Source organism: Aliidiomarina maris (genome assembly GCF_003987335.1).
In the GTDB taxonomy this organism is placed as follows: Bacteria; Pseudomonadota; Gammaproteobacteria; order Enterobacterales; family Alteromonadaceae; genus Aliidiomarina; species Aliidiomarina maris.
In genome coordinates, this window is the sequence record NZ_PIPK01000018.1 from 1 (window position 1) to 51,347 (window position 51,347).

General features: G+C 49.3%; 46 protein-coding genes and 1 rRNA gene. 19 read left to right on the plus strand and 28 right to left on the minus strand.

The window, feature by feature from the left end; translation table 11 throughout:
* Positions 1–84: ribosomal RNA gene (locus tag CWE07_RS13290) — 16S ribosomal RNA — on the minus strand; the annotation flags it as partial.
* A 603-nt stretch (positions 85–687) separates the two neighbouring features.
* Here CWE07_RS13290 and CWE07_RS13295 point away from each other — a divergent pair.
* Positions 688–1,239, plus strand: coding sequence for a gamma carbonic anhydrase family protein (locus tag CWE07_RS13295; RefSeq protein ID WP_111570434.1), 552 nt, complete (start codon positions 688–690; stop codon positions 1,237–1,239).
* A 9-nt stretch (positions 1,240–1,248) separates the two neighbouring features.
* Here the strand turns inward: CWE07_RS13295 and CWE07_RS13300 are convergent, their stop codons facing one another.
* The 3 genes from CWE07_RS13300 to CWE07_RS13310 are packed head-to-tail and all read right to left on the minus strand — an operon-like array spanning position 1,249 to position 6,562.
* Positions 1,249–4,332 carry an error-prone DNA polymerase gene (locus CWE07_RS13300; RefSeq protein ID WP_198679927.1) on the minus strand — a complete coding sequence of 1,028 codons (3,084 nt, stop codon included), beginning with the start codon at positions 4,330–4,332 and terminating at the stop codon, positions 1,249–1,251.
* 10 nt (positions 4,333–4,342) lie between these two features.
* Complete coding sequence (locus CWE07_RS13305) at positions 4,343–5,863, minus strand: Y-family DNA polymerase (RefSeq protein WP_111570433.1); 1,521 nt, start codon at positions 5,861–5,863, stop codon at positions 4,343–4,345.
* Positions 5,864–5,869: 6 nt separating this feature from the next.
* Positions 5,870–6,562: a hypothetical protein gene (locus tag CWE07_RS13310; protein WP_126819019.1), complete on the minus strand. Its 693-nt coding sequence runs from the start codon at positions 6,560–6,562 to the stop codon at positions 5,870–5,872.
* 159 nt (positions 6,563–6,721) lie between these two features.
* Between CWE07_RS13310 and CWE07_RS13315 the strand changes: the two genes are divergently transcribed.
* Positions 6,722–7,636 carry an acyltransferase gene (locus CWE07_RS13315; RefSeq protein WP_111570431.1) on the plus strand — a complete coding sequence of 305 codons (915 nt, stop codon included), beginning with the start codon at positions 6,722–6,724 and terminating at the stop codon, positions 7,634–7,636.
* Positions 7,637–7,684: 48 nt separating this feature from the next.
* Here CWE07_RS13315 and CWE07_RS13320 read toward each other — a convergent pair whose 3' ends face one another.
* Complete coding sequence (locus tag CWE07_RS13320) at positions 7,685–9,028, minus strand: mechanosensitive ion channel family protein (protein WP_111570430.1); 1,344 nt, start codon at positions 9,026–9,028, stop codon at positions 7,685–7,687.
* Between the two features lie 153 nt (positions 9,029–9,181).
* On the opposite strand from CWE07_RS13320, the gene CWE07_RS13325 reads away from it, so the two are divergent.
* Complete coding sequence (locus tag CWE07_RS13325) at positions 9,182–10,870, plus strand: methyl-accepting chemotaxis protein (RefSeq protein WP_111570429.1); 1,689 nt, start codon at positions 9,182–9,184, stop codon at positions 10,868–10,870.
* Positions 10,871–10,979: 109 nt separating this feature from the next.
* On the opposite strand, the gene CWE07_RS13330 is transcribed toward CWE07_RS13325, so the two are convergent.
* The 7 genes from CWE07_RS13330 to CWE07_RS13360 form a co-directional block, all read right to left on the minus strand.
* Positions 10,980–11,603, minus strand: a complete 624-nt coding sequence (locus tag CWE07_RS13330) for a thiol:disulfide interchange protein DsbA/DsbL (protein ID WP_111570428.1) — start codon at positions 11,601–11,603, stop codon at positions 10,980–10,982.
* A 45-nt stretch (positions 11,604–11,648) separates the two neighbouring features.
* The gene (locus CWE07_RS13335) at positions 11,649–12,635 is read right to left on the minus strand and encodes a serine/threonine protein kinase (RefSeq protein ID WP_111570427.1); all 987 of its coding nucleotides are present in this window, start codon (positions 12,633–12,635) and stop codon (positions 11,649–11,651) included.
* On the minus strand, positions 12,632–14,050 hold the full coding sequence (gene ccoG / locus CWE07_RS13340; RefSeq protein WP_420836551.1) for a cytochrome c oxidase accessory protein CcoG: 1,419 nt from the start codon (positions 14,048–14,050) through the stop codon (positions 12,632–12,634). Before ccoG ends, CWE07_RS13335 begins: the two co-directional genes overlap by 4 nt.
* A 221-nt stretch (positions 14,051–14,271) precedes the next feature.
* Complete coding sequence (mgtE, locus tag CWE07_RS13345; RefSeq protein ID WP_111570425.1) at positions 14,272–15,624, minus strand: magnesium transporter; 1,353 nt, start codon at positions 15,622–15,624, stop codon at positions 14,272–14,274.
* A gap of 36 nt (positions 15,625–15,660) precedes the next feature.
* Positions 15,661–16,701: an FAD:protein FMN transferase gene (locus tag CWE07_RS13350; protein ID WP_111570424.1), complete on the minus strand. Its 1,041-nt coding sequence runs from the start codon at positions 16,699–16,701 to the stop codon at positions 15,661–15,663.
* Positions 16,702–16,924: 223 nt separating this feature from the next.
* The gene (locus CWE07_RS13355) at positions 16,925–17,452 is read right to left on the minus strand and encodes a carboxymuconolactone decarboxylase family protein (RefSeq protein ID WP_111570423.1); all 528 of its coding nucleotides are present in this window, start codon (positions 17,450–17,452) and stop codon (positions 16,925–16,927) included.
* 116 nt (positions 17,453–17,568) lie between these two features.
* Entirely contained in the window at positions 17,569–18,117 is a 549-nt protein-coding gene (locus tag CWE07_RS13360) for a peroxiredoxin (RefSeq protein ID WP_111570422.1), read from the minus strand.
* A gap of 164 nt (positions 18,118–18,281) precedes the next feature.
* On the opposite strand from CWE07_RS13360, the gene CWE07_RS13365 reads away from it, so the two are divergent.
* From CWE07_RS13365 to CWE07_RS13375, 3 genes are all read left to right on the plus strand, one after another.
* Complete coding sequence (locus CWE07_RS13365) at positions 18,282–19,196, plus strand: hydrogen peroxide-inducible genes activator (protein WP_111570421.1); 915 nt, start codon at positions 18,282–18,284, stop codon at positions 19,194–19,196.
* A gap of 78 nt (positions 19,197–19,274) precedes the next feature.
* A complete protein-coding gene (locus CWE07_RS13370; protein ID WP_111570420.1) occupies positions 19,275–20,414 on the plus strand; it encodes a PQQ-dependent sugar dehydrogenase in 1,140 nt (379 codons plus the stop codon).
* A gap of 15 nt (positions 20,415–20,429) precedes the next feature.
* The gene (locus CWE07_RS13375; protein WP_111570419.1) at positions 20,430–22,493 is read left to right on the plus strand and encodes a TonB-dependent receptor family protein; all 2,064 of its coding nucleotides are present in this window, start codon (positions 20,430–20,432) and stop codon (positions 22,491–22,493) included.
* An 86-nt stretch (positions 22,494–22,579) separates the two neighbouring features.
* Here the strand turns inward: CWE07_RS13375 and CWE07_RS13380 are convergent, their stop codons facing one another.
* Genes CWE07_RS13380 through CWE07_RS13390 form a run of 3 tightly spaced genes read right to left on the minus strand, consistent with a single transcriptional unit; the run spans position 22,580 to position 26,183 of the window.
* Complete coding sequence (locus tag CWE07_RS13380) at positions 22,580–23,263, minus strand: type 1 glutamine amidotransferase domain-containing protein (RefSeq protein WP_111570418.1); 684 nt, start codon at positions 23,261–23,263, stop codon at positions 22,580–22,582.
* 36 nt (positions 23,264–23,299) lie between these two features.
* Positions 23,300–24,670, minus strand: coding sequence for a sigma-54-dependent transcriptional regulator (locus tag CWE07_RS13385; RefSeq protein ID WP_111570417.1), 1,371 nt, complete (start codon positions 24,668–24,670; stop codon positions 23,300–23,302).
* A gap of 1 nt (position 24,671) precedes the next feature.
* Entirely contained in the window at positions 24,672–26,183 is a 1,512-nt protein-coding gene (locus tag CWE07_RS13390) for a sensor histidine kinase (protein ID WP_181452304.1), read from the minus strand.
* Between the two features lie 215 nt (positions 26,184–26,398).
* On the opposite strand from CWE07_RS13390, the gene CWE07_RS13395 reads away from it, so the two are divergent.
* Both CWE07_RS13395 and CWE07_RS13400 read left to right on the plus strand, forming a co-directional pair.
* A complete protein-coding gene (locus tag CWE07_RS13395) occupies positions 26,399–26,776 on the plus strand; it encodes a DUF4168 domain-containing protein (protein ID WP_111570415.1) in 378 nt (125 codons plus the stop codon).
* A gap of 128 nt (positions 26,777–26,904) precedes the next feature.
* Positions 26,905–28,596, plus strand: coding sequence for a M28 family metallopeptidase (locus tag CWE07_RS13400; protein WP_111570414.1), 1,692 nt, complete (start codon positions 26,905–26,907; stop codon positions 28,594–28,596).
* A gap of 4 nt (positions 28,597–28,600) precedes the next feature.
* Here CWE07_RS13400 and CWE07_RS13405 read toward each other — a convergent pair whose 3' ends face one another.
* Both CWE07_RS13405 and CWE07_RS14615 read right to left on the minus strand, forming a co-directional pair.
* Complete coding sequence (locus CWE07_RS13405; RefSeq protein WP_111570413.1) at positions 28,601–29,659, minus strand: glycosyltransferase family protein; 1,059 nt, start codon at positions 29,657–29,659, stop codon at positions 28,601–28,603.
* Positions 29,659–30,186 (minus strand): phosphatase PAP2 family protein, encoded by a 528-nt coding sequence (locus CWE07_RS14615; protein WP_111570412.1) that lies wholly within the window; start codon positions 30,184–30,186, stop codon positions 29,659–29,661. The genes CWE07_RS13405 and CWE07_RS14615 overlap by 1 nt, the downstream gene beginning before the upstream one ends.
* Positions 30,187–30,357: 171 nt before the next feature.
* On the opposite strand from CWE07_RS14615, the gene CWE07_RS13415 reads away from it, so the two are divergent.
* From CWE07_RS13415 to CWE07_RS13425, 3 genes are all read left to right on the plus strand, one after another.
* Positions 30,358–31,275, plus strand: coding sequence for a L,D-transpeptidase family protein (locus tag CWE07_RS13415; protein WP_111570411.1), 918 nt, complete (start codon positions 30,358–30,360; stop codon positions 31,273–31,275).
* A 32-nt stretch (positions 31,276–31,307) separates the two neighbouring features.
* The gene (locus tag CWE07_RS13420; protein ID WP_111570410.1) at positions 31,308–31,580 is read left to right on the plus strand and encodes a hypothetical protein; all 273 of its coding nucleotides are present in this window, start codon (positions 31,308–31,310) and stop codon (positions 31,578–31,580) included.
* Positions 31,581–31,726: 146 nt separating this feature from the next.
* Positions 31,727–32,404 carry a response regulator transcription factor gene (locus CWE07_RS13425; RefSeq protein WP_157983279.1) on the plus strand — a complete coding sequence of 226 codons (678 nt, stop codon included), beginning with the start codon at positions 31,727–31,729 and terminating at the stop codon, positions 32,402–32,404.
* Between the two features lie 110 nt (positions 32,405–32,514).
* On the opposite strand, the gene CWE07_RS13430 is transcribed toward CWE07_RS13425, so the two are convergent.
* The 7 genes from CWE07_RS13430 to CWE07_RS13460 all read right to left on the minus strand — a co-directional run bounded on the left by CWE07_RS13430 (position 32,515) and on the right by CWE07_RS13460 (position 38,823).
* Positions 32,515–34,224: a hypothetical protein gene (locus tag CWE07_RS13430; RefSeq protein WP_111570408.1), complete on the minus strand. Its 1,710-nt coding sequence runs from the start codon at positions 34,222–34,224 to the stop codon at positions 32,515–32,517.
* Between the two features lie 298 nt (positions 34,225–34,522).
* Entirely contained in the window at positions 34,523–35,278 is a 756-nt protein-coding gene (locus CWE07_RS13435; RefSeq protein ID WP_111570407.1) for a CsgG/HfaB family protein, read from the minus strand.
* Position 35,279: 1 nt separating this feature from the next.
* Positions 35,280–35,687 (minus strand): curli assembly protein CsgF, encoded by a 408-nt coding sequence (locus CWE07_RS13440; protein ID WP_111570406.1) that lies wholly within the window; start codon positions 35,685–35,687, stop codon positions 35,280–35,282.
* Positions 35,688–35,696: 9 nt separating this feature from the next.
* Positions 35,697–36,203 carry a curli production assembly/transport protein CsgE gene (locus tag CWE07_RS13445; RefSeq protein WP_241974150.1) on the minus strand — a complete coding sequence of 169 codons (507 nt, stop codon included), beginning with the start codon at positions 36,201–36,203 and terminating at the stop codon, positions 35,697–35,699.
* 8 nt (positions 36,204–36,211) lie between these two features.
* On the minus strand, positions 36,212–36,673 hold the full coding sequence (locus CWE07_RS13450; protein WP_111570405.1) for a hypothetical protein: 462 nt from the start codon (positions 36,671–36,673) through the stop codon (positions 36,212–36,214).
* A gap of 269 nt (positions 36,674–36,942) precedes the next feature.
* Positions 36,943–38,418, minus strand: coding sequence for a hypothetical protein (locus tag CWE07_RS13455; RefSeq protein ID WP_111570404.1), 1,476 nt, complete (start codon positions 38,416–38,418; stop codon positions 36,943–36,945).
* 21 nt (positions 38,419–38,439) lie between these two features.
* Positions 38,440–38,823, minus strand: coding sequence for a hypothetical protein (locus CWE07_RS13460; protein ID WP_126819021.1), 384 nt, complete (start codon positions 38,821–38,823; stop codon positions 38,440–38,442).
* Between the two features lie 306 nt (positions 38,824–39,129).
* Between CWE07_RS13460 and CWE07_RS13465 the strand changes: the two genes are divergently transcribed.
* Both CWE07_RS13465 and CWE07_RS13470 read left to right on the plus strand, forming a co-directional pair.
* Positions 39,130–41,655, plus strand: coding sequence for a S8 family serine peptidase (locus CWE07_RS13465; RefSeq protein ID WP_111570402.1), 2,526 nt, complete (start codon positions 39,130–39,132; stop codon positions 41,653–41,655).
* 195 nt (positions 41,656–41,850) lie between these two features.
* Positions 41,851–42,567 carry a YebC/PmpR family DNA-binding transcriptional regulator gene (locus CWE07_RS13470; protein WP_111570401.1) on the plus strand — a complete coding sequence of 239 codons (717 nt, stop codon included), beginning with the start codon at positions 41,851–41,853 and terminating at the stop codon, positions 42,565–42,567.
* Positions 42,568–42,574: 7 nt separating this feature from the next.
* Here the strand turns inward: CWE07_RS13470 and CWE07_RS13475 are convergent, their stop codons facing one another.
* Positions 42,575–43,906 carry a sigma-54 interaction domain-containing protein gene (locus tag CWE07_RS13475; RefSeq protein WP_111570400.1) on the minus strand — a complete coding sequence of 444 codons (1,332 nt, stop codon included), beginning with the start codon at positions 43,904–43,906 and terminating at the stop codon, positions 42,575–42,577.
* A 177-nt stretch (positions 43,907–44,083) separates the two neighbouring features.
* Between CWE07_RS13475 and CWE07_RS13480 the strand changes: the two genes are divergently transcribed.
* The 6 genes from CWE07_RS13480 to CWE07_RS13505 all read left to right on the plus strand — a co-directional run bounded on the left by CWE07_RS13480 (position 44,084) and on the right by CWE07_RS13505 (position 49,352).
* Positions 44,084–44,527 (plus strand): hypothetical protein, encoded by a 444-nt coding sequence (locus CWE07_RS13480; protein WP_111570399.1) that lies wholly within the window; start codon positions 44,084–44,086, stop codon positions 44,525–44,527.
* A gap of 149 nt (positions 44,528–44,676) precedes the next feature.
* Positions 44,677–45,231, plus strand: coding sequence for a BON domain-containing protein (locus tag CWE07_RS13485; RefSeq protein ID WP_111570398.1), 555 nt, complete (start codon positions 44,677–44,679; stop codon positions 45,229–45,231).
* 200 nt (positions 45,232–45,431) lie between these two features.
* A complete protein-coding gene (locus CWE07_RS13490) occupies positions 45,432–46,124 on the plus strand; it encodes an SDR family oxidoreductase (protein WP_111570397.1) in 693 nt (230 codons plus the stop codon).
* A gap of 466 nt (positions 46,125–46,590) precedes the next feature.
* Positions 46,591–47,292 carry a hypothetical protein gene (locus tag CWE07_RS13495; RefSeq protein WP_198679928.1) on the plus strand — a complete coding sequence of 234 codons (702 nt, stop codon included), beginning with the start codon at positions 46,591–46,593 and terminating at the stop codon, positions 47,290–47,292.
* 11 nt (positions 47,293–47,303) lie between these two features.
* A complete protein-coding gene (gene mgtE / locus CWE07_RS13500) occupies positions 47,304–48,653 on the plus strand; it encodes a magnesium transporter (RefSeq protein WP_111570395.1) in 1,350 nt (449 codons plus the stop codon).
* Positions 48,654–48,734: 81 nt separating this feature from the next.
* Positions 48,735–49,352, plus strand: a complete 618-nt coding sequence (locus CWE07_RS13505) for a TetR/AcrR family transcriptional regulator (RefSeq protein WP_241974151.1) — start codon at positions 48,735–48,737, stop codon at positions 49,350–49,352.
* An 8-nt stretch (positions 49,353–49,360) separates the two neighbouring features.
* Here CWE07_RS13505 and CWE07_RS13510 read toward each other — a convergent pair whose 3' ends face one another.
* From CWE07_RS13510 to CWE07_RS13520, 3 genes are all read right to left on the minus strand, one after another.
* Positions 49,361–49,696, minus strand: coding sequence for a hypothetical protein (locus CWE07_RS13510; RefSeq protein WP_111570394.1), 336 nt, complete (start codon positions 49,694–49,696; stop codon positions 49,361–49,363).
* Between the two features lie 162 nt (positions 49,697–49,858).
* A complete protein-coding gene (locus CWE07_RS13515) occupies positions 49,859–50,275 on the minus strand; it encodes a hypothetical protein (RefSeq protein WP_111570393.1) in 417 nt (138 codons plus the stop codon).
* 249 nt (positions 50,276–50,524) lie between these two features.
* Positions 50,525–51,347 (minus strand): ferredoxin reductase domain-containing protein (locus CWE07_RS13520; RefSeq protein ID WP_476723715.1); only part of this gene is annotated, 823 nt, incomplete at its 5' end.

The following is a 51,347-nucleotide window of genomic DNA, read 5'->3' on the forward strand; positions in this document are numbered from 1 at the left end:
AAGCTAGAAATGTTACCGCTCGACTTGCATGTGTTAGGCCTGCCGCCAGCGTTCAATCTGAGCCATGATCAAACTCTTCAATTAAAGATTTTGATATGCAAGTGCTCAATGAATCGTTGGTTCTTAATCAATTTGGTCATTAAAGACCGCTTTGTTTGGTCACCAGCATTTCATGAGCATTTTGATTCGTAGGGCAGGCTTAGCCTGCCGTTCAAATCTGCTACCGAGGTAGCTTTTTAAGTTGCTCAATCAATGTAAGTGCCCACACAGATTGCTTGGCTTTGATATATTGTTAAAGAACGTTTTGCTTGGCGCTGTCCGCTTCAAGCGAGGTGCGTATTCTACACAACTCATTTTCAGTGTCAACTCTTTTTTCAAGTTTCTGCGTTCAATTTGACTTGTTAGCAGACAGTTAACACTGAGTTTTAAACCTTTCCCGCTCATCTCGAGCTGGGAGCGCCATTTTAAGGATTTAATCAATCCCGTCAAGGCTTTTTTCAAACTTAATTTGCTAGCAACTCGTTGCTGGCTAACCGTTTGAAGTGAGGCGCATTATAGAGATGACAGCGGCGATGACAAGGACTTTTTGCAAAAAACTTTATAAAAACCTGCGTTTGAAGCAATTCTAAGCAATTTGAGTTATATTTATTCTATATTGTTAGTTAAATACACTTTAAAGGAGTGTTTATGTCCCCCAACCACCTTCGTGCATACCAAGGCAAGTACCCGAAGTATGCTTCTTCTACTTATATTGATAGATCCAGCGTTCTGGTTGGTGACATCGAAATCGGTAAAGATAGTAGCATCTGGCCTTTAGTGGCGGCGCGTGGTGATGTTAATCACATTAGGATTGGTGAGCGCACTAACATTCAGGACGGTAGTGTGCTGCATGTTACGCGTACCAACCCTGAAGCACCTGACGGTTATGCCTTGTTAATTGGGGATGATGTCACTGTAGGTCATAAAGTTATGCTGCATGGCTGCACCCTGCATAATCGTATATTAGTCGGTATGGGGGCGATTGTGATGGACGGCGCTGTAGTCGAAGATGATGTCATTATTGCTGCTGGTTCTTTAGTTCCACCAAATAAGCATTTAGTAAGTGGCTATCTATATGTGGGCAGCCCGGTTAAGCAAGCGCGTCCTTTGCATCAGGCTGAGCGTGACTTCTTGGCTAAATCAGCAGAAAACTATGTGCAACTCAAGAATGAATACTTGAATGAGAATGCAGATGACTAGTGATTAAAGCTAATGAAAGTCTCGTGACCGAACCGCGCGCGTTGGTAACAAATCGCTGCGGTCGGTCATCCGCCCTGCAATAACATGAATCACTTCACCTTCAATTTCTATTCTTCCTTTTACTTCTAACAGTTTCGCATTCAGCCATTGCTTGCGTTGCGTGCGCCCAAGATCACGCCATACCACTACATTCACATTACCGGTTTCGTCTTCAAGGGTGACAAAGGTGACCCCTGCACTGGTCGATGGTCGTTGACGACCCACGACCAAGCCAAGGACTGTCACTAGTTGGCCGCTACGTAAGTTTTTCAATTGCGCCGCGCGCTTGTAATTAGGTAACTGAGGTGCCGAAGCAGCAAGTAGAGCCAGAGGATGCGCTGCTAACGTTAAACCTAGGCTGGCATAATCTTGCACCATATCACTGAGTGCATCTGGTGCTGGTAACTGATAATCCGCTTGTCCTTCTTCTGCATGCTGGAGCATATCAAGCTGATCACCAAGCCGAGTCATCTGCCAACGGGTTTGATAGCGATGACCAGATAATCGTGCAAATGCGCCAGCGCTCGCTAATGCCTCCATATCCAGTGTGGGTAACTGCAATTGCTGAACCTGCTGAATACTTTCAAATCCGCTGATTGGACGTGCTGCCAGTAAATCATCCGCCACGGACTGCGATAGCCCTTTGACCAAAAGCAGGCCCAACTGGATACAGGCTTTACCGTTTGGATATACGACCTGATGCAACCAACTGCTTTGATTGATGCATATAGGTAACACCTCGACTTGGTGCTGCCTTGCGTCTTGCACTAATTGATCGGCTGAGTAAAAGCCCATCGGCAGGCTGTTTAATAGACCTACATAAAAGGCTGCAGGGTAATGACACTTCAACCATGCCGACGCATACGCAAGATTGGCAAAGCTGGCGGCATGAGATTCAGGAAAGCCGTACTCACCAAAACCGAGTATTTGCTCAAACAAGCGCAGCGCAAATTGCTCTTCGTAACCACGAAGCAACATGCCTTCGACAATTTTGCGCTTGAACTCAAGCATTTGGCCTTTACTTTTCCATGTTGCCATAGCGCGCCTGAGTTGGTCTGCCTCACCCCCACTAAAGCCAGCCGCAACCATCGCCAGCTTAATCACTTGCTCTTGGAAGATAGGTACCCCAAGCGTTCGCTGGAGCACATCTTGTACCGCAGCATTAGGGTAGGTAACGGGTTCAAGACCATCGCGACGGCGTAAATAAGGGTGCACCATATCGCCTTGAATAGGGCCAGGCCTTACTATCGCGATTTGCACGACTAAGTCGTAAAAAGTCTTTGGCTTTAACCTAGGTAACATATTCATTTGTGCTCGCGATTCGACTTGAAACACGCCCACGGCATCGGCCTTACATAGCATGGTATAGACACTCGGGTCTTCTTGAGGAATGTCAGCCAGGCCAAGTTGCTGGCCACTTCTTTGCGCCACAATATCCAAGCTGCGTCGCAACGCGGTTAACATGCCCAGCCCTAACACATCGACTTTAAGCAACTTCAGCGTTTCAATATCATTTTTATCCCACTGAATCACAGTGCGCTCGGGCATAGCGGCATTTTCTATCGGAACTAAATTGGATAGTGCGCCTTTTGCGATAACAAAACCGCCCACATGCTGAGACAGGTGGCGCGGGAAACCTTTTAACTGCGCAGTCAGTTGCAATAGGTGCATGCCAAGCGGGTGCTGTAGTACGCCCATCGCTTCGAGTTGCTGTTGCCAATCGTCCTCGCTGTCACGACGATCAAGGCGAGCCAGCAATTGATTTAACTGGATTAATGGAAAGCCTAACGCTTTGCCGACATCTTTAAGGGCACTACGCAGTCGATAAGTAATCACTGTCGCGGTAAGAGCCGCTCGCTGACGTCCATACTTTTGATAAATATATTGAATCACTTCTTCACGACGCTGATGTTCAAAATCGACATCGATATCGGGTGGCTCATCGCGTTCTTTTGAAATAAAGCGCTCAAATAATAGTTGCGACTGGGCAGGGTTCACTGCGGTAATACCTAAGCAGTAACATAAAACGGAATTAGCTGCTGAACCACGGCCTTGAAATAAGATTTGCTGCTGACGAGCAAACTCAATCACATCGTAAATAGTTAAAAAGAAGTGCTCATACTGCAGATCATGCACCAGAGATAACTCATTCACTAATTGGTGTGCTATTGCAGGAGGCACTTGCTGTTGAAAACGCCTTTTTGCCCCCAACCAAGCTTGCTCGGCTAAGTATTCATGGGGTTGATAACCTTGGGGCACCACTTCACTCGGGTACTGGTATTGCAAGCTGTCGAGGACAAACTGACACTGCTTGGCTATCGCTACACTACGCTTAAGCCAAGCAGGCTGAAACAGCTGCTGTAACTCAGCTAAGGTACGCAAGCGCTGCTCTGCATTACACGGTAAATGCGCTTGCTGCTGAGCCACGGTCTGGCCGGCGCGTATCGATAGCACCGTATGTAACAAAGGAAGCCTTTGCGCATGATGCATTCGTGCCATATTAGAAGCCACTATGGGTAAGCCGCATTGTTCTGAGAGCTTGCATAGCGCTTGAACAAAAGCTTTATCTGCAGGCAATAAATCGCGTTTTATCAGTAAAAAGGTACGCTGGTTAAATCGCTGAGCTAACTGCAACATAAGCTCTGTATTTGGGCTTCGCCAACTACCCAGCGGACAATACAGGAGCACACAGTCGCTCAGGTCGTGGTGCAATAAATCCGCACTTGAAAATTGATACTGACCTTTAGGCGCTCGTTGCCGGCAATGGGTGATCAGCGCACTTAATTGCTCATAGCCATGCTGATTAGTTGCAAGCAGGGTGAAAGTATCATCCTGATCATTAAAGTAGCTGCCCACAATAAGTTGTATCGGAGTGCTTTGGGTTTGCTTCCAAGCCTTTACCACCCCAGCCACAGAGCACTCGTCAGTGATAGCAATGGCTTGATAACCCAACGCGTGAGCTTGCTGCACCATTTCTTGGGGCGATGATGCGGCACTTAAAAATGAATAATGACTAAGGCAGTGTAGCTCTGCGAATTGATATGCGTCCAACACGAGCGACCTCTTAGCTTAACCAACCATGCAAGAACCACTGACCAGGATCTTGTTGGGGCGATGCTTGCGCCTTCGCATCATGTTGAAAATACACCCAGCCCCAACGCCCGACTTTATCTTGCGCAATTAAGTAATCGCGATCAGCAGCGCCGGACTGATCAGGCAACCACCAAGGTGGCTGGATACGCTGGGGTTGCCCTTGAATGCGCCAGCCGCGAATATCGATCGGCTTTGGGCTCAGCAACCAAGGTGGCCGCCAATCAAGGTAAGACTGGGTTGAGTCGTGCGCAGTGCTGAGCCCAATATCTTGGTCAGATACCGGCTGTAAACTTTGCTGGAGTTCAGGTAACCAACCAGTGTGCTGGTGAATGGTTTGGACTTTGTCAGCGCCCAAACGGCTTTGTAAGCGATTCAGTAAAGTAGCTAGTTGATGCTCCCCAGCTTTTGATTGGTCTAAGCGCATCGGTTGTGCGGTGAATGCTTCGGTTTGCTCCACATACAACCCAATATCAACAATAGGTGCCTTAAAACGACGGTTTTCGAGCTTGAGTTGCAACACAGAGTAAGTATCAGCCAGTCGGTAAACTGCTCGAGCGAAGCCAATTTCGACACACTCCACCCCTAATGGGAAGGTGGCAAATGCGTTACTCTTATAAGGCATTTGCGCTGGGTTGCCCTGAAAGTCACGGTTAAATAATACTAAATAAATGCGCGTGACTGCTTGTTGTGACTGACGTAGATGTTGCTCAAGATCTTGCAATAAGCTTTTAGCAACGAACCTTAAGCCCGACCACACATGCACTTCCGCATGCAACTGACGGTGAAGGTAGATCAGCTCACGGGGCTGGTAGATAAGCAGTCGCGGTTTCAACTGCCCCTTTAGTTGCAAGATAAAGTCCACGATTGGCTGGCCTAACTTTTTACCCAGAATAGGCACAGGGATTTGCAACAGCTTATCTATGGTGTCTAACCCCATACTACTGAGCTTATGGTGCAAATCGTCAGCCAGCCCACAAACCCTTAACGGGTAACCTTGGCATGCTTGCAACAGCGCCTCGGCACGATCATCAATACCGAGTTTTGCCAGCAGCGGATTGCTAGAAAAGCTTGCGCGATATTCAGTGTCGACTAGTAGTTTCGACACCTTGTCAGCCACAGTCTGTTGCTGAGCATGCAGTCGTTGTTGAGTCGTGAGCTGAACCCAAAGTCCATTTGCTTCAGTATCGAGGCTGAGATCAGCAAATGCGGTGTACAAACGCTCAGCTAGCTGTTGCAGTAACCGTTGTTCGACCTCAGGTTGCCAATACGCATAATCTAGCGCATCGGCAAGTAACCACGCATCCGATAAGGCTAAGCCAGGGTGGATACCTAAAGCTCGCGCACTGGGGTTTGCTTGTACGACCTTATTGCGATCACTGCACACGATGAGTAAAGGTTGCTCGCAGTTTGGCCGTTGCTGCATCCAGTGCTGCAACTGTAACTGATGAAATTCAAGGTACAACCAAGTACCGCGGAGCTCATGCGCGTTCATCTGAATCTACCTATGCACGGCTAGTTTTTCAGCATCAAGTGATACAGGCCAACCGCCAGGCCGCTTCAGAACATCAAAAGCGATACTTGAACTTGCCGACGTTGCAGCATGTAAGCGCACTCGTACGCGGGTATGGTACGCCCGAGCTTCTTGCGGCATCAGGCCACTAAACACCAACACCAAGGCCTCGGGGGCTTGTTGCATGGCGCGCTGCCAAGAACGCACAGTTTGCACGTCTGGCTGCGGATGCCACAACAACACAACACCATGGCCTAAATTGCTAATAATTTGACTGCTCGCCCATTTGATTTCCTCGTCACTGAGCTGATCAAGCACATAATGTTCGGCTGCATGTTGTAAACCCGGCACAAACGGCTGAGCGGGTGGATTCAACCAAAACACTGGCGCTGAGTTTGCGTACGCGACTGCCGCTTGCACCAATTGGCTATCACCATAAAAATCTGCGGGGCGTTGAAATTCGTGCAGTTTGCCCAGCGCTAGACCGCCCCCCAAGGCATGGTCCAGCCCGGCAAACCCCGTTGCAATGTGCTGCCTACTGGCGCTCGATAACTTGTTGGCTTGGCAGTGGGCTGAGCTATGCCCGTCAGTAGCCGATTGACTCGCACGAAACACTTGTCCGCGCTGAATTAAGTCGGTTAACAGCTGTGATGTTGGCGATACCAGATTTTGTTTAGCCATAATGATACACCGCAGAATAGTTGCTGCCTCAAATAACTGTATATGCATACAGTATAATAGCTAAATTTTGCCCAATGCAAGCATGGAAAGGTAAGCATTCTGCTGACTATCAGGTATGATATTGACGTCATTGGCTTTATCATTTGAGAAAATCGAAATATGTTAAGATTTTTACCTGCGCCAGTTAAGGTTGTCATAAATTTTCTCTGGGGCGCTTTTTGGACCACTTTAATTGCCATCGGGATAATTACCCTTGGTCTGTTTAAAATTATCCCCATCCGTCCATGGCAACGGTTTATTTCTGCACTCGCCAACAACCTTTTCCGGGTTTGGGGCTATGCAGTGGCCGCTATGTTCAGTTTGACCCAGAAGACTCGCTGGCAAGTGGAGGGTGGTCTTGCCCTCAATCGTGACAGTTGGTACCTGATTCTGGCCAACCATTTAAGCTGGGTAGATATTTTAGTGCTGATGAAATTAGCCAGTAAAGATATGCCTATGCCGCGCTTTTTTCTTAAACAACAGTTGTTCTGGATCCCGTTTATCGGTTTAGGCTGTTGGGTATTAGACATGCCGTTCATGAAGCGCTATTCGCGTCAGCAAATTGCGAAGAAGCCGCACCTGCAAGGTAAAGATATTGAAACCACGCGTAAGTCATGTGAGAAATTTAAAGATATTCCCACCACGGTGATTAACTTCTGTGAAGGTACTCGCTTCACTGAACAGAAGAAGGACCAAAAACAGAGCCCTTACCAGCACTTACTCCCGCCAAAAGCAGGCGGTACCGCATTTACGCTGCAAGCTATGAAGGGCAACTTTGATGCTATTTTGGACATAACTATCGTGTACCCAGATCGCAATCCCAACAAACCCTTGGTGCTAGACTTCTTAGCCGGCCGCCTGCGCCACATTCACTTGCATATCGACGCCTTAGAGGTCACCGATGATTTAGTCGGCGATTATAATGACCCAGCCTATCAAGCCCATTTTCAAAGCTGGCTAAACGCGCGCTGGGCTTTGAAAGATAAACGTATCACCGAGACATTAACGCAGTACCCTAGTACCCGCGATAACTAATAAAAAACCCGCTTACACAGCGGGTTTTTTATTTCCATGCTGACTATCTTATTCAGCTTCGTCGGGCTTTTTAATCGGTAACGCATCTTTATCTTGGTCACCGCTTGCAGGTTCAGACTTCTCCTCTCCACGCTGACTGAACATCTTCGGGTCAACTCGCAATGCTTGCATATCTAATCCACTTGGGTGCTGGTAAACGCGTAAGCCAAAGTGTGAAATCACCGCAAACAAATGGTCAAAAATATCTGACTGAGTGCCTTCATAGTCGGCCCAAGCGGTGCTATTGGTGAACCCGTAGACCTGCAATGGCAAGCCATCGGCAGTTGGCGCAAGCTGGCGCACCAACATAAACAGTTCTTGATGAATGCCAGGATGGTGCTTCAAGTACTGAGTGACATAAGCTCTAAACGTGCCTATGTTCGTCATCGCCCGTGAGTTCAGCGCATCATCGCCATGCTCTTCCAGCTCTTTATTCCACTTCTCAATGTCCTGCTGCTTAGTTTCAATATATTCACGTAACAACTTGAACCCTTTGAGACGCTCAATTTCATCCGCAGTTAAAAAGCGAATGCTTTGCTGGTCAATCATCATGTCCCGCATCATCCGGCGGCCACCTGATTCCTGCATACCGCGCCAATTCTTAAACGCGGTATCAATAAAGCGACGGGTGGGAATGGTGGTGATAGTTTTATCCCAGTTTTGCACCTTCACCACATGCAAAGAGATATCAATTACATCACCGTCCGCGCTTAAGCCGGGCATTTCTACCCAATCGCCCACACGGATAATGTCATTGGATGTAATTTGCATGCTTGCGACTAAGGACAGCAAAGTGTCTTGGAACACTAGCATCAATACCGCCGCCATCGCACCTAAACCAGACAATAGAATAAGTGGCGAACGGTCAATAAGTGTTGCGATAATGAGCAGAACAGCAATCACATAAATGACTATCTTTATGACCTGCACATACCCTTTAATGGGCTTCATCGCGGCATCAGGGCGACGCTCGTACAAGCGGTTTAAGATCGTGAGGAAGTTACCTATGGCGAGTGCAATCGTGAGGATAATAAATGCCGAGGCGACGTTACGAACCACACTGGTAACAAAATCAGGCAAGTTTGGAATCAGCGCAACACCCGCAGATAGCACAATCGCAGGAACCACATTGGATAAGCGGGTAATTACTCTGGATTCTTCGAAAAGCGCATCGCGGCCAATCGGTGTATGGCGCAGCGCACGAGTTAACCCCGTGAGCAAGACATGCTTGGTGACCCAATTACTAATGCCAGCTAAAACCAGCAGAAGCGAAATTGCGATCAGCGTGTATAAGTATGGCTGGTTTTCAATCCAACCCCACCAAGTCGTCATTTGTGCCTGAAATTCTTCCATTCCACCCTCAATGTATGATTATCAGCGCCTGTAAAATTAGCAAAAACCTAAGCAACACGCAAGCTGCACTCAAGCTAATGCGGCTAAGGTCGATATTAAACATTATGTAAAAATGACGTACAATGGTACAGAAACTCAATTCTGGAGATCCATATGGCTTTATCAATTCAACAGCGCGTGCTTAGTTTAGCGCTGATCCCCCCTGTACTTATTGCAGCCATGTTAACCATTTACAATTATGCTCAGTCTCGCAATATCGGTAGCCAGACAGTGAACGATTTCGCCACACAAATGGAGCGTGACCGCCGGGCAGAGGTCAGCAACTACCTAGAGCTCGCATTGAGCTCAATTGCACCGTTAGTGGCAGCTGATGACGGTTCAAATACCGCTGAATTGCAACGCCAGGCCAAACAAACTCTTCGCAGTTTACGTTTTGATGATGCCGGTGACGTGGGCTATATCTTTGTCTATGACCGCCAAGGGATTAGCGTTGCCCATGGGGTGAACCAAGGGTTAGAAGGGCGTAATTTATATAATTTCCAAGACCCAAATGGGGTGTATTTGATCCAAGAGCTGATCCGTGCGGCTGAGCGCGGCGGTGATTACGTAGAATACGGCTGGGAACATACCAATGGCAACATTGGACCGAAATTAGGCTACGCGGATCTGGTCAGTGAATGGAACTGGGTCGTTGGTACTGGGTTTTGGATTGAAGGTTTACAAGCTCAGGTTGACGCGACTGCGAATCAGGTTGAGTCCGCAGTCAATGAAGCTTTCGTCAACACCCTGATAGCTTCGGTGATTGCGGTGTTGCTGATTGCCGCCGTTGCAGTATTCGTCTCTCGAGGCATTACACGCCCGCTGCGCACTACGGTGTTGGCCATGAACGACGTTTCCCAGGGCGATGGTGACTTAACCCGCCGCATTCGTGTCGAGCACCAAGACGAACTGGGTCATTTGGCCACCTCGTTTAACCGCTTTGCCGATGACGTTGGCAATATGGTGGTAACCATTCGCCAATCGTCCGAGTCAATGAACCAGGCGGCGGTCAAACTCAATGGTGTGTTAGCAGAAACCCGAACTGGCGTGACCCGTCAACAAGAGGAAAGCGAGCAAGTTGCTACCGCTATCAATGAGTTAGCGGCTGCGTCTCAAGAGGTGGCTCGCAGTGCACAAGAAGCGTCAACGGCAGCAGAACAAGCGGAAGCACTGGTTAATAAAGCCAATAGCCAACTTCACTCAGCGGTCAGTGTCATTCACGGCTTGGCTGATCAAGTCGCTGAGGGTGCCAGCGCTGTGGAGCAATTGAACCAGCAGTCGGGCCAAATTGGTAGTGTGTTGGATGTGATTCGAAATATTGCTGAGCAAACCAACCTGTTGGCACTGAATGCCGCGATTGAATCAGCACGCGCGGGCGAAGCCGGCAGAGGTTTTGCTGTGGTGGCCGACGAAGTGCGTACCCTAGCGAGCAGAACTCAGGCCAGCACCCATGAAATTGAATCCATGATTGAGCAGGTTCAACAGGGCACATTGAAAGTCACCAGCATTATGCAAGCGATTGAACAAGGCAGTGCGACCAGTGTTGCCGAAGCGGGTGAGGTGGAACATGCACTGGATGAGGTATTAAAATCAGTCAACACCATTAATACCCAAAATGCTCAAATCGCGACTGCCGCTGAAGAGCAAACCTCGGTTTCAGAGACGATTAATCAAAATATGACGACCATTGTCGATATTGCCAACCAAACTGCAGATGGCACGCGCCAAGCGACGTCTTATATGGAAGAGCTTGCGGATACCGCCAACCAACTGGAGCAAAATGTATCGCGCTACCAGGTGTAACTGAGTCAGGCGTAACTAGGCCAGGTGTCACTATGCCGCTATCAACAAAAAACCCGCTATCATAGCGGGTTTTTTATGTTCGAACTATTTAGAGCTATACTCGAAGCGCTTAACTATCTTTTTGGGCTAAGTACTTTGCCAGTTCAAGATAGTCGTTAAAGAAGTCTTCACTGTCGCGGAAACCCTGAGGGTTCATGCGGTAACGGCCATTCACGATAAAGGTCGGGGTGGCGCTGACATTAAAATTTTCAGCCTCACGGCGCATGCGGTTGGCTTGGCTACGCGCCGGAAAGCTATTGTAGGCGTTATCAAAAGCTTCACGGTCGACACCGACAGCAGCAAATACACCTGCAAGGTCGTCAATTGAGCTACTCACTTGGCGTTGCTGGAAGTGCTTGCGGAAAATCAGTGGCGCGACTTCATCAGACACCCCAAGAATATTCGCCGCAGCCCATGCACGCACGGTAATATCGCCCATATTACGAGCACCGATAAAATTCACATGATACTTTTTAAAGCTGTCGCCAAACTCAGCTTTCATCATTTGGCTAAACGGCTGAAACTGATAACAGCTACCGCAATAAAATGAGAAGAAATCAATAATTTCTACTTCTTCAGTGGCTTGCTCAGCGATAACATCATAATGCACGCCTTCGCGAAAATCTGTCGCGCTTGCCGCCGCAGTCACTACCATTGACGCTGCCGCAGCCATAGCTAACCAAAATTTCTTCATTGTTTGTCACCTGTTGTTAACACATCTGCAGGCATTATGCCTGCGTTAATAACCTGACTGCAAGCGCAGCGGTTCATCGTCTAATGCAGCCAGCTGCTCTTTGAGTGCTAACACCTGACGTTCCCAATAACTTTCTTCTGCAAACCAACTAAAGTTTCGCGGGAAGGCAGGGTCAGACCAACGTTTCGCTAGCCAAGCCATGTATTGAATGATTCTCCAAGCCCGTAAAGGTTCAATTAATTTGAGCTCAGCAGGGTTAAATTCAGCAAATTCTTCGTAGCCGTCGATTAAGGTATCTAGCTGCATCAGTTGAGCGCTGCGGTCCCCCGACAACATCATCCATAAGTCCTGAATTGCGGGCCCTTGGCGGCAGTCATCTAAATCGACTAAGGTCAATTGCTCGTCACGCCACAGCAAATTACCCACGTGGCAATCACCATGCAGGCGAATCGATTGGCCCAGCTGCCAATCAACCGACTGCAGGCGCTGATACACATGTTGCAAGATGGTATCAAAAGGCAGTCGCATCGCGCTTGGAATAAGCTCGCACTGTTGCAGCGTCGTCATCGCATCGCTTAGTTGCGCGTCACTCACCAATGTCGGCCGGTGTAAGAAAGGCGTAGCTTTGCCCACCATATGCAGACGCCCTATTTGACGCCCCAATTGGAACAAATGCTCGTCTTGATCTGCTTCTAAGGCACGCCCGCCCACACTGGGGAACACGCAAAATCGATAACCTTGGAAATGATGCAGCGTACGAGATTCAGAGCCCAGCGCCAGCGGCGCTACCACTGGAATTTCGGCGTCTAATAGGGCTTGGGTAAAGTGATGCTCTTCTTCAATCTGGGCATCACTCCAGCGTTCTGGGCGATAAAATTTCACCACATAACGGCGTCCGTCAGCGGCAAACTGGTAGACGCGGTTTTCATAGCTATTTAATGCCAGTAAACCGCTATCAGGCCAAATATCTATGCCTTCCAGCGCATCTAAAATCATGTCTGGAGTCAGCTTGGAAAAACTAAAATCGCTCATCGTGAAATAAAGTTACTCTGTGTCTGGCGACTGACCCGACTGTCACTTTCGGCGGTCACGGTGAAGTTAATTTCGACTAAGCTTGCGCTTAAGAAATAAGGGTCGATAGCGACGGTAATCGGCACAATGTGTACCTCACCACCAGCCACTTCAACTTGTGCTGGGCCAATATACTCAAGATCCTCAATACCAGTCGCGTGAATGCTATACACCTGCGCTTGCTGCGATTTATTCATAATTCGCAGCTGATACACGTTTTCAATAAAACCTTGTTGGTTCTCACGATACAGTGTATTGCGGTCACGCACCACATCTAGCTCCAATGGCACGCGGAACACGACATCCAGCACTAACAACGCACCAAGGGCCAACAATGCAAGGCCGTAACCGACACTTTTGAGGCGCCAAACCTTGGTTTCCCCGCCTTGTAAACGCCGCTCCGTGGTAAAGCTAATCAGCTTCTTCGGGTAGCCCATTTTCTCCATGACGTTGTCGCACGCGTCGATACATGCCCCACAATTAATACACTCGTATTGTAAGCCGTTGCGAATATCGATTCCGGTCGGGCATACCTGTACACATAAATTACAGTCGATGCAGTCACCTAAACCTAACTTGCTTGGCTCGACCTTGCGCCCGCGCGGCCCTCTTGGCTCACCGCGCTTCTCATCATACGCGACAATAAAGGTGTCTTTGTCGAACATCGCTGACTGAAAACGTGCATAAGGGCAAATGTGGGTACACATGATTTCGCGCATCCATCCCGCATTGCCATAGGTTGCAAAGGTGAAAAACAGCACGAACCCGACCGCCCAGGCGCTTGATTGCAGTACGAAAAACTCGCTGAATAAGGCGCGAATATCGGTAAAATAACCAACAAAGGTAAGCGCTGTGAATAGAGCCACGAGCAGCCAAGCCAGGTGTTTCAGGGTTTTGCGAATGAACTTGTCAGCATCCATAGGGCGCTGGTCGAGTTTCATGCGCTGATGACGGCTCCCTTCAATTTTGCGCTCAAACCACATAAAGATAAATGTCCATGTGGTCTGAGGGCAGGTAAACCCACACCATACCCGCCCCCAGAGCGTGGTCACTAAAAATAACGCAAATGCAGCAACCATAAACAGCCATGCAAGAATGGTGAGATCTTGCGGCCAAAGTGTGAGCCCGAAAATGCGAAAACGCTGCTCAAAGATATTTAATAGAATGGCCTGCTCACCTTGGTAAGTTAGCCACGGCAGCATTAAGAATAAGGCCATTAAGGCAAAACCTAACAAGCGCCGCATCGTTTCAACACGGCCTTTGACTTCGCGCACATAAATGCGGTCGTTTGGTGGGTATTGGTTAGCGCCTTTACCACCCTTAGGTGGATGAATTTTAACCGGTTTGGCGAGATCCACAGGGGCTTTGTCTTGCACCTGAATGGTGTATTCGTCGTTGTGCTGAGAGTCTTGTTGCATAGGAATAAACAACTGAGCTAATACCAAAGTGCACTCAGTATACGCCGATAAAACCGAAAGATCAGCGCTTCAACCTTGCGGCTGGTCAATGAATTGTATCGGTCACGATACTTTTTTTAGGGATGAGCAGGCGCCAGCAGAAGGGCACCCATAGCCATGAATGCCCTAGCATGGTGTGCTTAGCCGATAGCTAAACCAAGCACTATAGTGGCGGTGATGAAATACACCATCACGCCGACGGCATCGGCAATGGTGGTTACCAACGGCGTACTTGCGGTAGCAGGATCCCAACCGACAAGCTTAAGTAAGAAGGGAAGCAATAGCCCGGTTAAGCTACCTATCATAACAATCGCGAACATACTGATACCCACCACCAGCATAATATCTGGCGCACGGAAATATGCGACTGCCATCACCGCTGCGGACATCGATAAGCCCAATAACCCTGACACCAGAATTTCTTTAGCAAATAGTTTTACGCCGTCACCGCGCCCAATATCGCCGGTGGCGATTGCCCGTATCACCAGCGTTGCAGTTTGCGAGCCTGAGTTACCGCCACTGGCTATCAATAACGGTAAGAAAAACAACAACGACGCGTACGCCATGATGGTGTCTTCATAATACGTAATCGCGGCCCCCGAGAAGATATTCACAAACACCAGCAATACCAGCCAATTGATACGCTTTTTATACAGCGTAATTGGCCCAGCTTCGGTCAAGCTCATGTCTAAGCTGCCAACACTCGCCGATTTATGCATGGTTTCCGTGTCTTCTTCTTCGACAACGTCCATCGCGTCATCGAAGGTCACCATACCGACGAGTAAATTGTCTTCAGTGACCGCTGGGATCGCAATTAAGTCATAACGGCTGATAATACGTGCCGCTTCCGATTGCGGCATATCAGGACTTACCGTCACGACATCACGGGTCATCAAATCGTCAATCATTTCACTCGGCGCGGCCGTCAATAGCTGCCGTAGTGACACCACGCCCATCAGCTTATGTTTGCCATCAATCACATAGGCTTGGTAAATACTTTCTTTCTCTGGCGCGCTTTGACGCAACTTTTTAAGCGCCAGCTCAACATTCGCGCCCACCGGTATGGTGGCATAGTCCGAGGTCATGACCGCACCAATGGTGCCCTCTTCATAACTTGACAGGCGTAACAAGTCTTCACGTTCAGAACGTGCTAAACGTCGCATCAATGCGTCTTGCAGCTTGACGTCCAACAGCGAATACACGTCCGCTCGTTCGTCCGACGACATGTCGACAAAGAGCTTGGCTAGCACACTAATTTCCATGTGCGAGGCGACTTCTTGCTGGTGAGCAGGGCGCAAATAACCAAACACTTCGGCTTGCTGCTCTGCTTCCATCAAATCAAGCAAGGTCAGCGTGTTGTAGACCTCAAAGTGCTCATCAATATATTCGGCAACGTCTGCCGATGGCATTGCATTTAACGCCGCTTTTAAACCTTCTTGATCGTCCGCCTCAACCAGCTCGACGAGGTTTTCATAACCTTCTACATACTGCATCAAAATCCCCTCAAGTATGTGACTGGATGCTTGTTACTACTGAACACGCGGCACTGTCATATCTGCGGCATAGTCCGCGCTAAATGCGTTAGATTCAAAGCTGACATAGCCATCGGCTTCGCGCACAATCAATAACGCAGCAATATTATGGTGGTTAGCAAACGCAAGTCCCCGCTCAGGGCCCAACACTAAAATGGCACTGGCGAAGCCGTCGGCATCGGTGGCATTGTCGCCAAGCACGGTGACTGCCGCCAGCTTATGCGCAATAGGCTCGCCAGTAGTGGGGTCAATGGTATGCGAATAGCGCACGCCTTCTGACTCAAAGTAATTGCGATAATCGCCCGAACCTAGCATAGCAACATCTTGAATCGGCAGAATATGCTGTACCACTTGACGGTCATTCACTGGAGCTTCAATACCTACGCGCCAGCGCATGTCAGCAGTACGTTGGCCGCTGGCGTAAATATCGCCGCCAATGTTGACTAAATGATTGGTTATCCCTTGCTGGTTTAAGTACTGACTGACAGCATCTACCGCATAGCCTTTCGCAATACCCGATAAGTCGACAAATACATCGCTGCTTCGCGTCACCGTTTGCGCATCAGTATCTAAATGCACAAAATGATAGCCAACCTGCTCTAAGCGAGACTCTAACTCGCTTTGGCTAGGTCTTGAGGTCACTCGACCTTCAGGGCCAAAGCCCCATAGGTTCACCAAACCACCCACGGTATGGTCGAAAGCGCCCTCAGACATCCGCGCAATCGCTTCGCTGCGTTGCAGCACGAGCATCAGCTCTGGGTCCACAGCCACTTCGGTATGTAGCTCTGCACGGTTAATTCTGTTCAATACCGAGTCATCGCGGTAAGTCGACATTTGCCGATCAACTTCATTGAGAACATCCATCACCCCAGCTTCCACCTCAGTCAAATCAGCATTCGCATGCTGAGTGCCTAAGCTCACTTCAAAGAAAGTACCGAATATGTTACCCCGCATCACTTGAGGCTCTGGCGCCTGTGAGCACGCAGCAAGAGTAAAAAGTATTAAGGCAGGCAGCAGACAGCGCTGGACACGTGACATATAGAACGTCCTCACAGGTCAGTGGAAAAGGTGAATCATTGAATTCTAACATAAAGCCCAGAAATTGAGCTACTTTGCCGCGCGCTGGAACAGATAAAAAAAGCCCGCCGAGGAGGCGGGCAAAGGATAACGGCTGTTTGGGGAACAAACCGTACCGAGGTTGGCGGATGAGACCAACACTCGGATTTGCAGGAACGGTCAAATCAAATGGTTGGTACTGGGTTTAGCTTATCGCCGCAGCGGTCTTCGCTGCATTTAACACGGCCGCTAGCTTCACAGAACTTTGAATCGCCTGAGCACTCACACTGTGCTCCAACAAAGTCTTCACGTGTGCATCAATGCACATTCCGCAACCGTTTAGCGCGGAAACAGCCAGCGAATATAACTCAAAATCAGCTTTATCAACGCCAGGGTTAGCCATTGCGTTCATGCGCAAGCCTGCCGGCATTTTGCCAAACTGCTTATCGCTTGAAAGATGAATAAAGCGATAATAAATATTGTTCATTGCCATGAGTGACGCCGCGGTTTTCGCCGCTTCAATCACGTTGGCTTCCACTTTGCCTTCCGCTTCTGCTTCAACGGCCTTGGTTAATTCGGCATCGTTGATTGAATACGCAAGCGCGAGGGCCGTGCCGTAAAACTGAATATCTGTCATGCCAGTGGCAGCTACATTTGAAAACAAGTTACCAAGGTTAAGTTTGGTATCTTTTGAGTGGCTACCAAGCCCTGATTTGTAGTCAGAAATAGTCATTCATTACTCCATCATTTCGCTGCAACTAGGCTACTCAGCCGGTCGCTTCATGGTTAGGTATACCAGCGTCACTCTTTGACTGATGAGTGACGCTGGGCGCTCATACAAACGGCAAGTTATAGGGTGTCGCCACCTACTGCGCGGTTACATGGGCACAGCTCGTCAGTTTGCAAACCATCCAGGATACGCAAGATTTCTTGCGGATTACGGCCTACATTTAAGCTGTTAACTGACACGTGCTGAATCACGTTGTGTGGGTCGACAACAAAGGTAGCGCGTAAAGCAACATTTTCGGTTTTGTCACGTACGCCTAGACCGTCTACTAAGTCACCCGCGGTGTCAGCAAATGAATACTGGTTTAAACCGTTAAGGTCTGGGTGCTCACGGCGCCATGCCAGCTTAACGAATTCGTTGTCAGTGCTACCGCCTAGAACAACTGCGTCGCGGTCAGCGAATTCTTCATTCAGTTTCGCAAACTCAACGATTTCTGTTGGGCATACGAAAGTGAAATCTTTTGGATAGAAGAAAATGACTTTCCATTTGCCAGCGAAGCTGTCCTGGGTCACAGTTTCGAATGCACTTTGACCGTTTTCTTCTGGTAAATTAAAGCCAGGCTTAGCGGCTACAACTGAAAATTCTGGTAACTTATCACCAATCGTCAACATAAGATGTCCTCCATTAGGGCATAGTTTTTGAAACATGTGTTTCCAAATCACGAGGCTCATGATAGGTTTATGACCTTATCGGCGAAAGCGAATAAAAGCTATCAGCATAATCGAATAAGCAAATTCACTTGTGAGCGGTCGGTTCGCACTACAATAGGAAGACTATGAGCAAACTACCTAGCCTTAAAAATTTGAGTTACCTACTTGCGCTGCATCAGCATCAGAACTTTAACCGTGCGGCGCAGGCCTGTTTTGTCAGCCAATCTACCTTAAGTAGCGGCATTCAAAATCTTGAAGACCAACTGGGTTGTCAGTTAATTGAACGTGACCATAAATCGTTTTTGTTTACCGGGATGGGTGAAGAAATCGTTGAGCGCGCACGTGAAATTTTGACCCACACCGAAGAGCTGATGAACCATGCCCAAAGCCAAGGAAACGTGATGGAAGGGCCGTTGCGTTTAGGCTGTATTCCCACGATTGGCCCGTTTTTATTAGGCCCTTTGAGTAAAAAGCTGCACCACGATTTTCCCAAGTTACAATTGCAAATTCGCGAAGACACCACGGCTCAGCTGCTGCACTTGCTAAAAAACGGTGAATTGGATGCACTGATTTTGGCTCTTCCCATCGACACCCAAGGAAATCAGCATTGGGTTCTCGGGCGCGACCCTTTTAAGATGGTCATGCATCCGCACGTGGCAGAGTCCGTCGGTGAGCCGGTGAACTATAATAACTTGCCTGATCAGAGCATTTTCTTACTCGAAAATGAGCACTGTTTAACCGGTCACGCAGTGACTGCATGTCGTTTAGGCAACAGTAAGAAAATTAATCCATTTACTGCATCAAGTTTGCATAGCTTGGTGCAAATGGCCGAGGCTCGCGTCGGTGCGACTTTTGTGCCGCAAATGGCCATTGAGCAAGGCATTTTGAGTAATACCAGCTTGGTCGCGCTCACCCCGACGGATGGTGACGCGTATCGTGAAATTGGTTTAGTGTTTAGGCCGACCACATCGCGCCGCCGCACTTTCCGTAAAGTAGCTGAAACCATTGCTCAGCTGCTGCCAGAACCGACATTAAGCTAGCTAATTGATTTTGAACTAAAGCCGTCTACATCACGTAGGCAATGAGTTAATAATTCCGATCTTGTGGAGAAACCAAATATGAAAGCTCTACCACGTACTTTAGGCTTTGCGGCGTTAGGTTTGACTACGTTGGCTATGTCTGCAAATGCCGATACTATCGAAACCCGGTGGGCCAATGTTGCCGTCGAAACCGTTGCTGAAGGGCTCGAGCACCCATGGGGGATTGCATTTCTGGGTAACGGCCGAATGTTAGTCACCGAACGTGCAGGCCACATGCGTATCGTGGAAGCCGATGGCACTTTAGGCGAGCCGATTTCAGGCTTACCAGAAATCAAAGTGATGCGCCAAGGGGGACTCATGGACGTCACCTTAAGCCCGAATTACAGCAGCGACCGCACCATTTACTTTTCATATTCGGAACCTGAAAGTGCCGGTAGTGAAGTGACCAGTACCGCAGTCGCGCGCGCACGCTTAGACGGTAATGCCTTGCACGACGTCGAGGTGATTTTCAGTCAGTACCCGAAAGAAGACGGCGGGCGCCACTATGGCGGGCGTTTGAAGTTTAGTGCCGATGGCGAGTATCTATTTATCGGTTTAGGCGATCGCGGCCACCGTGAAGACGACTCTCAGTTAGTCAGTAACCACACCGGCACGTTAATTCGTATTTACCCGGACGGCTCAGTACCTAGCGATAACCCATTTGTCGACCAAGATGGTGCATTACCTGAAATCTGGTCGTATGGTCATCGCAACATTCAAGGCATGGATATCCAGCCTTCCACCGGCCACCTCTGGGCGGTTGAACATGGCCCTCAGGGCGGTGATGAGTTGAATCGTCCAGAAGCTGGACTAAACTACGGTTGGCCGGTCATTACGCACGGTGAGCAATACGGTGGTGGGCAAGTCGGAATTGGCTTCAAGCAAGAGGGCATGGAGCTACCAGTCTGGCATTGGACGCCTTCAATTGCCGTATCTGGCATGGCGTTTTATCAAGGCAACCAATTCCCCGCTTGGCAGGGTAATGTTTTGGCAACGGGCTTACGTGGCACCCAAGTAGCACGCTTAGAAGTGGACGGCGACCGCGTGATTCACCAAGAGGTGATGGAGCTTAGCGATCGAATCCGTGAAATTAAAGTCGATAGCGATGGCTATATTTATCTGCTGACCGACCACCCAAATGGAAAAATCTTGCGTTTGGCACCAGCTAACGCGTCGTAACCAACGGAGTTGTGCATGGTTCGAAGTCAACTTGGGCTCGCTATTTCAGCGAGCCTTTTTTATCTATATACCCCAGCATCTGCTGCGCAGAACGAAAGCCAGCAGCAGGATATTGAGCGCGTGGTCGTCACTGCCACTCGCACCGAGCAACCTTGGCTTACCACCCCTGCGAGTATTGACCGCGTCGAGGTGAACGAGCAGCTTTCCGGCTTACGTGTCGATATGGCTGAGGTCTTAGCGGGTATTCCCGGCGTCCAGGTCGATACCCGGTATAACTTTGCGCAAGACACGCGAGTTATTTTACGTGGTTTTGGGGCGCGTGCTGCCTTTGGCGTACGCGGCGTCGTGATGCGTTTAGACGGTGTGCCATTGTCAATGCCCGATGGGCAAGCCCAGACATCGAGTATCTTTATTGACGAGCCAAGCCACGTTGAGGTGTTACGCGGTCCTGTCGCTGCGGTGTATGGCAACGCTGCAGGTGGGGTGATTAACTTACAGAGCCAACTTGCAGACCAAAGTTACGTCAGTGCAGGGCATAGCATTGGCGCTAATGGCCGCGAACGCAGCACCCTTGACGGTGCGTATGTCGCTGACCAGTTAACCTTAGCAGGGCATTATGCGCGCTTTCGCACCGATGGTGATCGCGCTCAAGCGGCAGCAGAGCGCGACCAATATGCACTCCGCGGTGCCTATCAGTTTGGGCATAACATCGAACTGATTGCACGCATCGACGATAACGATGCGCCTTTATTACAAGACCCTGGGTCATTAACCCCAGAGCAGTGGCGTGACGACCCTGAGCAAACCTTTGCGGGCGCAAGCGTATTTGACACCCGCAAGACGATTCGCCACCGCCAGCAGTCACTCACATTGCGCCAAATTCAGGCAACCTATGACTGGGAGCTCGCGACATGGAACGGCCGCCGTGAAGTGGTTCAATTCTTGCCATTTCCGGGTAGCGAAATAACCTCGTCAGGGGCTGTGATTGACTTAACCCGTGATTTTTACGGCCTGCACGGGCAATTTAATTGGCGCCCAAGTGCCTTTGAGGGCCGCTGGCAGCTGAGCCTTGGCACCGATATCGAACGTCAGGAAGACACCCGTCTTGGCTTTGTGAACCAAAACGGGCAACCAGGTGACTTACGCCGCGACGAAACAGGCCGCGTCGATAAAGACGATGTGTACGCGCTTAGCCAGTTAGATATCACCGAGCGCTTGAGCTGGCTCGCTGGTGTGCGCATGTCCGAACTAAGTTTCGATGTGCGTGACCGCTATATCATCGAAGGTATAGTGCCAGACGATAGCGGTAGCAATCGGTATCGTGAAACCTCTTGGACACAAGGTTTAAGCTATCAATTAAACCAACAATGGTCTGTGTTTGCAGCCTTTGGTGAAGGATTCGAAACACCAACCCTAACCGAATTGGCGTATCGCAACGATGGCAGCGGGCTCAACCCAGATCTTGGCCCCGCCTTCGTGACGCAATACGAAGCCGGTATCAAATGGCTCGGCCCTCAAGGGCAATTGCAAATGAGTGTGTTTGCAGTCGACACAGACGATGAAATTGTTGTCGACCAGTCGATTGATGGCCGCACTACCTATCGCAATGCTGGTGAAACCGAACGTCGTGGAGTAGAGCTCAGTAGCCGCTGGCTGCTGCACCCACAATTTGACCTGCGAGCCGCTGCCAGCATCATGAATGCGCGCTATCGCGATATCGACGGTGTAAGTGGCAACCGCATTCCAGGGGTCGCCAACACCAATGCATTTGCCCAGCTCAACTTCTTGCCTTGGCAGGATGAGCGCTTGCGCGCATCAGTCACTGCGCAGTACCGCTCACAAGTTGCAGCGAATGATAGCAATGACGTATTTGCCCCCGGCTTTACCCTTTGGCATGCAGGTTTAGATGCCATGCAAAATGTGCATGCATGGCAGTTTTCTCAGTGGATACGTGTCGATAACCTGTTGGATAAGCAATATGTTGGCTCGGTGGTGGTCAACCAAGGTAGTGGTCGCGCATTCGAGCCAGCGCCCGGCCGCCAGCTCAGTGCGGGGCTGCGAGTCACGCGTCGCTTTTAAGTGCAGCGGATTAGCCACCTGCGCCAGCAAAAAAACGCCAGCGAAATGCTGGCGTTTTTTTACCTATGCATGTATCGCTACAAAATTTAAGGCTGATTATTCAAAATATGTACCAGTGCTTTAGCCGTCGGCTCTGACGACGCAGGGTTCTGGCCGGTGACGAGTAAGCCGTCTTGAATCACATACGGCTGCCAATCATCGGTTTTCTCGTACTTGGCGCCTTTTTCTTGCAGCGCATCTTCGAGTAAAAACGGCACGATGTCAGTTAACTCAACCGCTTCTTCCTCGCTATTGCTAAAACCAGTTACCGCACGACCGGCGATCATAGGTTTGCCCGCTAAGTTGGCGTTGAGCAGCACCGCGGGTGCATGGCACACCGCCGCAACGGCTTTGCCTTGTTGCCAGAAATCTTCGAGTAGACGAATGGAATTTTCGTCGTTGGTTAAATCCCACAACGGGCCATGCCCACCGGGATAGAACACGGCGTCATAATCATCAGCATTTAAATCGGCGAGCTTTAGGGTTTTTGCCAGCTTCTCCTTTAACTCATCATCTTTGTAGAAGCGACGCGTCGCTGCGGTTTGCGCATCGTCACTTTCACTATTTGGGTCAATCGGCGGCTGGCCACCTTGAGGGGATGCCAGCGTGATCTCAGCACCCGCTTCATCAAACACATAATAGGGCGCCGCGAATTCTTCCACCCAAAAACCAGTCTTACGCCCAGTGTCTCCCAACGAATCGTGAGAGGTCAATACCATCAATATTTTCATTTAAACCTCATTCCTTGTCACCCTTGCGAGCGTGAATTAATCTTCCAACCAGCGATACAGCGTACGTCGGGTTACCCCAAGTATCTCAGCGGCTTTGCGTTTATTGCCGCCCGCCTCTCTTAAAACATAGCGCACATAATCTCTTTGTACATCGCTTAAGGTGCGTAAAGCTGACATTTCCTGACTTGGCCGGCCGCTATCTGCGCCCCCAGACTGAGCTTGCTCGAGCTGGCTTGCTTGTTGGATGCGCTCTGGTAGGTGTTCTGGTTTAATCTCTTTGCCTTGGCAGAAAGTGACTGCCCGTTCCATCGCATTTTGCAGTTCGCGCACATTGCCAGGGAAAGGGTAGCTATATAAAAGGTTCAACGCCTCGCGTGACAATACCGGCGTGCTGCCCTTGGCTTGGCTTAAGTGTGCAATAAAGTGTTGGGCCAATAACTCGCAGTCTTCACCGCGTTCACGCAAGGGAGGCACTTTTAGTGAAAACGTTTCTAAGCGATAGAATAAGTCTTGGCGAAAGCGGCTTTCGCCGACCAAGGCTTCAAGGTCACGATGGGTCGCAGCGATGATGCGAACATCCACCGCAAACTCTTGATCACTCCCAACAGGGCGAATGCGGCCCTCTTGCAGCACACGTAACAGCTTGGCCTGCAGTTCAAGCGGCATTTCACCAATTTCATCTAACAGTAGCGTGCCCTGATGGGCTTCTTTCAACAAGCCTGAGCGCGCTTTTTGCGCTCCCGTAAACGCACCCGCTGCATGGCCAAAGAACTCACTTTCCATCAGCTCTTTAGGAATACCCGCACAGTTCACCGCCAAGAAAGGACCGTCCTGGCGCGGACTTTCCTGGTGAATAGCACGAGCAACTAACTCTTTACCCGTTCCACTTTCGCCTAACACCAGCACCGCAGATTCGGCTTTCGCGACTTGGCTAACTTGGTGGTACAGATCACGCATCGCACGACTTTGACCTAACATGCCGTGAAAACTGGTTTGCACCTGTCCCGCCCGCAACGCCTCCACCGTGGTCCGCAAGCGGCGGTTTTCGAGTAGTCGTGTGACAGTTAGCAGAAAATGCTCCATGTCCAACGGTTTGGTTAAGAAGTCATCGGCACCTTGTTTAAGGGCCTCAACCGCTTGGGCCACCGTGCCAAATGCGGTGATCAGTAAAATGGACGGCGCATTTGGCAGTTGCAGCAACTGTGGCACCATCGTCATACCATTCGCGCCGGGTAAACGCAGATCACTCACCACCAAGTCAGGCTGAACCTGTTGAATCAGTGGCAGGGCGTTCTCAACGCTCTCCGCCGCCTGCACTTGATAGCCTTCGCTTTCAAGCTCTTCAGTGAGTAGCTCGCGTAAGCCTGGGTCATCCTCCACCACTACAATACGAATTACATCGCTCATTCTAAGACTCCTTGCTTACTTCCAGCGCCGGCGCTTGTGCCGCAATTGGTAACCACAAAACAACTTCACACCCACCGCTCGGATGATTACTCAGGTGTAAATAGCCCGCGTGCTCCGCCATCACATTGTGCACAATGGCAAGCCCTAACCCAGTGCCTTCTCCATGTGACTTGGTAGAGAAAAATGGTTCGAGCAATCGCTCCACGGTGACGTTACTGGGTAGGCCCGCGCCATCATCACGAATCGCGATACGAATACCGTCCACGCCCTGATAACTGTCTTGCTGAGCTAGCACCCAAACGTGATGACTAGCGGCTTGAGCGGCATTACGCATCACATTCACCAGCGCTAATTCGATTCGAGATTCATCTGCCTGGAGTTGTAAGTCAGGACATGCACTAATTTCAATCGTAAGGTCATCACGCGTCACTTCATGACTGACGTTGGTCATACACTCTTCAATAAGCTGGCGAATATGAATCACATCGACGCCTTCATCCTGCTGGCGTGCATAATTAAGTAATTGACGAACAATACGGGTTAACCGTGCCACTTGGCCGCGAATCGCTGTGAGCTGCCGGTTCGCTTGGGGGTCGTCGCCATAGGTTTGAGCCAAGCGGCGCGCGCGCCCATCAATAACGGTCAACGGCGCGCCTAATTCATGTGCGACCCCGCTAGCCACACGGCCAATAGCGGCCATTTTCTTTTGGTGCTGCAAACGCTTGGCGAGTGCTTCTTCCTGCGCTTGATGGGCGGCAAGCTCTTGGTCTTTGGCATCAATACTATCAAGCATACGGTTCAGTTGGCCCGCCAGCCGCGCTAATTCGCTCGGCCCAGTTTGCTCTGCACGGTAGCTACGCTCACCGCGCTCAACCCGCTGCATCGCCAAGGTCAAGGCATTGATATGACGCCCAACGCCACTATAGTGGCCGAAAATAACAATCGCTAAAGTCGCAAAACACAATACCCACCAAGTGGTCCAAGCGGTGCGTGAAAGCTGTGCCAACGACGCGTCAAAGTCACTGGCGCGGCGGTTTATTTGAATAAACCCATTGGTACGGCCTAAATCATCAAATACCGGAATGAAATGAGAAAATAAAAACATGCCCGACACTTGGCGGTAGCGTTCTTGCTGCTCGCCTGTTGTCACCACCTGCTGCGCAACCTGGCTGGTGGTTAAATCTCGCTCGGTAATACCCGCCGCCGCAACTTGGTTACCATTGACGTCGAACACCGAGGCACCATAAATACGGCCAATATCAAACACCGACTGCAGGGTTCGTCGCACGGCTTCGTCATCGCCGCTTGCCAGCGCCTCGCCAACAGGAAGTCGAATCGCACGCCCAATCAGTTCAACATCGTCTTTGAGCCGATCTGATTCTAGGGTGGCTAAGCGGTCGAGACCAAAACTAATTCCTCCACCTGCCACTACTAATAGCGGTAGCACGACATACAAGAGCAAAGCGCGTTGCATGCCAGAGAGACGCCAAAAACGTTTTGCTGATTTTTTCATCGCTGTGTCACTTATGTCACTGACAAATCTGTCACATGTGACAAAAGTATACACATAAGTTCCATGCCTCGCGTAACTAGATCCGTTTGAAAGCGTGCGGAAACCCATTAAAAACCAATTAAATCATTATCTTGTATTTTATTTTTAAGTTTTTTAAGAGTTGGCACAGCATTCGCTTAGTTACTAGTGTTAAATTTCAACGAGGAGTAAAAATTATGTTTAAACGTACTTTTGCACTTTCAGCTATCGCAGCCGCTATGTTCTCAATGCCAGCATTGGCACAAGAGCAAGACCAGCAGGCTTACGCTCAACAGCAAATGGAAGAAATGGCTAACCAGCCAATTTCAGATGAGCAATTAGAGCAATTCGCTGACGCGTTGAACGAAATCGAGCGCATCAACGATGAATTCGTAGCTCAGCTTGAGCAAGCTGAAAGCCAGGAAGAAGCGCAAGAGCTTCAAATCGCTGCACAAAGCGAAATGGTTGAAGCGGTAGAAGACAGCGGTCTAAGCGTTGAAGAGTATAACGCGATTGCATATCGCATGCAGAACGACCCTGAAATTCAAAGCCGCATTGAAGAACTACGTTCTTAATAAGAACGCGAGTTAAACGATGTAAAACGCGACCTACGGGTCGCGTTTTTTATTGTGGTATAGTATTTGTGCTAAGTTACAGCGTGCTAAAGCCTGTGTAACCACCACCCTATAATAACGAGGATGCTATGCGACAATTAACTTTGCTAGCCGCGATGAGCGTGCTGGCAACTGCGTGTTCACCGGCACAAACGCCGAGTGACAGCAGCCAAACCGATACCCACCATTATGAGCCGCAGGTTGATGCCGACGGCTATGTCGATTACCACTTTAACGACCAATACCGTGAACATTTGCGTGTTTTGTCGTCTGACGAGTTTGAAGGCCGTGCGCCGGGCACCCGTGGTGAAGAACTCACCATTGAATACACCACCGCTGAATTTGAGCGCCTTGGTGTGCAGCCGTTAAATGGTGACAGCTACTTACAGCCTGTGCCATTAGTGCGTATTGCCCCGACACGAGTCACTAACCTAAGCCTGCAGCATGACGGCGCTTCCAGCGAGTTTCGTTACCGCGAGCAAATGATGGCTTGGACACCACGCGTCGTGGACGAAGTCAGCGTTGAAGCAAGCGAGATGGTGTTTGTGGGCTATGGTATTGTCGCCCCAGAGTTTGACTGGAATGACTACGAAGGCCTCGATGTCGAAGGTAAAACCGTGGTCATGTTCGTCAATGACCCAGGCTATGCGACCCAAGACGATGCCTTATTTACAGGCAACGCGATGACCTACTACGGGCGCTGGACCTACAAGTTTGAAGAAGCTGCGCGCCAAGGTGCAACTGGCGCGATCATTATTCATGAAACGGGACCTGCAGGGTATGGCTGGGGCGTGATTGCGGGCGGTTCGCCGGTGCGCTTTGATTTAGCCCGCGAAAACCGCAATATGCATCGTAGTGAAATTGAAGGCTGGATTACCGCAGAAAGTGCCGAAGCATTGTTTGCAAATGTCGGTATGAGCTTGGAAGAAGCTCATGCGAAAGCATTGTCGCAAGACTTTAGCCCGGTTGCGCTCAATACCCAAATGTCGATGACCGTCGAAAATGAATTTGAGTATATCGATACCCACAACATCGCGGGCTACATTCCCGGCAGCAGTTACCCTGACGAGCATATTATTTATATGGCGCATTGGGATCACTTAGGTGTCGAGCCGATTAGTGGCGACATTTACAACGGCGCCCAAGATAATGCCAGTGGTACAGCTGGCGTGCTGTCTATCGCAGAAGAATTTGCCAATGGCGAACAACCCGAGCGTTCAGTCGTGTTTTTACTCGTCGGTGCAGAAGAGCGTGGCCTACTTGGCTCTGCTTGGTATGCTGACAACCCGTTACTACCGTTAGAACAAGCGGTTGCTGGCATCAATATGGACGTGCTGAATGTGTATGGTCCGATGCGCGACTTCGTCGTTGTCGGTTGGGAAAACTCGGATATGCAGGACTATGCCGCACCATTTGTGGAAATGCAGAACCGTTATTTAGCCCCTGAAACCAACCCTGAAGCGGGTATTTTCTACCGCTCCGATCACTTCAGTCTAGCCAAGCAAGGCGTGCCAGTATTATACGCAAAAGGTGGCAACGACCACTTTGAGCAAGGGCAAGCTTGGGGTGAAGAGCAGCGCGCTATTTATAACGCCGAGGCCTACCACAAACCTGGCGACGAGTATGACCCAGAGTGGGACTTACGCGGTGCCCATCAAGACATGTGGATATACTTTCGTGTCGGACAGCAGCTCGCCAATAGTCGCGACTGGCCGCGCTGGGCACAAGGTAATGAGTTCGAAGCATTACGCTTAGAATCAGCGCAACAACGTCAGCCATAACTGATTAAGCGCGGCGCCGGGTGTCCAAGGTTTGGGACCACAGGCGCTGCGCTAACTGACGCACATCACCACGGCGGGGATCCATCAGCCATTGCGCTAATTGTGGCGCCACTTGCGGCCAACTCAACTGCGCCGCGTCAGGCTCTTTTAACCAAGCCAGCAACGCTTGCGCATCCAAACTTAAACACACAGTGGCGAGTTTTTGCGCATCCAGATAGTGTGCATTGGCATATTGCTCAAACTGGCCTTTCAATGGCTTAATCAGCAATTTCTTACCTGCAGCAAGGGCTTCACTACTAGTACCAAACCCAGCATTTGAGATGACCCCCTGCGCGGGTGCAAAAGCCTGCTGAAAGCCACTTCGCGAGGGCGCGTGAAATACTGCGTTGGGCGTCGTTGCCGCCGTCGCTTCTGGGTGGAACACATCAAACGTGTAATGCGGCACCAGAGTGTGTAACTGCACTAAAAGATCTGCTATCTCAGCTAGCGGCTCAAACGGCAAATAGACTAAGTAACGGTTAGCGTGCGCGGCCAGATCGCAGTTGTCTGCTGGCTCGATAATAGGTGGCAACGTGTAGTCATTCAGGGGGCGCCAGTGCGTGCCAAGGGCAATTTGGCAGGGAGCAAACTGCTTAATCATCGCTCGCTGCAAAGCGGTTGACGGTAAACTCGAATGCGCTTGGGTAAATGCATACTGGCGACCAAGACCGATACAAGGCACGCCTTGACGCTTTGCTGCCCACGCCGTCACGGGTTCAAAGTCAGTCACCACTAAATCAAAGCTCGATAAATCCAGATGGTGAACATCATGCCAGAACTTCCACCATGGATTATGGCTGATGGTATCAACCACTGACACGCGGCCATTGCGGGTCGCGAAACTTAGCCCGTCGCGCCACCAGTAATCGCCAAGCGGTTGAATGCCGAATAAACGTGTCTGCTCGCGGCCGGAAATGAGAAACTGCACGTCCGTATGCGGGTGTTCTACCAATGCGGTTGCCATTGCGCGAGCCCGAGTCAGGTGGCCGTTGCCAGTACCTTGAACGCCATAAAGAATACGCATTATGCAACTCCAGCCAAAAATAAACCTAAAACACCTAAACTACCGCCCAATACAGCGCCTGCGACAATATCGGTGGGGTAATGCACGCCCAAAGCCACGCGAGACAAGCCTATCGCCGACGCCCACGCAAACACCAGCCATGCGGCGTCGGGCATAATCACACTGGTTACCGTCGCAAATACAAAGGCAGCGGCGGTGTGGCCTGATGGGAAACTAAATTTATCGCTGGCTTTTATCACCGCACATATTTTTAAACGCTGATGCGGGCGCTGGCGCTTGAGTGTATTTTTAAGTACCAGATAAATGGGCACTTCGAGGGCATAAGCGAGTAGTAAGGTGGTAAACAGCAACGCGGCGTTTGGATGCTCATGCAGATATAATGCAGCGCATATCACCGCGTACATCCAGCCATCACCACTTAATGAAATAGTGCGCGCAAGCATTGCCTTGGTCGAGCGACGCAGCGCGCTACTTAGCCAAATATAGGACAGTTCGTCATACCGTTGAATGTGCTGTAACCATTTCATCTGCGTATCCTGGCTGGTCGAATTGTGAGCAAAATAAGCGCCTTTAATGACAGTCTTGTTACATCGCAGTGAAGCAATCATGACAATTTACTGATGTTTGTTTGGTGAGCCATTAATTGCAGCTTGGAATGCTGCTATAGTGGCCATCTGTTAAATCTTAAGCACTTGTAAATGAAACTAAAGTTACTCTTAACCGTGGTGATGCTGCTGTGGGCTAACTGTGCCTTGGCAAACAACCATCCGGCAACCGTATTCCCATGGCCACAACCAGGTCAGCAGGTCATTGGGGACATCCAGTACACGCGGGTTGCGGCGGGTGAAACCTTACTCGACATTGCCGAGCGCTACGCGTTGGGATTTGCCGATATACGCGATGCTAATCCAAATTTAGACCCTTGGATCCCAGAGGTTGGTGCTGAAGTGGTACTACCGACACAATACATTTTGCCCGCAGTGCCATGGCAAGGCATTGTGGTTAACCTGGCCGAATATCGGTTGTATCACTTTTTACCCGAGCGCCAGCAAATTCATAGTTATCCGATTGGCATCGGACAAAGCAATTCGCCAACTCCCCAAGGCGATATGCATATTACTGCACGTATTCCTAACCCAACCTGGTATCCACCAGCGTCCGTGATTGCAAGGTGGCAGTCACAAGGCCGCGAGGTGCGTCGGCAAATACCTGCAGGCCCCGATAACCCGTTAGGTCCGTTTGCGATTAACTTGAGCGCCCAAGGTTACTTAATTCATGGCACCAACCAAAGGTTTGGTATTGGCGCGCAAGCAAGTGCAGGGTGTATCCGCATGAATAACTGGGATATCGAAGCATTAGTTGGCAATACCCAAATTGGGGTAGCGGTACGAATTATCGATCAACCCGTGCAAATTGGGGTACTAGAACAACAGCTGTATCTCAAAGCCCAGCGTCCACTCGGCGGCCAAGTCGACTACCCCAGCGCTGCGCAAATACACGCGCAAGTGTTACAAGCATTCGAGGCGCTAGGCAACGCTGAACGTCAGCTTGATTTAACGAGTGTCGAAAAAATATACCATCAACGGCTTGGCATCAGTACCCAAGTCACGCTATAGATGATCTATAGCCATTTGCTCAGGAACTCTTTATGCCATATAAACAATTAGCTCAATTGATACCTATCTCATTGCTCGGCTTGATGCTTACAGGCTGCGCTAGTCACGACAGCACTATTGACGATTTAGAGTCGCGCTTACGCAGCACTGAGCGCGCTCTGGAGGCTTGCCAAGTTCGTCAGTCTGAAGCCGATGAACGCTTAGCCCGTGCGCAAGCTCAAACCGAAGAAGCTCGCTTGCGCGCCAACGAGCTTGAACTTCGAATGTCACGAATGGAAGCTCGAATGGGTGGCAAAGTCGATTAATTAGTTCGCGCCGTCCTAGGACATAATTGATTTTAAAGGCTCTTTTAAGGGCCTTTTTTAGTGCATATTTGATTCTTTATGATAGTCTTAATGATGAAATCTTAACAAATGGGCTACGCTCCATTAAATGGGTTATGAGGGATGTTATGTCTAAATATAATAAATTCCTGATAGTATCTAATAGCGCGAAACCATCTAACGTGGCATTACTCGCTAATTCTATCGATATCAGTACGGACACTAAAAATCGAGCCGAGTTGTTTCACATGGACGTCGACGATACTGCAATGGTTGCATATTCCATGGCAGGTAAACAGTTATCGCACAACCATGTGGCCAATGAAGTGCACCTGATTGCACAGCGCTTTCCAATTTTTATTTTTGATGCGGCCCGAGGTAGTTGTGACCCGCAACAAGCGTTAGACCTCGGTGTGCGCGGTATTATTTATTGCGATGAGCAATTAGATAAACTTCTGACCGCATTTAAAGTGCTGAGCGAAGGCCAGCTGTATTACCCGCGCTGGTTGTTGTCTGAATTGGTCAACGAAATGTTGACGCGACGTATCGAACAAACCAATAGCAGTGATAGCGCATTCCCTCACACCGCCCTCACCAAGCAAGAATTGAATATTGTTAAGCTTGTAGCGCAAGGTGCGCGTAATAAGGAAGTCGCGTATCAGCTCAACATTAGCGCGCATACGGTGAAAACCCACCTGTCTTCAATTTTCCGTAAAACTCAGGCAAGAAACCGCGTTGAATTACTGCGCTGGTCACAACAATCAAATATTGTTAATTACCATCCTGACTTCACGGTGAAGGGCTAAGTACTCAGGCCAGTAGATGATGTCGCCAGATACTGCTCACCGGGTAACAATTATAAAAAAAGCGCCGATACTATCGGCGCTTTTTGCGATTAAGGTTTAAGCCTTATTGATTAGTTTTGACTAACAACCGCGCTATTGAAACTACCAGCCTGTGACACGTTAATCATACTCGCGTGACTTAGCTGAGCACCTTGAATCACGTTGCGTGCACCCTGTTGAATTAAATCAACTTGTCCAAAGTCACCACCGACATGGAAACCACCCACACCGCCGAGGCCTTCTACGCGGTTGCTGGCATTACTAGAAGGGCCACCTTGAATCATCGACACATCGTTCATTGAGCCAGTCAACAGCAACGAGATAGAGCTGAACGCGCCACCTTGATGCGTGTTCACCGTGTTGTCAGTCACGTGTGTACCGTCAGTGGTAATGTCTAAACTTACACCATTGTGAATCTGGTAAGCGTCGAAGTAGTTGGCGTCACCGGTGATATCAAAATTCATAAATTGACCACCACCAGAACGAGCCACGGCGTACACTTGGTTGTCATCACCATTGATTAATACGGTGGTGTCGCTGTTGCGGCGGTCACTTAAGGTTTCGCGCACGCTGACCACGTTGCTATCGCCATCAATCGAGATAGCGATATCATTGTTATAGCCACCTTGCCACACTAATACATCGTTACTGTCGCCGGCAACTTGGGCCGCTAAGTCGTTGCCGTACTGGCGCTGAAACACATCAAAGCTATTCATTGAGCCATCGACTGCGATATCTGCCGCGTTGTCATTGCCAATTTGTTCAACCGTAGCAACATTCGAGTCACCCGACGCACTGAAGGCGGCACTATGTGCGGTACCAGTTTGGCTTACGCTAACATCGTTGAGGTCACCAACTAAAGCAACTGAAGCGCTGTGTGAGCTGCCGTCTTGCGCGCTAACTACACTATTTGCGTCACCTGACATACTCACAACTGAGCTGCTGCCTGACGCCGACATACCGCCTTGGGTTTGTGTACTTTGGTTGCCGTCACCCGTTGCCGAGCTACTCGCGAATTGACCCGAACCTGATTGCTCAACGCTCTGATCGTTATTGTCGCCAACCGCACTCACTAGAGCTTCTGAGCCTACACCCATTTGGCTTACTGATGCTTGGTTCCCACTACCTAACTGAGATACGTCAGCAAACTCACCCATACCTAACTGAGCAACAGCGGCGGTGTTAACGTCACCAGACTGAGCAATATAGGCGTCATTCATCATGCCCGCTTGCACCACGTCAGCAAAGTTCGGGTCACCAGTCGCAACAATCACTGCACCGTTTGCAGCCGCCCATTGCTCAATAGACGCAAAGTTACCGTCTCCGGTTACCAAAATAGTGGCGTCGTTGGCGCCGCCCGCTAACTGAGCGATAATCGCGGTGTTACTGTCACCCGTTAGTTCAGCTAATGCATCGTTACCTGCACTTAATAGCTGCTCAATTGAGGTAAAGTTGAATGAACCAAACTGTGAAGAATCCGCACGGTTTAACATCGCGCCTTGCTGAATCGAGGTTTCGTTCTCATCACCAATTTGCTGTGCCCAGGCATCATTACCCATGCTCAACATGAAGAAATTCATGCCACCACTTTGGTCAATCAGTAATAAGTTAGCGGTGCCTTGCTGGTCACCCCAAGCAGACAAGTTACTACCACTTTGAGTGACTGTCGCACTGTTCTGGACACCTGATTGAGTCAGCTGAGCGTCATTGTTTGAGGCCATTGCAGTACCTGAAAGCGCAAGCGCTACAGATAAAGCTAAAATTGATTTTGTTGTTTTCATTGTAAGCTTCCTAATAAATAGTGCTGCAACCCCAAACCCCCGGTGCTAGCAGCGTATAGTTACCCAATACTGCGTTTATCACACCGCTTAGTGTGGGCGACAAATTCAGCGGTAACAATCGTATTTAAGGGTTAATACGCCAACAGTGAATATACATAAAAATCATTTAAATCAACAAGATAAAACAAAATCGATAGATTTAAGATGCCAATGAACTAGGTCAAAACGGTGATATTTCGGTGATCTTTTTTATAAAAAAAGCTGCAACAAAGCAGCTTTTCAATCGTGGTTGGAAATCTTATGCGCGCCAGAAACCGCGCTCTTGTCCTTTTTCAATTAATTCAACTAATGCTGCTTCCATAGCACGCTGCACCGAGTGCTGAACCGGTTCGTTCATCGAAAAGCCACCTTCTGCCTCAAGTAAACGATTCAAAGAAACATAACGGAATAAACCAGCGCGTAGCTCCATTGAAAACACCTTCTTAGTGGCTGACACTGAAATCAGTACTTGCCCCGTATGCACATCCACCGCACGCAAATACACGCTGACCTGGTCTTCTCGGTACAATTCTGACGCGCCAATACCGAAATATTCCATCCCGATACCGCCCGTAGTCACATTGGTGTCATAAGCGATGATGCCACCTTCAAGTAATAACCGAGCTTCGCGCAGTGGCGGTAATTCCTGACCATTACGAGCTGAATTATGAATTTGACGCTCAGTCAGCAAGTTCTGCAAGTTTTCGCGCTCTAACGGCGAAAACCAGCCAGAATCAAGCAGCAGCTGCATCATCATCGAGGTACCACCTTGAGTGACTGCGGTAGAGAAACTCGACACATTGGCTTGCGGCTTATACTGACCTGTTTGGTCACGAAAAGCATATACAGTCACTGGGATCGGTGAGCTTGGACGTGGTTGCTCACGCAGGTATTCCATCGTTGAACTACGCTGATCTATCGACGCCGGTTCAATATTCATGTGGGTCGGCTTGGGCACCATGGAGCAACCAGAAATGACTAGGCTGGTCAGCGCTACGACTAGGATTTTACGCATGTTAGCCTCCCCATCCTGGCATCGTGATGACCGTCAATTCACCACTTGCGTTATTGGTGATATACACCAGCACACTGCCATCTGGCTGACCAATGACTTCGACCGTGTACTCACCTGTGTCATAAATACCTTCAACAAGCTCACCATCGGCAATGCGGCGAGTTAACGAGTTGATGATGTTGCGTTCCAATTGCTCTTGGAAGCGCTGTACAAATGAACGCTGGCTGGTATCAGCACGGTGTGCATTCTGGCTTTGTGCCTTTTGCAATAAAAACGAGCCATTCAACGGGTTACCGCCAAAACTGGGGTTGATAGGTTCATACACTAACTGTGTTGCCATCACAGGCTTCGACATGCATGCTGCAGCGATGACCACGGTTATGGCAGATGCTTTGAATAGGGTTTTCATATGCTCACCTTATTGTAATTTTTCTAAAATTGAGTCGGCAGCACTGCGCGCTTTGATGTCTATCACTCTATCTAAACTGATAAGAATGGCTTGCTCTGCAACTTTCTTAACATCTGAATGCCGACGCCCAAAATAGGTTTGAAAGATAGTTTGCTGGTCTAGCTCTACCCATAGACGAGTTCCTGCCTGAGGAAACACCTGCTCGTGAATGACAACGGTAAGGCCTTCGGTGTCTGGAATGTCACGCCAGTACCCGGTGTAGTAAAAGAAGAAATCTTTGCCGAAGCGTGTAATTGTGCGATCCAGCACTAAACCACTTAACTCGATTTGTTGATCATTGGCGGCACCTCGCCGTACCGGAATATCTGGTAAGGTTAAGCCTGACACCGTTGACTCGTGCGCCGATTCCTGACTGGTAGACGCATGCGCCTGACCAGCGCAACACATCAGCACACTGCACACCAGGCATATAGCCATAGCGTGCGCGGTTAATTGCGGTAAAGTGCGGCTACACATCGCTTGGCCTAATATTGTGTCACGGACATCGTCATGTGCGAGCCGTACTGTGCGATAGACGCCATCGAGCTTTGACCAACTTGATGAATATGCACGGTGTTGTAATGCCCTTCTTGGTGAATAAAGGCACTATTGTCGTTACCAACTTGGCTACCCATAATTTGATTAAAACTGCCAATTTGAGTGGCTTCAATCTGGTTGCCGACACCCACTTGCGATATGTGCATGTGGTTGGCATAGCCAGACTGTGTTAACACAGCATTTTGCGCATAGCCATTTTGCTCAAGGCGCAACGTATGCCCCTGTCCAGAAGGTGCCGACATTGACTGTAATGACGACATTTGTGAGTATTCAACAAGGCCTGCAAGACCAACTGGTAACTCTTGAGCCGCCACGCTGGGGGTCAACAAATAGGCTGCAGTACCGAGACTGAGCAAGCTTGCTAACCATGTATATTTTTTGACAGCCATAATGGATTCCTTTGGAATATCCGTGCTAGTGGTACTACATTAGCTGTTTGGCGCTGGGTAACAATCGTATTATCGGGCTATTTTTAGCACCCAGAGAACGACCTCATAAGTACCTTAAGCCCTATAAAAACAATAATTTAAAGTATTTTTGACGGCGTTATCTAAGCCGATACTTGTAGTACCTTTATCGTACTTACCCATGGGCAAGCAGAAAGAAAAAGCAAAAAAAACCACCGCATAAATCGGTGGTTTTTTTCAACAAACTCAACTTAGTTGGTTTGGCTAACGATAGCCGTGTTGCCGTTACCTACTTGCTGAATGCTCATAGCGCTCGAGTCGCTCATTTGCTGACCCATCACAGTGTTAAATGAACCCACTTGTGAAATTGACACTGAGCCACCGTTACCACCAACTTGGAATGCTGAGCTCATACCGCCTAAACCGACGATTGAGTTCATATCACCGCTTTGTAACAACGCGATGCTGTTCATTGAACCGGTAACAAGCATGTTGACTAAGTTCAAGTCACCTTGTTGGGTTGCAGTCAGTGCAGTGTTCGACGCGCCAGCACCAAAAATGTCAGCTTCGTTGAAGTCGCCAGTTTGAGTCAGCGATGCAACGTTGTTGTCACCTTGGAATTCAACGATGGCGAAGTTGAAATCACCCGCTTGATCAGAACTGATATTGTTGCCTTCACCGTCCGCAGCGACGCCATTGAAGTTAAAGTCGCCGGTTGAGCTGGCCGCAACCATGTTGCTATCGCCGTAAGACAAGCCGATCGCTTGATTAAAGTCACCTTCTTGCACCAAGGTAACGTTGTGCATATCGCCTTGGGTTTCAAACAAGGCTAAGTTATCTGAACCCGCTTGATACACGTCGATTTCATTCAAGTCACCAACCACGCCTGAAGGACCTTCAATGACGTTGAAGTCACCACGTTGGTCTGCGAATACAACGTTATCGTCACCATTTAATGGGTCAAGTAAGAATAAGTTGCTGTTACCTACTTGGAACACATCAATAACGTTCTGGTCGCCCGCGATGTCATAACCGATGAATACGTTGCCAGTACCTTCTTGGTATGAGAAGAATACGTTGTCGTCACCAGACAACCCAACCAGGCCTGATACGTTGGCATCACCGTCCTGATAAATGTCGACTAAGTTATCGCTACCGAAGCCAAATAACACCGCAGTTTCGTTACCAGAGCCGTAAGTGATGCTTGAAGCAGTGTTACGGTCGCCAGTGAATTCAAGCGTACTCCAGTTTTGGTCACCAATTTGCACTAACTCAACGGAGTTCTCATCACCTGATAAACCAACGTTACCTTCATTCAGCGCACCGTCTTGCAGCACATCAACGCTGTTGGCATCGCCCATGACAAAGACGTCAGCAACGTTGTAGAAATCATCTTGATAAATAGTGACGTCGTTGCTGTCACCCATCACAAATGAATAAGCTTCGTGCCAGGTGTCGTATTGCTCAATAGAGGTAAAGTTGTCATCACCTGTTTGAGCTGACTGCGCGATTTGGAAGTTGTCGTCCTGAATCACGCTTAATTCATTTAAGTCGCCTTGTTGCTGTGCAACCGCAATATGTAAAGAACCCGCTTGGTCGATAATCGCCAAGTTGTCTTCACCTGTTTGAGTTAACTGAGTTTGGTTGCTGCTTGCGGCTGCTGCGCCAGACACTGCCAAGCTGACTGCAATCGCTAGAATACTTTTTTTACCAGAAAAGATAGACATGATTGTCCCCTTGTTGTTGTTTTAGTACTGCTCAATGAGTACAGCGGCTCGGTGCCCAAATTGCTCTACAGTAATCTGTCTGCCGTCACCATATTGCGCCAGCTGGACATGGTTATCAGTGCCCACTTGGATGATGTTTGCAGTTAGATCAACGCCATGTTGTAACGCGACAATTCGGTTGCCAGTGCCCTGTTGTAATAGATACATGTGGTTTCCATAGCCTACTTGCTCAAGCACTGATGACTGCGCTTTTTGGTCAAACGCCTGCGCATGTATTGAACCCATGGCTTCACGTTCGATGAGGCTTTTCAACGGTGCTGATAATTGCTGATTAGCCTGCACAGGAAGTGCTAGCCATAGCGTTAACAGCGCCGTTATTACCCCAGTTGCGTTTAATCTAGCCATGTTTTGCCCAGACCATTTAAGTGGAAACACGGCAGTAAGGTTATAGGCTGCTCGCATGACAACAATCGTATTATTGGGTCATTTTTTTCTAGTTCCGTTTTAGTACCCTCAACAATAAAAACACAGTAAAAACAGATGCATAAGTAAATAAACAAAAACACAACATAGCAACAGGGACTAAGAGCTTTAGGTCAATTTATCGGCATTTTTTATTTGTTAAGTTTTTTACAAATCAAAGTGTGCTAATTCTTCAGATGCGATTTTTCGCAACATAAAAACAAACCAAACATCTGAGGAAGAATTCTAATGACTAAGCTGAAAACTTTAGTCGCGGGTATATCGTTAGCCTTGTTCGCGGGCTCGGCGATAGCAGCGAACTCGCCCAGCGCCGATGACGAAAGTCTATTGGTCGTCTTTAAGCCTGCTGTATCCAAGCAAGAGCGTGAAGCACTGGTGCGTAGTGTTGGCGGTTTACTTCACGCCACCGACGAAGCGGGTCGTGACCTGCGCATGCGCCACGTAGCCGAAGGCCGGATTAACACCATTCGAGTGGCGAATGCCGCTCAGCGCGACCGCGTATTGAAACGTTTATCGCAGCATCCACTCATTGAAGTGGCAGAGCCAAACTACCGCTTAACCACTCAGGTTACTGACATTCAACCGATGAACGCACCGAACGATGAGTTCTTCGGTTTATTGTGGGGCTTGCACAACACTGGGCAAGACGGTGGTACACCTGGCGCCGATATCAGTGCGCTAGACGCTTGGTCAATTACTCAAGGTGATCGCAATATCGTTATCGGGGTTATTGACGAAGGTATCGATTACAACCACCCAGATTTAGTCGCCAATATTTGGCACAACCCAGGCGAAATTTGCGATAACGGTATCGATGATACTGGCACAGGCGTGATTGACGACTGTCACGGCTTTGATGCAATCACAGGTTCTGGTGACCCAATGGACTTCGGTGGCCATGGTACGCACGTAGCGGGCACTATCGGCGCTGCTGCAAATAACGGTATCGGTGTTGCTGGGGTTGCATGGGATGTACAGTTAGCGGGTTGTCGCTTCTTAGGTCCAGACGGCGGCTTCACTTCTGACGCTATCGCGTGTATCGACTATTTCACCAACCTACGAGTCAATCATGGCGTGAATATCGTTGCCACCAACAACTCGTGGGGCGGCGGCGGATTCTCACAAGCGTTACGTTCAGCCATTCAAACCCATAACGACGCAGGTATCTTATTTGTTGCTGCCGCAGGTAACAATGGTCTGAACTCAGACGTATCGCCTTCTTACCCGGGTGCCTACGACCTACCAGGGATTATCAACGTAGCTAACACTGACCGTAACGATCGGCTCGCTGGCACATCAACGTATGGTGCCGTGTCAGTTGACTTAGGCGCACCAGGCTCAAGCATTGGTTCTACCTACTTAGACGGTGGCTATGTATATATGTCAGGCACCTCAATGGCTGCACCTCATGTAGCTGGCGCGGCTGCATTATTGTGGGCGATTAAACCTGATCTAAGTATCACTGAAGTCAAAGATATTTTGATGAGCTCAGGCGATTCAATTCCTGCTCTAGCTGGCCGCACCGCGTCAGGCAAGCGTCTTAACGCGTACCAAGCGTTATTAGCCGCTGACCCTGATCCTGGTTTCTCAGTGTCATTCTCACCGAGCAGCCAAGAGGTGAGTGCAGGTGACTATGCTCAATTCGATTTAACCGTTGCAAGTATTGCCGACTGGAATGGTGACGTTGCGCTTAGTATCTCTATTTCACCAGAGTTAAGCTACGACTTGTCATCTTCTGAAGTTGCTGCCGGCGAAACCGTTACGCTAACGGTATACACCGACAGTGATACGCAATGGGGCAGCTATGGCATCGAGCTGAGTGCAAGCGACACCGAAAGCGGTGAGTTTACCGGTAGTGCAAGTGCTGAGTTGATGGTATTGCCAGCTAGTTTGGTCGACCTAACCTACAGCAACAGCACCCAAGTTTCGATTCCTGACAACAACCCGAACGGCGTAACAAGCGTTATCTCGGTGGCTGATTCAGGTGTTACTTTTGGCACCGACGTGTCGGTTAATATCACTCACACGTGGCGTGGTGATTTGATTGTGCGCTTAACGTCGCCAGAAGGCACTGTTCACACGTTGCACGATCGCTCTGGCGGTAGTGCCGATGACCTTATCGACACTTGGAGCCTAAGCGCATTCAATGGCGAAAGTATCACGGGTGATTGGACGCTGTTTGTGTCAGATAATGCTGCAGCTGACGTAGGCCGCTTAAATAGCTGGGGGCTGACCTTAAGCGTTGCAAGTGATAGTGACCCAGTCCCAGGTGAACCACGCCCTGGCTTTAGCTGGACTTTAGATGGCTTAACTGCAAGCTTTAGCAATAGTAGCTCTGCGGATTATGACATTGTCAGCTACGCATGGGATTTCGGTGACGGCGCTACGTCAAGCCAAGAAAGTCCAGTTCACACCTATGCTGAGCAAGGTACTTATTCAGTATCGTTGACAGTGACTGACAGTGAAGGACAACAGGCTTCAGTCACTGAAACTTTAGTGTTGAACATCGCAACTATTGATGTAGACGTGCTAAGTGCAGTGAAACTGCGTTCAGGCTCTGCGACGGTACAAATGAACATTTCAGGTGCTGACGAGTCAGGTGCTGATGTGTACCGCGATGGTACGTTTATCGGTAACTTCAACAACGGCCGTGTTCGTGACCGCTTCACGACCTCTGCAAGTAGTGTTGAATACAACGTGTGTCCTCAACAAGGTTCGCGCGCTGGTTGTACATCAGTCACGGTACAATTCTAAGTCTCTGATTTGGGCGATTTAGATACGCTGTGATTTAGCTCTAGGGCACCTGTTTGATCAGGTGCCTTATTTTTTGCCTTGGATTTAGCGCGGTTTATGCGCTGGATGGCCAGTAGAGGCGCATAGATTAATCCGCCGCCAAGGTGTAATATTCGACCTATTATTTGTTATTAACCAGTTTTCAGGATGTAAGTTATGGGTCGTGCCTTTCAAAACCGCAAAGATTCAATTGCCAAGACCGCAACACAAAAAAGCCGCGTGTATAGTAAGTATGGCCGCGAAATTTATGTCGTGGCGAAGCAAGGTGGTGCAGACCCCGATGCCAACCTTGCACTGCGTTCACTGATGGATCGCGCCAAGAAAGACCAAGTGCCTGCTCACGTTATTTCAAAAGCCTTAGATAAAGCCCAAGGTGGTGGCGGGGAAGATTACTCAGCGGCCCGTTACGAAGGTTTCGGCCCAGGTAATTGCATGGTGATCGTTGAATGTTTAACTGACAACAACAACCGTACTTATACCGATGTGCGCAATTGCTTCACCAAAACCAAATCAAATATTGGTGCGCAGGGCAGTGTCTCGCATATGTTTGACCATTGCGCCATTTTTGCCTTTGCCGGCGATGACGAAGATGCAGTGCTCGAGCTATTAATGGAAGCGGATGTGGATGTCACCGATGTCGAACAAGAAGACGGCGTAGTCACCGTATTTGCACCACATACAGAATATGCGAAAACTCGCCAAGCATTGCTTGCGGCAATGCCGGACGTCGACTTTCAAACTGACGACATTCAGTGGGTACCACAAAACATGACCGCAGTGACTGGCGACGATGTACCTATGTTAGAAAAGCTACTCGACATGCTTGAAGACGTCGACGATGTACAGAAGGTTTATCATAACGCTGAGTTCTAACTCAGCGTTACTGGTACTTCTCAAGCTTGTTATACAGCGTTTTAACGCTGATACCTAGCTGTTCTGCCGCTGACGTTTTGTTGCCTTGGTGTGCGGCTAAAGTTTGTGATATCGCCGCAGCCTCTAACTCTTTTAACGGCACCCCAAGCGGCAGGCGGATTTTTTGCCCCTCGCTAATCGGTTGCTCTTGCAAGATTAAATGCTGGGTTTCAATACTGTCGTTGGCCAAAATAAATGCGCGCTCAAGGGCATGCTTGAGCTCACGCACATTACCCGGCCAATGGTAGCTGCGCACTAACTGCATGGCCTCAACGCTAATACACTTAGCCATGCCTTCCTGGCTATTCCGATAGGCCAGAAAGTGTTTCGCCAAGCCTTCAATGTCGTCGCCACGAGCACGCAGAGGCGGCACTTGAATGGGGAACTGCGCCAGCCTGAAATATAAATCTTCGCGCAACATACCGTCACGAATTGCAACCTGCGGATCGCGGTTGGTTGCGGCCACTACGCGCACATTGGTTTGCTTTAGTTCACTACCGCCGACTTTGCGATACTCGCCACTTTCAAGCACCCGCAGCAACTTCACTTGCTGCTCAATCGGCATTTCAGTCACTTCATCAAGGAACAAGGTGCCGCCTTCGGCCTGCTCGAATACACCTTTGTGATCGCGAATAGCACCGGTAAACGCACCTTTCACATGGCCAAATAGTTCACTATCAATGAGCTCCGCTGACAAGGCACCGCAATTAATCGCAACGAAAGGCTTATCAACACGTTGACTCGCGCAGTGCAGCGTATTAGCGACCAGCTCCTTACCTGCACCACTTTCGCCAATCACCAATACATGCGCTTCGTAATCGGCGACTTTAGCGATCATCTGATATAAATCGCGCATACAGGCGTCGGACCCAAGCAAAAACCCGAACTGCTCAAGCTCGCTATTTAGCACCTGATGGGCTTTCGCTTTAGCATGTGTACCGCGGGTGTAAAAATCAGTCAATGTCACTTCAATGTGGTCGAAGTTAAACGGCTGACGATAGTGATAGCCCGCTTTACGCAGTAGTAAGTTGTCAATATTTGGGTTAGGCTTGCCTGAACTGAGTACCATGAAATCAACGCCCTTGAGCGCTTGCGTGTCTTGCACACGCTGCAGCTGTTGTGCATCAAAGTGCTGTAAACAAATTAGCGCGCTGGCACACTCGGAACGCGCCAACTGCTCAACCCAACAAGTATGCGCTGCACTTTTGACCAACATAAATTGGCGTAAAGCAGGCAAACGCATTAGATGACTTTCCAATAGCGGGTCTTCTACGTGCAAAAACAAACGGGGTTGCGGCATAATGGGACCACTCACGAATATGCTCTACCGAAAACATTTCGAAAGTATAGAAAAGAACCATTTAAACGCTTGTACCTTTACAAAGATTTAAATTTGGTACGGCAATTGAATACCTTGATGACATACGCAGAACATCGTGACCTATTTTGATAGAACTTGTACGTTCCCGGAGGCCCTATGCAGTTACACCAAATTCGCGCCTTAAGCCAAGCCAGCTGCCGCTTTTATCGCTCTGCTATGCATCAAGTTGATGATTACAATATTCGTCGTATTTTTCAGCAGCGGTTCGACATTTATCAGCAGCTTCTCAATTTAACCGCGTCATTTGAAACGCATGATAATGATGCTGAAGACACCAGCTTGAACCACACCATTGGCTGGTTCGAGGCCGCTGAACAAAATATCCAAAACTATGAAAACCTTATTTTTTTGGACTTCTTAGATAACCATGAAAAGATCGCTTTAGACGCCCTGAAAGTCAGCGTTAAGCAGACCGACAATGAACTTATGAGCACCCAGTTATCGCAATTCGCAGCATCACTGCAGGTGAATCAAGACGCACTCGGCGCGCTCAAAGTTCAATACCGCAGCCAGCAAGCATTTTCGCAGCCAGCGCCGTGAAATTTTTACTGAGTGAGTGTGTACATTTTACATGAACGTAGCGTTATTATTTGTGCTTACCCAGTAAAAACACAGTTAAAACATAAGCTTGTAAACATGGCATGAAGCTAGCAACGGTTCTTCTGAACTTCTAATCAGGAGAAACTGTTATGAAACGTACTTTAACTGCAGCACTTATTACCGTAGCGCTTGGCTCAGCAAGCATTTCAGCGCAAGCGAACAACGACTGGCAAGATGAAGCACGTGATGCGTGGATTCATGGTTCAGCTCAAACCTCATTAATGCTTAACACCAACCTGAATGCGTTTCGCATTAGCTCGTCTGTCGAAGACGGCGTCGTCACCTTGGAAGGCGAAGTTGAAACCAGCACCGATAAAGCTTTGGCTGAAGAGTTAGTCGAAGGTATTGATGGTGTAAGCCGCGTCAACAACGAGCTTCAAGTACGCACTGAAGACAGCGACGATGACGACAACGGCGGCATTCGCGCTACCTTAAACGATGGCCGTATCTTCACGGTATTGAAATCACGCTTACTGATGTCTGGTGATGTCAGTGGTCGCGACATTGAAGTCGAAGTCGATGAAGCTGTCGTCACTTTGAATGGCCATGTTGACAGCAGTGCAGAACGTGATTTAGCCGTTGAAATGGCACGCAACACCAACGGTGTTCGTGACGTGCGTGACAACCTGCGCGTGCGTGGTTAAGCCTTAGCGCTATCAATTCACACGTTATTTTGTGCAAACGGAATTGCACACCCATACTACAAGCGGCCTCTTTAAAAGAGGCCGCTTTTTTATTTCGCGGCTTACGAACTCGACAAGCAAAACCTGATTGAGCTGCTATAGTTACTTCACTACTGCAACATTCTTTATGTGAATCAAGCATTTGCTAGATAGGAGTCGATATGAGTTCAGAGCACAAAGATGCCAAAGTTTTACTCATCACTGGTGCCAGCAGTGGTATTGGTGAGGCCACCGCGCGTTTAGCCGTCGAGCGCGGACTTAAAGTTATTTTGACTGCCCGAAGCGCGGACAAATTAGACCAATTAGTCGATGAGCTTGGTCATGAACAAGCCTTTGCACTAAGCGCTGACGTCACCGACTACGACGCCCTTAAAAAAGTGGTTGAACGCGGGGTGAAGCACTTTGGGCGTTTAGATGTAGTATTTGCGAACGCTGGCGCGGGTGTCAAAAGCCCAGGCGTTGAGCAAGGCGACCCGCAGCAGTGGGACGCGATGGTACGGCTAAATATCAATGCGCTGTTATACACGGCTCAGCTGACGCTTAGTCACCTAAGAAAGACCACCGGTCACTTCATTATGACCGGCTCAGCAGCAGGTCGCAGAACCATTCCAGGTTCAGTGTATGGCGCGACAAAATGGTTTGTGCATGGCTTCGCCAGCAACTTAGCCGAAGAAATGAAGGAATGGCAAGGCCGCTGCACCACCATAGCGCCAGGTATGGTAAATACGCCATTTTTTGACGAGCCTAAACCAGACAAGTTAATGCCTGAAGACGTCGCAGACGCTGTACTTCACGCTATCGAAGCGAACCCGCGTAATTGCGTACGCGAAATCTATTTGATGCCGGCGAATTAGGGTCAGCGAGCTAAAGGCGGCGAATGAAAGCCGAGCACAGAGGCTATAAACACAGGTCAAAAAGTTTGCGCATTTTTTTGATCTGTGTATTATTTGCGCCGCTTGTATGTGCAAGTAACCAAACGAGAGAACTATGAACGCAAATAGTAGCCACGCGGAACCTCCGAGTTGTCGCTTCGCTAAAATTAGTTATGTCATAAGTGAAAAACTTATGTGCAACACGTTCGCCGCCGTGCGCCAAGTTCTGCCTGCCTAATCGTTTAGTCTTGCAGCTCTCAGCACACTGACGACGTGAGCTGAAGGCTGTAAGAATCTGCTTATTCAATTAAGAATGTTCTTCTAGCACTTAAAAACATCGTGTTTCTGCGACATGCAGCTGTAAGCTGATCGCGCCTGGAAATCGATGTCTTTGAGTACTGTACTTCCACCAGCACTGCACTGTTTTTCCTAAGTTCAAAAAGGAAATATGATGCGCAATACCTTACCTTTATTCACTATCGGTGTGCTGTCTACCGCCGTGCATTTAACTGCCCATGCCAATGGCGGCCACTTTTTAGTGGACGATGCCGACATTACGCCACCAGGCGAATGTGCTTTGGAAGTGTGGGCACAGCGCGCTTCAGCATCAGCCCAAGACCGTGTCGACCAGCCCAATGCGACCCATAGTGTGGTGGCACAACCACTATGCACCACCCGCAATGGCTGGGAAATCGGCATTCCACTGGAGTACAACACTAGTGAGAGCGAACTTGCCAGCTATGGCTTGGAGCTTAAAACCATGTTGAGCGGCGATTTATATGGCGGTGCTTTGGCATTGTCCATTGGCGCCGTGCGCGATCAACAACTGGACAGCTTTGAGGGGGCCTTCATTAACTTGCCCTATAGCCGTGAACTGAATGAAAGCGCGATGCTACATATCAATTTGGGTAGTCAATACGACAGTATTGAGTCGCAGTGGCGGGCCACTTGGGGCGCGGCAGCCACCGTCGGCCTGACCTCACGCTTTGATTTGATTGCGGAAACTGCAGGGGTAGGCCGTGATAGTCCCGCAGCCGCCCTTGGTTTACGCAGCGTTTTGTCATCACGCGTCGAACTAGACGCCAGCTTTGGCCGTGACTTTGAAGTACGTAGCAACCTCGTTGCTGTTGGCTTGAACATTGCGTTGTAAGGAGTAGCACAATGCAGCACACAGAATTAAAAGCATTGATTGAACGCCAGTTAGAACAACACGACGCAAATGACTGGTTCTTATTGGTTAATACGTATCAGGACGCCGACATTGTCGAAGTGCTTGAGGAGCTTGCGATTGAGCAAACCGCGTCACTACTCGTTAAATTACCAAGTCCGCAGTTCGCTAGCTTGTTCGGTTACTTTAGCCCGTTGTATCAAGACGCACTGCTACAGGTCATCGAGCAAACTGAACAATTGCGCTTGTTCAAAGCGATGGCGCGGGACGAGCGCGTCGATGTATATCAGCGTTTACCGGCTCAGGATCAGCAGCAGATTTTACCAAAGCTAGCCAAGCAAGAGCAGCACGATATTTTGAAACTTGCTGCCTATGAAGCAGGTACCGTTGGCGCACTTGCAACATCAGCCTACGTCGCGATAGCCGACAATATGACGGTCATCGATGCACTTCGCTTCGTGCGCCACAATGCGGCAAATATGGAAACCATTTACCAAGTGTACGTGGTAGATAAGGATCAACGCCTAATTGGCACAATGTCGCTACGCGAACTTATGACTGAGCAAGATAACGCGGTTGTGGGCGACGTGATGCGCACTGACGTGATATCAGTGCATGCCGAGCAGCCACAGCAAGATGCAGCCAATCTAATTCGTCGTTATGACTTATTATCGTTACCGGTTATCAACGGCGGCAAGACCTTAATTGGTATCGTCACGGTGGACGACGCGATGGACGTCGACGTGCAAGAAAACACCGAAGATTTCCATAAAGGCGGTGGTACGCTGGCACTCAAAGACGTGTCTTTGCGCCAAGTTAGCACGTGGACCATGTTTGCTAAACGCGCACCTTGGCTAATTGTATTGGTGTTTGCCAATATGTTTTCAGGCGGGGTGATTGAAAGCTATGAAGACACCATTTTGACCTACGTCGCGCTGGTGTTCTTTTTGCCGCTGTTGGTCGATAGCGGCGGTAACGCCGGTGCTCAAGCGTCGACATTAATGGTGCGGGCACTCGCGACCGGTGACTTGGAAATGAAAGACTGGCTTAAAACGCTAGGTCGCGAATTCTGGGTCGCTCTACTGCTTGGCTTAGCGATGGCGGCAACGGTATACGGCTTAGGTCATTACCGTGGTGGCGCCGATATTGCCCTAGTGGTATCGATATCTATGGTGGCGGTAGTACTAGCGGGGAGCATGATTGGCATGAGCCTACCGTTTTTACTCTCACGCTTAAAGCTTGACCCTGCAACGGCGAGCGCACCGCTGATCACGTCAATTGCAGACTTTGTTGGTGTGTTGCTGTACTTCTATATTGCGGTCACCGTACTGGGTAGCGCTTAGCACAGGTTTCCGGTGGCTTTTGGGGAAAACGTCACTTTATGCCTATACTCAAGGTTCATTGCTGAGCCTTGAGTATATGTTATGTCACAAGCAACCCCTCAACAGAGCGCACTGGTTCCAAGCCTTATCGAAACAGACAGTATCAGCGCCGATACCATTCTGAATGCCGCATTAACGCTGGGCGACATCAACGGCTGGGAGCGCCTCACGCTGACTCAAATTGCCCGCTATTTAAAAGTATCTCTCGCCGATATTCATCAGCATGTAAAACAAAAAGATGATCTCGTCGACGCTTGGTTTGACCGCGCTGATGCCCACATGCTGTCGCGCTTCCCACAACAGGGCGTAAGCCTGAACCGCACCCAACGCTTAAATTTGGCGATGCAATCATGGCTCGACTTCTTAGCGCGCCACCATAAACTGACCGCCGATATGCTGTTATATAAACTTGAGCCTGGGCATATTCATTTGCAGGCAGCAGGGGTGCTGCGTATTAGCCGCACCGTACAATGGTTTCGCGAGGCCGCCGATTTGAAAGCCACGCATATGGCCAGAATCGGGCAGGAAATTGCACTGAGTAGTTTGTTTGCGACTATTTTTCTGCACTGGCTGAAGGACTCAACCAAGCACCAGGCGCGCACACGCGAGCGCCTGCAACAAGCCTTAACCCAAGGTAAGCGTATTCGCCTGTGGACTTAAACTTTGAATCACGACAGCGCTATAGACAGCCACATGACCGTGTGGCGGATTGGTCCGGTAATAAAAAACAGCAGCGAACGGCTCCGCAACTTCGGAAATAAGTTGGTGTTAACTGGTTGGCCGTCAGCGAATAGCGAAAATTGGCACACGGGGTAAAGCCGCGCGGTCAGTAAGAAAGGCATACCATCGACATTAAAATGACGGCGCTGATACGGCCACCATAAGTGCGACTTCAATACCTGAAACTCGCCAGCTTGCACAACCACACGCGACGTCAGAACGTTATAACGCACCTCAAGCAGGGTATCTTGATAGCGACAAGTTTTTGCTACCGTGAATGCCATTGGACAGGCCTATTAAGTCATTCCTTGTGATTTGCCGATTATTGGCAAATTGTTGCCATCACTAAGCTACACGGGTTTTCGGTGAGTGTCACTAAAGTGTGGATGTGTTAGGTAATCGGCAATCGAAAGTGCAATCAATTTTGCGGTAATTGACCTAGTTTCTTACACGGTAATACTAAGCGGCCCGCGCTGCTCGTTGCGCATGATATCCAGAGCGCGATCAAGTGCATCAGCGGAGTCGTTATTACCAATTGAACGATGAAACTCAGCTACGTTCTTCGCCATTTCCATGAAATTTACCGGCTCGGAACCGTTTGTTGGCTCTAGCGCTTGCGCATCCAAGTTAAGTGTCATGAGCATAAATGGCATGCTCTCTTCAAGTGTCATATTTCCTGCTTGAAGTTGCTCGTTAATCCACTCTTTTAAATCGTCTCGACTCATGTTTCTGAAGTCGACGTTACTCTCCTGACGAACACTTTCGGATGCGTGCTTAACATGAGTTTCTGGTTGCTGAGATCTCTGCTCCGTTAAGCTCTTGACCATAACGTTTGCATTCGGTGACGTTGTATTAATTTCCATTGACGTTCCTTCTCTTTTAATTAGCACTATAACTTTGCAAAAGTAAGGTGCAAAAATTAAGCCACTGTATGCAATATCACAGAGCAGAAACTACGCCGGAGCTCTAGGTTCTTGGTGTAGTAACCTGTGTCGAAACCAATTATTGAGCGGCGTCGCATACCAACGGGCAACTACAAAGTAGCCCTGACAACTCAAGCATTCGAGTTTCAGGGCTTTTCTTATGGCTCGTGATAACAAGCAGTTACTTGCCTAACTACCGAAATCATCATAGCGGATGCGTGTTTCATCCACGCCGTGCTCTTTTAACATAGTCAGCGTCGCGCTGAGCATAGAAGGTGGGCCACAGAGGTAAAAATCGTACGCGTCGACGCTTTGAGATTGCAACCATTTCCCCGCAATCTCATGCACAAAACCGACATCCTGTTGCCATAAGCACGCTTTTTCAGGCTTAGACAACACTGGGATAAATGTCAGCTCACCTCGCTGTTGGTGCTGCATAAACTCATCGTAATAGAGTAACTCATGGCGATTTCGCGCACCGTAGAAGAAGATTATCGGTCGCGATGCTGTATCATTCAGCTCTTCTTGCATGAGCGCTCGTAGCGGCGCCATTCCCGCGCCGCCACCGATAAAGCAAAGTTTGCGTTGAGCGCCTGGTTGCCTTTGAAAGTCGCCAAAAGGGCCTTCTGCAGCAATGATTTCACCAGGTTTTAGATTACATAAAAATGAAGAGCCAATACCTGGCGATGGCGCGTCTGTTGCTTGCGGTTGATAACGCACGGTGAACACCAGCTCTTTGCCACCTGCAGCTGTCGCCATGGAGTAGCTTCTTTGCACAGCGCTATGCATATATTCTGTGTTTTCAATATGCTGCCACTGCGAAAGGAAGTGCTCAGGAATGTCTTCAGGGCGACTGCGACCTGCTCCAGCCGGAATGGTAAACAGCATATACTGGCCGGCTGCGTAATCAAGCTTGCGGTCCAGCACTTCAAAGCACAATTCGCGCAACATCGGCGTTATAAACTTAGTACTTTTCAACTGCAGGTTAACGTGGCGCGCATCAGTTTGCGGC

What these genes read in the sequence shown, in the direction of transcription:
- CWE07_RS13295 (WP_111570434.1), top strand. Translation starts at nt 688, where the DNA reads ATGTCCCCCAACCACCTTCGTGCATACCAAGGCAAGTACCCGAAGTAT.
- CWE07_RS13305 (WP_111570433.1), bottom strand. Translation starts at nt 5,863, where the DNA reads ATGAACGCGCATGAGCTCCGCGGTACTTGGTTGTACCTTGAATTTCAT.
- CWE07_RS13310 (WP_126819019.1), bottom strand. Translation starts at nt 6,562, where the DNA reads ATGGCTAAACAAAATCTGGTATCGCCAACATCACAGCTGTTAACCGAC.
- CWE07_RS13315 (WP_111570431.1), top strand. Translation starts at nt 6,722, where the DNA reads ATGTTAAGATTTTTACCTGCGCCAGTTAAGGTTGTCATAAATTTTCTC.
- CWE07_RS13320 (WP_111570430.1), bottom strand. Translation starts at nt 9,028, where the DNA reads ATGGAAGAATTTCAGGCACAAATGACGACTTGGTGGGGTTGGATTGAA.
- CWE07_RS13325 (WP_111570429.1), top strand. Translation starts at nt 9,182, where the DNA reads ATGGCTTTATCAATTCAACAGCGCGTGCTTAGTTTAGCGCTGATCCCC.
- CWE07_RS13330 (WP_111570428.1), bottom strand. Translation starts at nt 11,603, where the DNA reads ATGAAGAAATTTTGGTTAGCTATGGCTGCGGCAGCGTCAATGGTAGTG.
- CWE07_RS13335 (WP_111570427.1), bottom strand. Translation starts at nt 12,635, where the DNA reads ATGAGCGATTTTAGTTTTTCCAAGCTGACTCCAGACATGATTTTAGAT.
- mgtE (WP_111570425.1), bottom strand. Translation starts at nt 15,624, where the DNA reads ATGCAGTATGTAGAAGGTTATGAAAACCTCGTCGAGCTGGTTGAGGCG.
- CWE07_RS13350 (WP_111570424.1), bottom strand. Translation starts at nt 16,701, where the DNA reads ATGTCACGTGTCCAGCGCTGTCTGCTGCCTGCCTTAATACTTTTTACT.
- CWE07_RS13355 (WP_111570423.1), bottom strand. Translation starts at nt 17,452, where the DNA reads ATGACTATTTCTGACTACAAATCAGGGCTTGGTAGCCACTCAAAAGAT.
- CWE07_RS13360 (WP_111570422.1), bottom strand. Translation starts at nt 18,117, where the DNA reads ATGTTGACGATTGGTGATAAGTTACCAGAATTTTCAGTTGTAGCCGCT.
- CWE07_RS13365 (WP_111570421.1), top strand. Translation starts at nt 18,282, where the DNA reads ATGAGCAAACTACCTAGCCTTAAAAATTTGAGTTACCTACTTGCGCTG.
- CWE07_RS13370 (WP_111570420.1), top strand. Translation starts at nt 19,275, where the DNA reads ATGAAAGCTCTACCACGTACTTTAGGCTTTGCGGCGTTAGGTTTGACT.
- CWE07_RS13375 (WP_111570419.1), top strand. Translation starts at nt 20,430, where the DNA reads ATGGTTCGAAGTCAACTTGGGCTCGCTATTTCAGCGAGCCTTTTTTAT.
- CWE07_RS13380 (WP_111570418.1), bottom strand. Translation starts at nt 23,263, where the DNA reads ATGAAAATATTGATGGTATTGACCTCTCACGATTCGTTGGGAGACACT.
- CWE07_RS13385 (WP_111570417.1), bottom strand. Translation starts at nt 24,670, where the DNA reads ATGAGCGATGTAATTCGTATTGTAGTGGTGGAGGATGACCCAGGCTTA.
- CWE07_RS13390 (WP_181452304.1), bottom strand. Translation starts at nt 26,183, where the DNA reads ATGAAAAAATCAGCAAAACGTTTTTGGCGTCTCTCTGGCATGCAACGC.
- CWE07_RS13395 (WP_111570415.1), top strand. Translation starts at nt 26,399, where the DNA reads ATGTTTAAACGTACTTTTGCACTTTCAGCTATCGCAGCCGCTATGTTC.
- CWE07_RS13400 (WP_111570414.1), top strand. Translation starts at nt 26,905, where the DNA reads ATGCGACAATTAACTTTGCTAGCCGCGATGAGCGTGCTGGCAACTGCG.
- CWE07_RS13405 (WP_111570413.1), bottom strand. Translation starts at nt 29,659, where the DNA reads ATGCGTATTCTTTATGGCGTTCAAGGTACTGGCAACGGCCACCTGACT.
- CWE07_RS14615 (WP_111570412.1), bottom strand. Translation starts at nt 30,186, where the DNA reads ATGAAATGGTTACAGCACATTCAACGGTATGACGAACTGTCCTATATT.
- CWE07_RS13415 (WP_111570411.1), top strand. Translation starts at nt 30,358, where the DNA reads ATGAAACTAAAGTTACTCTTAACCGTGGTGATGCTGCTGTGGGCTAAC.
- CWE07_RS13420 (WP_111570410.1), top strand. Translation starts at nt 31,308, where the DNA reads ATGCCATATAAACAATTAGCTCAATTGATACCTATCTCATTGCTCGGC.
- CWE07_RS13425 (WP_157983279.1), top strand. Translation starts at nt 31,727, where the DNA reads ATGTCTAAATATAATAAATTCCTGATAGTATCTAATAGCGCGAAACCA.
- CWE07_RS13430 (WP_111570408.1), bottom strand. Translation starts at nt 34,224, where the DNA reads ATGAAAACAACAAAATCAATTTTAGCTTTATCTGTAGCGCTTGCGCTT.
- CWE07_RS13435 (WP_111570407.1), bottom strand. Translation starts at nt 35,278, where the DNA reads ATGCGTAAAATCCTAGTCGTAGCGCTGACCAGCCTAGTCATTTCTGGT.
- CWE07_RS13440 (WP_111570406.1), bottom strand. Translation starts at nt 35,687, where the DNA reads ATGAAAACCCTATTCAAAGCATCTGCCATAACCGTGGTCATCGCTGCA.
- CWE07_RS13445 (WP_241974150.1), bottom strand. Translation starts at nt 36,203, where the DNA reads ATGTGTAGCCGCACTTTACCGCAATTAACCGCGCACGCTATGGCTATA.
- CWE07_RS13450 (WP_111570405.1), bottom strand. Translation starts at nt 36,673, where the DNA reads ATGGCTGTCAAAAAATATACATGGTTAGCAAGCTTGCTCAGTCTCGGT.
- CWE07_RS13455 (WP_111570404.1), bottom strand. Translation starts at nt 38,418, where the DNA reads ATGTCTATCTTTTCTGGTAAAAAAAGTATTCTAGCGATTGCAGTCAGC.
- CWE07_RS13460 (WP_126819021.1), bottom strand. Translation starts at nt 38,823, where the DNA reads ATGGCTAGATTAAACGCAACTGGGGTAATAACGGCGCTGTTAACGCTA.
- CWE07_RS13465 (WP_111570402.1), top strand. Translation starts at nt 39,130, where the DNA reads ATGACTAAGCTGAAAACTTTAGTCGCGGGTATATCGTTAGCCTTGTTC.
- CWE07_RS13470 (WP_111570401.1), top strand. Translation starts at nt 41,851, where the DNA reads ATGGGTCGTGCCTTTCAAAACCGCAAAGATTCAATTGCCAAGACCGCA.
- CWE07_RS13475 (WP_111570400.1), bottom strand. Translation starts at nt 43,906, where the DNA reads ATGCCGCAACCCCGTTTGTTTTTGCACGTAGAAGACCCGCTATTGGAA.
- CWE07_RS13480 (WP_111570399.1), top strand. Translation starts at nt 44,084, where the DNA reads ATGCAGTTACACCAAATTCGCGCCTTAAGCCAAGCCAGCTGCCGCTTT.
- CWE07_RS13485 (WP_111570398.1), top strand. Translation starts at nt 44,677, where the DNA reads ATGAAACGTACTTTAACTGCAGCACTTATTACCGTAGCGCTTGGCTCA.
- CWE07_RS13490 (WP_111570397.1), top strand. Translation starts at nt 45,432, where the DNA reads ATGAGTTCAGAGCACAAAGATGCCAAAGTTTTACTCATCACTGGTGCC.
- CWE07_RS13495 (WP_198679928.1), top strand. Translation starts at nt 46,591, where the DNA reads ATGATGCGCAATACCTTACCTTTATTCACTATCGGTGTGCTGTCTACC.
- mgtE (WP_111570395.1), top strand. Translation starts at nt 47,304, where the DNA reads ATGCAGCACACAGAATTAAAAGCATTGATTGAACGCCAGTTAGAACAA.
- CWE07_RS13505 (WP_241974151.1), top strand. Translation starts at nt 48,735, where the DNA reads ATGTCACAAGCAACCCCTCAACAGAGCGCACTGGTTCCAAGCCTTATC.
- CWE07_RS13510 (WP_111570394.1), bottom strand. Translation starts at nt 49,696, where the DNA reads ATGGCATTCACGGTAGCAAAAACTTGTCGCTATCAAGATACCCTGCTT.
- CWE07_RS13515 (WP_111570393.1), bottom strand. Translation starts at nt 50,275, where the DNA reads ATGGAAATTAATACAACGTCACCGAATGCAAACGTTATGGTCAAGAGC.